Below are 57,097 nucleotides of genomic sequence, written 5' to 3'. Positions count from 1 at the left end.
TGCGGTTCTCCCGACTGAGCCCGGGCCAAGGCCTTCTCGACGGTCTGACTGTACAGCGCGCGTCCCTGCTGGTCCTTGGGGTGCACCGAGTCATCGGCCAGCAAGTCAAGGTGGTCCTGGATGGCGTTATTCCAGTCGGCCAGATAAATATCGTCGTGGTTCTTCACAGCTTCCCGGATGGCCCGGTTGGCCGGGTCGATCCAGGTTGCCCGAGACGGACCATAACCGGTCACCAACACCAGGCGCCGATCGGGACCGATGATCTCGCGAATGGTCTCGATCTGATCCTGGCTAATGACGGCGTTTGTGGCCAGCCCGACCACGACATAGGGTCGCAGTTTGCCCTCGGACTTCAACCGGTTCAAGATCTCCGGCGCAGACTGGATGGAGCGGGAAATCTCTGCATCGAGATAAATGCCGGGAAAATCCTGATTCAGGGTCTTTCCGGCAGCGACGAGCAGAGAATCACCGATCATCGTGATGTTCTCTCCAGTGACTTCTGGGCCGGGATGACCGACCGGTGAGGCGTGTTCGGTGGCAGTATCCTCAGCAGTTTCTGTAGCGGAGTCGCTGGGCGCAGCGGATGGGTCCTCGGCGGGTTGTTCCGAAGGTTGCTCCGAGGGCTGTTGGCCTGGTTCGTCCTGGGCTTCATCGTCGGACTCAGAGCCGATCACGAGGCGGTCTTGATCCCCGGCAGCTTGTTGCAGGGCTCGCTCGGCGCTGGATTGTTGTGGCGATACGGCAATGGCGGAACCCGCAACGATCAATACCCCGGCCAGACCCGCAATGGTTGCGACCTTGGCTACCGGCATCAGCTGCGTGATTTGCGCTACCAGCTGACGACACCAGGTCAAAAACCCGTGGGTGCGGATGGGGGTTTCAATGAAGCGGTAGGACAGCTCCGCGAAAACGATGCTGAGCACGATGATCGGCAGTGCTGCCAGCAGCGGGTTCATCGTCGGGCTGAGGTAGTACATCAGCACCCACAGCGGCCAGTGCCATAGGTAGATCCCGTAAGAGCGCACGCCCAACCACACCAGGACCGGGTTCTCCAGGATGGCGGTCAACGCCAGGGCCGGTTGAGACGGGGCCACATCGTTGAGCAGACTGCGGACTGTGATGGCCACGGCCACACTAATCGCAACCATCCCCCAGGGATACATCAGGGACTCGGGTAGGACCATCATCATCGTGATGGCAGCCAGCAATCCCAGCCAACCGCCCACGCCCCACAGGGTGGGATAGCGCGTAGGATTGATCGGCATCTTCAGAGCACCCGGGATCGCTAAGGCGATGCCGGCGCCCAACATCAGACCCCAGAGGTGTGTGTCGGTACCCATGTAGGCACGGGAGAGGTCAACCCCAGACAACCAGACATGGGCAACGATCGACGTCGCGGCAACAGCGAAGACGACGGCGAGTCGTCGGGACCGGGACCAAAAGACGAGCAACGCAACGATGAGGGGCCAGAAGACGTAGAACTGTTGCTCCACGGATAACGACCACATATTGGTGAACAGCAATGGGGAATTCTGTTCAAAATAGCTTGCACCATTGGCGATTTCGACCCAGTTATAGGTTCCGGTCAGTGCACCAACAAACTGGCGTGGCAAGGACACGAGTGCATCGCCGCCGACCGCCAGAGCCAGAGCGGAGGCACCGATCAGGGTAACGACCACGGCCGGCACCAGCCGACGGAAGCGACGCACCCAGAAACTCTTGAGCTCAAGCCGTCCGTGACGGTGTAGTTGCTGGAGCAACAGGGCGGTGATTAAGAAGCCGGAGACCACGAAAAACATATCCACACCGGCAAAGCCGGCTGGAGCCCACCCGGGAATGAGGTGATACACCAAGACGGCCATGGCGGCAATGGCCCGCAACCCATCAAAGCCACGCAACCGTGGGGGTCGTGCGGCGGTGTGGGAGCTCGTGTTGGTTCCATCGGCGGACACCGTCGTCGATGCCGGTCGCTCCGCTGTATATGACGCCATATTACGCATGCGCTTAGAATAGCTCTGAGATACCCGGCTCAGACCGGCAACACGACCGTGTTGCACAATTAAGATCTTTTCGCTACACCATGACCTACCGCTATCGAGCGGTTGGGCTCGACTGTCACTCCGCCCCTGTCAGACGTGGGTGAACTCACCGAGCGGAGTACAGCGACTGCCAGAGTTCGCTGACCTGTTGTTGTGTGTGTTCCAGCGATTGGGAATTGTCAATGACCCACGTGGCGATCTGGGTGCGTTGGGCGTCGGTGGCTTGGGACTCCATCCGGGCTTTGGCATCGGCAGGGTCCATCCCTCGATGGGTGGTGAGCCGCTCTAGTCGAGTCTGCTCATCACATGTTACCACGATCACTCCGTCGAAACGCTCCGCTTGCCCGGTTTCGGCCAGTAAGGGAATGTCTTCAATCAGCACGGTCTCCCCCGAGCCTTCCGCGGTGGCAGCCTCAATCTGGCGCAGGGTCTCAGCCCGGACCGCCGGATGGACGATCGAGTTGAGTGTTTGGCGTGCTTGGTCGTCGTTAAACACGATCGAGGCCAGGGCGTGACGGTCCAGCTGTCCGTGTTCGTCGAGAAGGTGCTCACCAAAATGCTCGACCACTTCCTGTAGCACCGGTTGACCAGGGGCCATCAGCGACCGGGCAATGGCGTCGGCGTCAATGATGACTGCGCCCAGCTCGGCCAGCATCTTCGCCACCGTCGATTTACCGGATCCAATTCCTCCGGTCAGGCCGAGGTGTGTCATCGAGGTCCTCCTGGATGGTGGGCGAGCTCGGGCTCAGCTGGCGAAACCGCCTAGACTGTCGACTATGCCCGATTCACAGTGCTCATCCTATCTGGTCCCCGCCGCCAGGCGCGAGACCGACGGAGTCCGGTTGGAGATCAAGAAATCTGAATTCATCGCCTATGTGCACCGGGTTGAGAGCGAGTCTGCTGCCCGTGAAGTGATCGAGCGAATCCGGAAGCACCACCACGGGGCTCGACATGTGTGTTCAGCCTTTATTCTGGGGCCGGATCGGACGGTACAACGCTGCTGTGATGATGGTGAACCGGCCGGAACCGCCGGGATCCCGATGCTGCAAGCCCTGTATAGTTTCACTCACCCTCAGTTCGACGGGTATCTATCCGACACGGTGGTGGCAGTGGTGCGATATTTTGGTGGGATTAAACTCGGTGCCGGTGGCCTAGTCCGTGCCTATACGGATGCCGTTGTCGCTGGGCTCGAGTCCACAGTGGTGCGACGTCGGGCGCGGGTGTTGTTGTATGAGGTTGCCGCACCGCACGCCGATGCCGGCCGGTGGGAGAACGAGTTGCGTGCAACCGGTGTCGAGGTGTTTGGGACCAATTATGGTGGCACCTCGGCCCACATTCAGCTCGGTATCCGCGACGAACGCGGTGCAGTGGAGAAACTCCAGACTGATCTGGCCACGATCACCTCGGGAGCTGCCCATCCGGTAGCAACCAGCACGCAATGGATGGATATCAGCTCATGACCGATCACCCTCAATCACGGACGCACCGTGTTGCCACCGGTGTCGATCGACTCTTGCTCGACCAACTCGATGAGCTACTCGAGCAGTCACCGAGCTATCGGGATCTGCCCGTCGTGGTGGTGAACGAGACCGAGGGAACAGTGGCCGCGGAGCTGAGAAGCCGGGGCATGCCACTGCGCGTGGTGCAAGATTCGGCGCTACTCTTCGATCGGCTCAGGGCACAGGCCGATCTCGCCCACGAACCGTGGGATGATGCGGTGAGCCGCGAGATCCTCCAGGGTGCCGGCACGGTGCTGTATCGGTTGCCGCGCCCGTTGGAAGCGGTGGAGGAAACCGCATGGCATGTGGCCCGCTGGGCCAAGGAGACCGTAGTGTTACTCGCCGGGGCACGACAGAAAGATCTGCAACGGTCGGTTAATGACCGTTTGGGCCAATATTTTGGGCACGTTTCGGCCTCGCGCGGTGCGTATAAGGCCCGTGTTATTCGTGCCCGTGACCCACACCTCCCAGATGCGACACGCCAGACCCCACCACGGATCCCCCGGGTGAACACCGACCGGGTGCTTGACCACGAGCTGGCACTGCGCGCCTACGGGCTAACGTTTGGTGCCGCCCGGGTTGATCCGGGTACCCGGTTGATGCTGGAGACGATTTTGGGAACCAACCATGCTTTCCAGGATGCTATCCGAGGTGCGGGTACAGCCGTTGATCTGGGCAGTGGTAATGGCACGGTGGCTACCGTGCTGGGATTGGAGACCTCCATCCCGCAGATTATTGCCACCGATGATTCAGCTGCCGCTGTCTGTGCAACGCGCGCGACCCTGGTGGCGAACGGGTTGGACAATAACAGTCGCTTCGCGGTCTACCACCAGCCCGATACGAAGCAACTTGCTGATGCGTCGGTTGATCTGGTGGTGTTGAATCCACCCTTCCATCACGGGTCCTCGGCGGTGACCCGGCAGATTGCACTCGACCTGTTTGTCGCAGCGGGCAGGGTGCTGACCGCGAACGGCTTATTGGTGGCCGTATGGAATTCGGGGCTACAGTATCGTCCGCAGCTGGAACGTCTGGTGGGTCCGACGACACAGTTGGCGCGGACCAAATCCTTTACGGTGACTATCTCTGAAGTCACCGGCTAGGCCAGCCAGGCTATTCTCATGATAAGCGCAAGAGAGGAAAGGCACCCATCAATGTTCATCAAAGTGTGCGGAGTGACCCGGGCGGAGCATGTCGAATGGGCAGCTGAGCTCGGCTACGATGCGGTGGGTTTCATGTGTGTTCGGAACTCACCTCGGTATGTCCCGGTTGAGCAACTGGCTGATCTCGCGCGGGTAGCCCGGAACAGGATTCGGACGATGGCAGTGGGGATGACCTTTACCGAGGTGGAACAGGCTCTCGATCTTGTCGATGCCGTCCAACTCTATGAGTATGATCCTCGGCCGGCACACTTGGCTGTGGCCTCAGCTGAAGCCCCCACCCGTGCCGATGCCCACCCTAATGTCGAGTATTGGTTCTACGACATCAGCCACGGCACCGGGTCCTTTACCGCTCCCCCAGATTGGATGCACGAGGCCAGGATTCCGGTGGTGTTAGCCGGTGGGCTCCATCCCGAGAACGTCGCCGAGGTGGTCCGAAATTACCATCCGGCGGGGCTCGACGTCTCCAGCGGGGTGGAGAAGGAACGAGGGGTCAAGGATCGGCACCTGATGGAAGCATTCATCCGCCGTGCTCGGCAGGCTCAGACCACCCCGTCGTCTGAGGCCTAGCGTATGTCATCGTAGCGATGGTAGCCATCATCAAAACAGTGGGCCCGAGGGAAGTTTCCCTCGGGCCCACTGTTCTCGACAGTTCGTCTCAGTCAGCGGCTCGACGAACTGGACAGGCAATGTTTAGTGGCCGGTAAGCTTCTCACGCAGAGCAGCCAGCGCTTCATCGGACGCCAGGGTACCGGCGTCATCAGCATCGGAGTGCTCTTCTTCGGAAGAATACGAAGCCTGGCCGGTGTCGACCGGTCCAGCCGCGGCAGCTTCGGCACTGTCGGCCAGGTGGCGAGCAACCTGTTCCTTGTGAGCTTCCCAGCGGGCCTGAGCATCGGCGTAGTCCTGCTCCCAAGCAGCACGCTGCTCTTCGTAGCCTTCCATCCACTCGTTGGACTCGGGGTCGAAGCCCTCGGGGTACTTGTAGTTGCCTTCTTCGTCGTAGTCGGCGGCCATACCGTACAGAGCCGGGTCGAACTCGGTGCCTTCGGGGTCAACGCCCTCATTGGCCTGCTTGAGCGACAGCGAGATGCGACGACGCTCCAGGTCGATGTCGATGACCTTGACGTAGACGATTTCGCCGACGGAGACGATCTGCTCGGCGGTATCGATGTGACGGTGTGCCAATTCGGAGATGTGCACCAGACCTTCGATGCCGTCTTCGACGCGGACGAAAGCACCGAACGGTACCAGCTTGGTGACCTTACCGGGCACGATCTGACCCAGAGCGTGGGTACGGGCGAACAGCTGCCACGGATCTTCCTGAGTGGCCTTCAACGACAAGGAGACGCGTTCACGGTCCATGTCGACGTCGAGGACCTCAACGGTGACTTCCTGGCCCACTTCGACCACCTCAGAGGGGTGGTCAATGTGCTTCCAGGACAGCTCGGAAACGTGAACCAGACCGTCGACGCCACCCAGGTCCACGAAGGCACCGAAGTTGACGATCGAAGAGACCACACCGTTGCGGACCTGACCCTTCTGCAAAGCCTGCAGGAAGTTCGAACGAGCCTCGGACTGGGTCTGCTCCAGCCAGGCACGACGGGACAGCACCACGTTGTTGCGATTCTTATCCAATTCGATGATCTTAGCTTCCAGCTGCTGACCGATGTAGGGGGCCAGGTCGCGAACGCGACGCATTTCAACCAGGGATGCCGGCAGGAAGCCACGCAGCCCGATGTCGAGGATCAGGCCACCCTTGACCACCTCGATGACGGTACCGTTGACCACACCGTCTTCGTCCTTGATCTTCTCGATGTCGCCCCAAGCCCGCTCGTACTGAGCACGCTTCTTGGACAGAATGAGACGGCCTTCTTTATCTTCCTTGGTCAGCACCAGGGCTTCAATGGAGTCGCCCACCGCCACGACATCGTCGGGATCAACGTCATTCTTGATGGACAGTTCACGAGACGGGATCACACCCTCGGTCTTGTAGCCGATATCGAGCAGGACCTCGTCGCGGTCGACTTTGACGACGGTGCCAGCCACCAGGTCGCCATCGTTAAAGTATTTGATGGTCTCATCGACGGCATTGAGGAAATCGTCTTCCGTTCCAATGTCGTTGACGGCAACCTGTGGGGCATTGGTAGTAGTGGTCATGTAGTAGGGACTCCGAATGGATATGGTTTATTAACTAATGGTCTTTGGATGTTGAGAACGACCTCGCTATCGTGAAGACGCCTCAGCGTCGGTGCGGGGAAATCTCAGCAGAGGGCCGGCATGCCGGCGCACCTGATAATCTTACGGCATGACGTTGTCAAGGTCAATGTGGCAACACGATCAATTCCGCAGTATTGCGCGGAACATGACGTGCTCTGCACTTAGTGGGCTGCTTGCTGCCAGGTGCGTCCGCGTCCGACTTGCACATCCAGGGGCACCGAGAGCTCGGCGGCCTGCGACATTTCTTCAACCAGAATTGTTTCGGCCCGTTCCCGTTCTGATTCTGGGACCTCGAGAATCAGTTCGTCGTGGACCTGCAACAACATCCGCGTGTTCATCGATTCCTCGCGGAGTCGCCGGGCGACACCGAGCATCGCGACCTTGATCAGATCCGCGGCCGAGCCCTGAATCGGGGCATTCAGCGCCGCGCGTTCTGCCATATCCCGCAATTGGCGATTATCGGACTGCAAGTCTGGCAGATAGCGACGTCGCCCCATCATCGTGGAGGTATAGCCGTCGTTGCGGGCTTCTTTGACCACCCCACGCAGGTATTTTTGCACGGAGCCGAAGCGCTGGAAGTAGGAACTCATCAGCTCGCGGGCCTCATCAACCGGAATTCTGAGCTGTTTGGATAGCCCGAAGGAACTCAGACCGTAGGCCAGACCGTAGGACATCGCTTTGACCTTGTCACGCATCGCAGTGGTCACCTCTGCGGGACGGACATCAAAGACCTGGGAGCCGACGAACCGGTGGAGGTCCTCACCCTCCTGATAAGCCTGGATCAATCCGGCATCCTCGGACAAGTGGGCCATGATGCGCATTTCGATCTGCGAATAATCCGCTGTCAGCAGTGTGGTGGGTTCATCGCATCCGGGAATGGTCCCAGCCTGGAAAATGTCGCGAATACGTCGACCGGTTTCAGTGCGGACCGGAATATTCTGCAGGTTCGGGTTCAGGCTCGACAGTCGCCCCGTCGCCGCCGCGGTCTGAGAGTAGGTGGTGTGGATGCGCTGATCGGTAGCCACCGAATCGAGCAGACCCTGCACGGTTTGTTTCAATTTGGTGGCATCTCGATAGGCCATCAGGTTGTGCAGAAAGGGGTGATCGGTCTTGTCCAGCAGATCATTGAGGGATTCGGCATCAGTGGAGTGCCCGGTTTTCGTTTTACGAGTCTTGGGTAGATTCAACCGGTCGAAGAGCACGGTTTGAAGCTGTTTGGGCGAGCCCAGGTTCACCGGGTCACCGTCGATGGATTCCCGTGCTCGGTCTTCGGCGGCCTGAGCCTGATCACTAAAGACTTCCAGGAGCTCGTGGAGCTTATTGGTATTGACCGCAACCCCGGTTTCTTCCATCACGGCCAGCACTCGGGAGAGCGGAATTTCCACCTCGGTGACCAGCTGATGCGCATCGCGGGCGATCAGCTCGGGGTACATGACTTCGTGGAGTCGGATCAGCATCGACCCGGCCTGACCCAGATAGGTCTGCATTTCCTGGCTCAGTGCTGGCTCGTGAGTCTCCCCCAGATCGAGCTCACCCTGTTTATTCACCGGTGCTGTTTTGGGCACCTCGAGCGTGGTGTTCAGATACGTCTGTGCTAGCGCTGGCAGATCGAAACCGCGACGGTCCGGCTGGAGCACGTATCCGCAGAGCAGGATGTCGTCGACGACCTCGGCAATGTGGTGGAGGTCTTGGTCCTCGTTCAAGGACTGCGTGAGCACCTCGGTGGCGCCACCGGCTTTGATCAGTGTTTTCAGGTCGTAGACCACTTTTTGGTAGGAGCCCGAGAGTAAGAAATCGTTGACTTCGGCGATCAGCTCGGTGTCAGTAGACCCGGAAAGCTCGATCACACCGGCCTGGTCTTCAGTGGCGATAGAGACTGCGGCCACGGTGCCGTAGTCACCAGGGGCCGGGATTTTGCGTCGGGTGATGACCTCCGGGGCGGTGATCTGGGCGAAAACCCCGAGCGCAGTGCCACCATGGGTGGAGAGAAAATCCCGCAGCTGGGCTGCCTGGGTGATCAGCTCGATGGTGACCTCCACCGAGGCCTGAGCTGAGGAGCCTTCGAGGCCGAGACGTTCATGGAAGACATCGAAAACCCGTTCGCGCACGCGGTTGAATTCCAGGGAATCGAATAAATCGTTGATGTGGTCGTGATCCGGTGCAGACAGCGCGGTGGCTTCGAGCTGAATGGGAAGGTCTAGGTCGCGTACCAGCGCGTTGAGTTTGCGGTTACGGATCACATCGTCGAGGTGCTCGCGTAGCGCTTGGCCTTTTTTCCCCTTGATCTGGTCAGCGTTATCGATCACGCCCTGCAGATCTCCGTATTGTTTCAACCATTTGGAAGCGAAACCGGCGCCAACACCGGGGACACCGGGGAGATTATCGGCTTTTTCCCCGACTAGGGCCGCCAGTTCGGGGTACTGCGCTGGCCTAACCCCGTATTTATCCAGCACCGTTTGGGTGGTCATCGGTGGGATTTCGGAGACACCCTTGGTCGGATACAACACCGCGGTGGTCTCCGAGATCAGCTGGAAGGCGTCCCGGTCGCCGGAGACCACCACGGTGGTCCAACCGGCTTGCTCGGCTTGCGCCGAGAAGGTTGCCACAATGTCGTCGGCTTCGTAGCCGTCGACGGTGATCGCCGGAATGTTCAGGGCCTCGAGGACTTCACCGATCAGATCAATCTGGCCGGAGAATTCCTCGGGAGTTTCTTGCCGACCGGCCTTGTATTCACCGTATTCTTCCGAACGGAAGGTCGGGGTGGAGACGTCGAAGGCGACCGCGACGTGGGTGGGTTGTTGCTCGCGAATCATCGACAGCAACATGGTCAAGAATCCATACACCGCATTGGTGTGTTGCCCGGTGGTTGTGGCGAAGTTCTCCGCCGGTAGCGCGTAGAAGGCCCGAAACGCCATGGAGTGGCCATCGATGACCAACAGCCGGGAGTTCTGCTGGGAGCGCTCCGGGGACGTCACGGCGGAATCCGATGCGGTGGTGCGGGATCTTTCTTGCTCAGTCACAGCTTCCATCCTATCGGTGGGGCGCCGGGTTCTCAGCGGGTTTCCACACTCTCTCCGGTGACGTCGTCTTCGTCCAGCTCGTCAAAGTAGCCGGGGTCCATCCGTACGCCAGTCAGATAACTGGAGCGAGCAATGGCCATCGTGCCGATCGCGGAGGTACCCAGTTGCATGAAGATAATCAGGATGACCTTGAGCGTGTCAACCACGGTGGGTTGGACCAGCAGGCAGCCGACGACCACCAGGATCATGCCCAGTCCCCCGGCGGTACCAACGGCGGAGATGCGCATGAAGGGGTCGGTAAACCGCACCAGGCCCAGGGCTGCGGTGGCAAAAACCAGGGCGCCGAGCACGACGAAGACCTGGCCGAGAACGAAAGAGAAGGTGGTGATATCCATTAGCGTTGCCCCCTGGTGAGTGCTCGACCCAGCGAGATGGCGGAGAGGAATCCGATCACCGAGGCGACCAGCACAATGTCGAAGGTGAACTGACCGCCGAGTCGAACCCCAAAGATCGCGATCAGTCCGGCCACACCGAACATCAGCAAATCCCCGGCGATGGCACGGTCCGCTTCGGTCGGTCCTTTCAACATGCGCCAGGTGGCCACCAGGGTCGAGACGATCAGTAGCGCAAAGGCGATGTCAAGACCGAGGAAATCGAGATTGATCAGGTCCATGATTGGTTACCTCCCGTCCTGCTCGGCCTCGGTGTCTTCGGCGAGGGCGCGCTCTCCAGCCTGAACTTCGGGATCGAAGAGTTCTTTGTAGAGTTCCGGACCCGATCTCGGGTGTTCGGGTCGGGGGTAATCGAAACCTTCGGGACGTTTGGCGCGGAGCATATGTTCTTCCATATCCCAGGACCCCTCGCGAATGGCGTCCGCATCTCCGTCGTAGAGCGAGTGCACGTAGATCCAGCGCACCCCGTGGACGTCAATGGTGGTCCCCAGCGTCAGGGTTCCGGGGGTGATGGTAATCATCGAGGACAGCAATGTGACTTCGAGTTCGGATTCGCACCGGGTCGGCACCCGAGCGATCCCGGAGTGGGCGTTGAGTCCGGGCGTGAGGTTGTCGGCAATCACCGCCCAGTTGGCAACGATCACTTCCTTGATGTACCACAGCAACACGCAGATGAACCGGAAGGGCCAGCTGAGGTAGGCACCCACGCTGGCAGAACGTCGGGTTGTGATCATCCGTTCATCACCGCCTCGAGATAGTTGCTGGTATCGAGCAGGCCTTCGGCGGCCATTCCGGACAGGGTCAGTAGCAGCTGTGCGCCCAGGCCCAAGCAGATGGTGAGTCCAGCGAGCACGATCGCTGGTAGCGACAGGTTCCAGCTAATGCGTTTTTTGGGCACGGTCGACCGGTCGGATTCGATAATGGTCATCGACTGTGTGAGAGTCTGGAACTGTGATTCGGAGGCCATATGGGCCAGTTGGGGGGTCCGCGAGTTCGGATCGGAGTAGGCCGAAGCGGTTGAGGCAATAATACGGGTCGCCGAGGGGGTGTTACGCGATTTTGATTTGGTCCGCTGGGCGGATTTTTCCCAGAACATCCCCGACCAGATCTTCAGCATCGATAGAAGCGTAACCAACGAGACCACCACCATCACGACGACCGCGGCGATTTCGTCGGCTTCGACCGCTCCAAGGATCAGCAAGAACTTCGCCATAAATCCGGAGAACGGTGGGATCCCCGCCAATGACAGGGCAGCCACCAAGAAGGCTCCAGCCACCCAGGGTTCGGTACGTACGATTCCGCCCAGTGCACCGATCACACCGGTGCCGTATCGGACTTCCACGGCCCCGGTAGACAGGAACAGGCTGGCTTTGACGATCATGTGGTGCAACAGGTAGAAGATGCCGGCGGTCAGCCCCAATTCGGTGAACAATGCGACGCCGAGCAGGATGTAACCAATCTGGGAAACCATGTGGAAGGCCAAAATGGTGCGGGTGGTCTTCTCCCCTACCGCCCCGAGCACGCCGATGACCATAGTGAGGCAGAACAGCAATACGCCGACCCACAGAAAGCGGGTGTCGCCGTCGAAAATCACCGCGTACAGCCGGTAAATCGCATAGATGGCGACCTTGGTGTGGAGTCCGGAGAACAGCGCGGTGATCGCCGGTGAGGTGGCCGGGTAGGACCGGGCCAACCAGCCGTGCAACGGGACGATGGCAGCTTTAATACCCAGCGCCAACAAACACACCGACGCCGCCATGGCCACCGTCCGGTCGGAGGACCCCAGGCTGGCCAGCACACCGATGTTCACGCTCCCAGCGGTGCCGTAGAGGAAACCCACACCGATCATGTACAGCGTGGAGGTGAACAGGTTCAAGGTGACGTATAACCGGGCACCGTGAACGCGACGGGCCGGGGTCTGTCGGTTGGCCGAGAGGACATACAACCCATAAGACGGCAGAAGCATGACCTCAAGAAACACGAAGAGGTTGAACAAATCCGCGGTGAGAAATGCACCGTTGACGCCAGATCCCAGGATCAACACCAGGGGGGCAAAGAACATGGAGTTGGCCGCATAGGAGGCCAGCGCGAACCAGGTACAACAAACCGTCAGGATGCTGGTGACCGTCAGCATCAGGGCCGAAAACATATCGGCCACAAACGGAATGCCGACACCATAGGGCCATAACCCCACCGAGTGGCCCAGCGCATCCGGGTGATCGGGGTGGGCAAAGTAGGCCACCAAGTAGACCGAGAAGGCCAGGATCACGAGCTGGGTGATCATCATCACCCAGGCGTGTAGTTTCAGCCGGTTACCGACCACCGCCAGGGCCCCGCCGACCAGTAGCGGAACCGCGACCATCATCGGCAATAGCATCTCCAGCAGGTTTTGGCTCATTTCTCGCCTCCCGTGGAACGCTGTGTGCCGGCCTGCTGGGACTGCTCAGCGGTTTGTTGGGCCGAGCGGGCTTGGTCGTTGGCCTCTTCCTGGGCGTGCAAGACTTCCAAGGTGTGGGTGGCCGTGCCCGGGATGGTGGCGTCAGAGACCGCCTCTGCTGTGGTGTCCAGAGTCTCGGTGCGACCGGCAGTACGGTCACCTCGGTCACCGGTGACCGCGAGGACGAGCATGAATACCGTGATGGAGAAGGCAATCACGATCGCGGTGAGCACCATGGCTTGAGGCAAAGGGTCGGCGGCCAGTTCGGGGTCAACCTCGCCGAAGGGCTCGTGACGTCGGGACGCGCCACCGGCAGCCATCAGCACCAAGTTTCCGGCGTGGCCAAGCAGGATGAAGCCCAGAATGATGCGCAACATTTCTCGTTTGGTGAACAGGTACACGGCCCCTGCCACAAGGAGGCCAATGGTTAGTGCCAGGGTCATCGTTTCACCTGCCGATCGTGTGAGGGGCTTGCATCAGTGTCTGGTTGCCGGGACCGCGATTCGGTCCGGATCCGCTGTGAGGGGAGCACTCCGGTGGTCGGGTGGGGGTCCGGGGGTGGAGGCAATTGTTGTCCCAGAGCGCCGTCATCGCGGGGTTGATCCATACCCAACAGGTTGAAAGCCATGAGGATCAAGCCCAGCACCGCCAAGTAGACCCCCAGATCGAAGATCAGCGCGGTGTTGAGGTGCAAGCCAAATACATCGGCATGTAGTGGGGTGAGGAAGGATCCTTCGAGCATGCCCCAGATACCGGTGAGCACACCGACGACCACGCCGGTACCGATCAGCGTGATATAAGGCCAGCGCACGGGAGCGCGCTGATCGGAGGAAGCGACCAGGTACAGCAACGAGAACCCGGCCCCGGCCAGTAGCGCGGCAATGAATCCGCCGCCGGGTTCGTTATGGCCCCGGACCAGCGTGACCAGGGAGAGCACCATCATCACCGGGACGGCGATCTTGGTGAAGCTACGCAGATACGCCAGATTCACGTGAGGATGCGACAGTGGCGAGGTGCTAGAGGCTGCTGATTGCAACACCGGGTCGGGCTTGCGCGAGGCCAACAGTGCCGCCACGCCGATACCGGCCACACCGAGTACCGTGAGCTCGCCCAGGGTGTCTAGCGCACGGAATTCGACGAGGATGGTATTGACGATATTGTCGCCGCCGGTGATCTCAGCGGCTTCGGTGGCGTAATAGGAGCCCACATCAGACAGTTCGCGTCGGCCGGTCAGGGCGAAAACGCCAAAGAAGGCGGCGCCACCAGCGCCCAGGGCCGCGATGGCGGCCGGTAGGGCCTGGCGCAGCGAGGTCGTAGAGAATCGTTGGGGCAACCGCTTGAGCAGTAGCACCATGACCACCACGGTGAGGATCTCGATCAGCAGCTGGGTCAGGGCAACATCGACCGAGCCCAGGTTGAAGAACCACAGCGTGGTGGTGAAGCCGACCACGCCAACAACCACCAGGGCTGAAATGCGGGTTTGGGTTCTGATGGTAGCGAATACACCGACCCCGGTCAGCAGCACCAGTGCCCAGTCCAGGGGCAAATCGAGACCATCGACTTGTTCGGGTAGGTGGCCCGGGAGTGTGAAAAGTCCGATGACGGCCAGGGCAATGACTGCCACAGCGGGCACGATCAGGTGGCGTCCTGGGTTTTGTCCGGAGGTCCAGGCACCCACACGGGCACCGAAGTCTATGAGTCCTTCACGCAGGGCTTCGACCACGCCGAGTCCGGAAACGGGAATCCCGCGCGGAACCAGGAATGCTTCGATCTCTGGCATCTTCCAGACCGCGATCACACCGCCGATGATGACCAGCACGGATAGCCCCAGGGCGGGGGTGAACCCGTGCCAGAGCGCAGAGTGGACTTCGGTGTAGCTGCCGACGGCCTCGGAGACAGCAGCGGTGGCGAGTTGATCGGTGAGCCCGGGAGCCAGCCCGAGGACGACGCCGGCCAGCGAGACGATCATCGGGAAGATCCAGAAGGTGATCTTGCCATCTTTAACGGTGCGGATATCGGCCGAGGAGCCCCGCGGGGTGTTCAGCCAGCCACGGGGTGAACGGTAGTTACCGAAGGCGCCCCAGACCAGTCGGCCCGAGTAAGCGAAGGTGCAGATGGCTGCCACGACGATTGCCACGGTCAGGGCCACGTGTAATTCGCCGGGGAGGTTTGTTTCGATCAGTGCGTCGAACAGGGTTTCTTTGGACACGAACCCGAACAGCGGTGGCAGACCGGCCATGGAGGCGGCAGCGACGGTGAGCACGGTGAGAGTGGCCGGCATGTTCACATCGCGGGAGGCCAGCATGCGCATATCGCGGGTGCCGGCTTGGTGGTCGATGATGCCAACGGAGAGGAATAAAGCGGATTTAAACAGGGCGTGGGCCATGGTGTGTAGCACCGCGGCGGTGATCGCCAGTGGGGTGCCGACACCGATGAGCATCACCAGATAGCCCAGCTGGGACATGGTGGAGTAGGCCAGCAGTTCCTTCAGGTCGTACCGACGCAGGGCGCCGAAAGCACCGAACAGACACGTGATGGTTCCCAGCAACACCAGCAACAGGGTCCACAGTCCATGCCCGGCCAGTGCTGGCGAGAACAGCAACAGGAGATAGACCCCAGCCTTGACCATCGCGGCCGCGTGCAGGTAAGCAGACACCGGGGAGATGGCCACCATGGAGTCGGGCAACCAGGCTTGGAAGGGGAACTGCGCAGATTTGGTCAGTGCTGCCATCGCCAGCAGTACCACCACGCTGGTGGTGATGCCGGGACGGGTCCAGATCTCGGAGGCTAATACCTCGGTGATCACGGTGGTTCCGGCCGCTACGGTCATCACACACACCGCAGCCAGCAGGCACAGTCCTCCGGCCACGGTGACCAGTAACGTGCGGATGGCCGGCTGGTGGGCGTGCGGGCCGGAGCGGGCGATGAGGAAGAAGGAACAGAAGGTGGTGCCTTCCCAGGCGATGTAGAAGACCAGCAGGTCGTTGGACAGTACCAGCACCAGCATGGCCAGCGCGAAGGCTGACATCGTCAGATAGAAGGAGACGAGTTTTGTTGAGCCCAAATACCGTGGCGAGTAGAACAGCACTCCGGCCCCGATGAGCAACACCAGCAGAGAGAACAGCAGGGAGAGACCGTTGAGTCGGAGGTGGAAGCCGATTTCGAGCAGGCCCGGGATCCAGGGATAATACTCGATCACCTCACCGCCGGGACTGATGATGTAGGCGCTCATCAACAGGACGGCGGCCGCCAGCAGCGGCAGGCATAATACCCATCCGGCGTTGCGACCGAGCCATTGCGATAATGGGCCGGCGCTGATCACGCCAAGAAGGACCAGGATGACGGAGGCCAGAAGCACGAAGGAAGTTACCTTTATCGTTGGGGGCAGGGATGAGAAAACCTGCAGGAACCGGAATGGTCCGGGCCCCGCAGCGGGGATGGCCATCGGTCTACGTGGGCGGTAACCCGGACAGCATTTGACCCCACTGGGTGATGTGCCCGTTCGTCCCGGAATGCAAAAGCACCCAACGAATAGGAAGGAACCCGGGATGGGAGCGGCCGTACTGAGCTGGCTGTGGCATGACTCCCCCTCCGAGTATCAGACTGTGTGTTGGTGTGACGTGTGGGTGCCAGTGATGGTCATTCCGATGATCTATTTTAAACCAGGTGACCTGGAACCTCCAGGTAACCAGCAACATCATCCTTCCCTGCTTGCAGGAGACAGTCAAACACAGGCTGGCCCCGTGTCGGGGTGATGTCATAAGCACCGATGTAGCACGGGTAGGGTGCGGTGGTAAACGCGGAGAGACCGCTGAGAACAGTGGAGAGTGGTGCCCGAAGTGGGACTCGAACCCACACATCTTGCGATACCGCATTTTGAGTGCGGCGCGTCTACCAATTCCGCCATTCGGGCTGGCACTCGACCCATATTACACACAATTCTGCCTGGGAAAGAAATTCTGAACACGGTGAGAGCGGTGTCTCACGAGCTGGTGAACAGGTTGCGTAGAATAGTGACTCGGTACACATCAGCGGTCGCTTGACCGGGGTCAACGCCACGATGGTTGGAGGATGTTATGACGTCTGAGCAAGACACCGGACAGCTGGGTTTGCCACGCCAGACCCGTCGTATTGTCGTGGCCGAGGACGAGACCATTATTCGACTCGATATTGTCGAAACGCTCGAAGGCCTCGGGTACGAGGTGGTCGGTCAAGCCGAGAACGGACAACGTGCCATTGATCTCACCCGGCAACACCAACCGGATGTGGTGCTGATGGATATTTCGATGCCGGTGGTGGATGGGATTGTCGCAACCCGTGAGATCTGTGCCGAGAAACTCGCTCCGGTGGTGATTCTCACCGCGCTGCCGCAACGGGAGTTAATAATTCAAGCCACTGAGGCCGGTGCGATGGCGTATTTGGTCAAGCCGTTCAAGGAGCAGGACCTCGTACCGGCCATTGAGTTGGCGGCAGCCCGGTTTGATCAAATGCAAGCTTTGGCCAATGAGGTGTCGGATATCACCGAGCGGTTTGAAACCCGCAAAATGGTTGATCGTGCTAAGACGTGGCTGATGGAGACATTGGGACTAACGGAGCCGGAGGCCTTCCGGTGGATCCAGAAGACCTCCATGGACCGGCGACTGACGATGCATCAGGTAGCTGCGACCGTCGTTGAACAGATGAACTCCAGTCGCGGGGTGCAAGACCCCAAGGACTGAGAGCTCACGGTGGGTTTAGAGCGGTGACCAGCCTGATATCTGATCCATACGGTGACGTGGTGCGGGACTGACCGGTTCTTGACTGGTCTCGACGCTGCCCTCGGAAGTGACATCCCCAAGGCAGTGGACCTTGAGCATATTGGTGGTCCCGGGCTTACCGGGAGGTGAGCCCGCCACAATGATCACAAGTTCGCCGGGTTCAGCGACCCCTTCCCGGATCAGCTCAGCATCCACTTGGGCCGTCATTTGGTCAGTGGAATTCACGAAGGGCACGATCCGCGGTGTGACACCCCAGGTCAGGCACAGCTGGTTGTGAGTCTGGTCGGAGTGGGTGAAGGCATATATCGGCTGTTCGGGACGCAACCGGGACAGCCGATGGGCGGAGTCTCCCGATTGGGTGAAACACACCAGGTTGGTGATTTCTAGCCGTTCGGCGATATTCACGGCCGCCCGAGTCACCGCACCGCCCCGGGTGCGGGGTTTAGAGCCTAGCGGGGCGATGCGTTCCAGACCGTGGACTTCGGTGGAGGTGATGATCTCGGACATGGTGCGCACGGTTTCGACTGGGTATTTACCAATCGAGGTCTCACCCGATAGCATCACAGCATCGGCACCGTCGAGGACCGCGTTGGCACAGTCGGAGGCTTCGGCACGTGTGGGGCGTGGGTTCTCAATCATTGATTCCAGCACCTGAGTCGCCACGATGACGGGCTTGGCCCAGCGACGAGCCATTTCAATGGCTCGTTTCTGGACCACGGGCACATCTTCCAAGGGCAACTCCACGCCCAGGTCACCGCGGGCAACCATGATCGCGTCGAAGGCATCAACGATGTCTTGGAGATTATCAATCGCCTGGGGCTTTTCGAGCTTGGCGATAACTGGGATTCGGCGCTGTTTTTCATCCATGATCTGATGAACCAGCTCGATATCAGCAGCGTTGCGCACAAAGGACAGCGCGATCATATCCACGCCGGTGTCCAACGCCCACCGCAGATCTTCTTGGTCTTTGTCTGTCAGGGCCGGGACATTGACCGCCACTCCAGGGAGGTTGATACCTTTGTGGTTGGAAATCTCGCCTCCGACCATGACCTCACAGATCACCTCGGTATCAGTCACCTCAGTGGCGCGCAACTGAATCTTACCGTCATCGACCAGCAATTGGTCTCCGACCGACACGTCGGCGGGCAATCCTTTGAAGGTCGTGGACACCTTTTCTGCGGTGCCGGGCACATCGTCGGTCGTGATGGTGAAGCTCTGTCCAGCGGTGAGCTCATGAGGACCGTTCTCGAAGGTGCCGGTCCGGATCTTTGGCCCTTGCAGGTCGGCAAAAATCGCCACCGGTTGATTCAGGTCCGTAGCCGCCTGGCGGATTGTGTCGTAGGTTTCACGGTGGATCTGGTGGTCACCGTGACTCATGTTCAGCCGGGCCACGTCAACGCCTGCTTCTAGCAGCTGGCGGGTCGTGTGATAGCTGGCGGTCGAAGGTCCGAAGGTGGCGACAATTTTTGCATGTCTCATAGCTTTAACCCTAGGACTGATGGGTAGAGAAAAGAAACGCTTCAGTGACGGATGTTTCGCCGCACTGATGCTGTTGCCGACGCGCGGGTTTAGCTCTCAGATCTGGTGTTGACCTGGGATGATCCTACCGGTTGGGGTGAATCCGGATGCTCGGTGTCTGTAGCGGTCTGTGTGGTGGTATCGGGTGCGCGACCGGGAAGCCAGACAGTTTCGGCTTCCGCGCGTTTTTCAGCGGTGCGAGGCCGGGTGAAGAACAGGTAGACGAGCATGACAGCGGCCACGACGAACAGCGCCAGAGAAATCCAGGCGTGCAAGCGCATGGTGACACCCAGGATTTCGACGTCGGCGACGTAGTCGGTACGCAGATTCTCGATCACGGTGCGTCCGGCGCCATACCAGGCCACATAGCTCCACAGCATCATGCCTCGGCGTAATTGGAATTTCCGATCGATCAGCAAGAGCACGACCACGCCGAGCAGGTTCCACAACGATTCGTAAAGGAACGTGGGGTGGAACAGCGTATCGGCGGGATAGCCGTCCGGGAAATTGTAGTGGTTGGCATCAACTTCCAGACCCCACGGCAGATCTGTCGGGCCACCAAAAAGTTCTTGGTTGAAGTAGTTGCCCCATCGGCCGATGGCCTGAGCCAGTAAGATGCCGGGAGCCACCACATCGGCGAAGGCAGCAATTTTGTATCCATAACGCCGGCAGGCGATCCAGGCACCCAACGCGCCCATCGAGATCGCCCCCATGATACCGATGCCACCCTCCCAGATGTAGAGGATGCGCACCGGGTCACCGCTCCCGTCGAAACCTGGGCCGAAGAACGGGCCGGGGTTGGTGAAAACGTGGTAGAGGCGAGCTCCGACAATACCAAAGAGCAACGCCCAGATGCCGATGTCGAAGACCGCGCCCTCGGCGCCGTCACGTTTCTTCCAGCGCCTATTACCCAGCCAGAACGCCAGAATGGCGCCCAGGATGATGCACAGAGCGTATGCACGGATCTCGAGGGGTCCTAGCGTGAAGCCGTCCCAGCCGGGGGCCGGGATAGCTGCCAGTGTCTCCCAGGTGCTGATAGTCGACAACATCGGTTCCTACGATTCGTTAGTTGCGAGCAGTACCGGTTGCTAGTTTAGCGGCAAGTTCTCCCACTGCTACAGGACCGTGATCGCGTAAAGCACTCACCAGGGCCGTGCCAACGATCGCGCCATCAGCGTAACGACCAATCTGCTGGATGTGCTCAGGCTGTGAGATCCCCAGCCCCACGCACACCCGCGGTGCCCCCGCCCGGTGCGCACGATCCACCACGCGCTGGGCAGCTTCCGAGACGTGTTGACGGGCTCCGGTCACACCCATGACCGAGACGGCATAAACGAAACCACGGCTGGAGTTCACGACCAGCTCGACACGTTCATCCGAGGACGACGGTGCGGTGAGGAAGATACGGTCCAGCTCGTACCGGTCACTGGCTGTGAACCATTCATCAGCTTCTTCGGGCACCAGATCAGGGGTGACCAGTCCGGCTCCGCCGGCTTCGGCCAGCCGACGGGCAAACTCGGTGACCCCCAGGCGTGACACCAGGTTCCAGTAGGTCATCACCACCACGGCCGCATCGGTAGCTGCGGTGACGTCGTTGACGAGCTGGAAAACCTGATCAGTATGAAAACCGTTGTTCAGGGCGTGGGCGGTGGCCTTCTGGATGACTTCCCCGTCCATGACCGGATCCGAGTAAGGCAAGCCAATCTCGATAATGTCAGCGCCGTTGCGTCCCAGCTCGATGGCGGCCTGAATGGAGTCCTGCAGTGTGGGGAATCCGGCCGGCAGGTAACCGATGAACGCGGTACGCCCGGCTTGGCGGGCAGCTTCGATTTTCTCGGTGCACCGGGAGCGAATCTGATTCCGTGTCATCTGTGCTGTGTCTCCTCGGTATCGGTGCTGTCATCCAACAGGTTGAGATACTCCGCGGCGGTCGTGACGTCTTTATCGCCCCGTCCGGAGAGATTGACCAGGATGATCTTCTGCTCGGATGCGGGGGTGGATGCAGAGACGAGACCCTGATCGTGCCACCGCTGGGCAAGTTTGATGGCACCGGCGACCGCATGTGCTGATTCCAGGGCGGGCATGATCCCCTCACGACGGGAGAGTTTTAAAAAGGCCTGCATGCACTCATCGTCATTGATGGGCTCGTAGTGGGCTCGCCCGGTGCCGTTCAAGTAGGAGTGTTCCGGGCCCACGCCCGGGTAGTCCAGACCGGCCGAAATGGAGTGAGTTTCCAGGGTTTGGCCGTCGCGGTCCTGCATCAGGTAGGACTTCGCTCCGTGCAGGATGCCCACGTCGCCAACGGTGATGGGAGCCGAGTGCTTACCGGTCTCCACGCCGTGTCCGCCGGCCTCAAAACCGTAGAGTTCTACCTTGGGGTCGTCGAGGAATCCGTGGAAGATGCCGATGGCGTTCGATCCACCACCCACACAGGCGGTGACCGCATCCGGTAGCCGGCCGGTGGCATCCAGGATTTGTTGCCGTGCTTCCTCGCCGATGACCCGGTGGAAGTAGTGCACCATGGCCGGGAACGGGTGTGGCCCGGTCACAGTACCCATCAGATAGTGTGTGGTGTCGACACTGGCCACCCAGTCGCGCAGAGTTTCATTGATCGCGTCTTTGAGTGTGCGGGAGCCAACGGTTACCGGCACCACCGTGGCCCCCAACATGTGCATACGGGCTACGTTCAGGGCCTGGCGACGGGTGTCTTCCTCCCCCATGTAGACGGTGCATTCCATCCCGAACAACGCGGCGGCGGTGGCGGTGGCCACCCCGTGTTGGCCAGCTCCGGTTTCGGCAATCAACCGGGTTTTACCCATCTTCTGGGCCAGGAGCGCCTGACCGATCACGTTATTGATCTTGTGGGAGCCGGTGTGGTTGAGGTCCTCACGCTTGAGAAACACCCGCACCCCGGGCAGATCCTTGGCAAAGCGCGTCACTTCGGTGAGCAACGAGGGCCGGTTGATGTAGTTGGCGTAGAGATCTGCCAGCTCCGCGGTGAACTCAGGGTCCTCACGGGCGGCGTTAAAGGCCTCGGTGAGTTCGTCCAGAGCTGCAATCAACGATTCCGGCATCCAGCGTCCGCCGAAAGGCCCGAAATAGGGACCCTGTTCTTCCCGGTATGGTCCCTGTGGTCCGGTCAGGGACCCCGGTGCGATGTGGTGATCGGCAGTTGTCATACACGTTCTTCTTTCGGGATTATTCTTCACGTGACCGGCACCATTGACTGCGAGCTATCCAACAGCGCTCAGTCACGAATCGGTCCTCTCGCCAGAGACACTGGTGGCACGGAAGTCACGGATCGCATCTGCGGGGGTACCGTGTTTGACCAGCGCTTCCCCTACCAGCACCGCATCGGCTCCGTGGCGGGCATAGTCGGCCACATGCTCGGGGCCAGTCACCCCGGACTCGGCCACCCGAACGACGTGTTCGGGCAGGTGTTGCGCCAGCTCAGCGTAGTGGGTGCGATTGACCTCAAGAGTTTTCAAATTACGGACGTTGAGACCGACGATCTTGGGTGCGATATCGTAGGCACGCTGAATCTCATCGACCGTGTGGGTCTCAACCAGCGCGTTCATTCCCAGTTCATGGGTGAGGTCAATGAAGTCTTTCAGTTGCGCATCGTCGAGCGCCGCCACAATGAGCAGGATGAGATCAGCCCCGTGTGCCCGCGCTTCATAGATTTGGTACTCGTCAACGGTGAAGTCTTTGCGCAACACCGGAACATCCACCGCCGCTCGAACCGCGTCCAGGTCAGCCAGTGAACCACGAAAGCGACGCTGTTCGGTCAGCACCGAGATCACCGCGGCACCCCCATTCTGATACCGGGTTGCCAGCTCAGCGACAGCCGGAATCTCAGCCAGGGACCCGGCAGACGGTGAAGCTCGCTTGATTTCAGCGATGATCCGGACGCCAGTGGGGTCGTTGCGACCGTTGACCAGGGCTTGATGGGCGTCGCGAGCAGCCGGTACAGACACAGCATCGCGTTGGATTTGAGCGCGGGAGACGGCACGGATGCGGTCATCGATGTCCTCGCGCACCCCGCGGATGATCTCATCCAGAACGGTACCGGTACCACCCATAGCGACTGCGATCCTTAGTGGGAGCTATTGGTTTTGGAGCCACCGACTCCATAACCCATTTGACGCATCACGAAGCCAACAATCAGTCCGGCCACGGCAATGACGCCACCTACCCAGATCAACCAGATCTGTCCGGCCAGTAGCGCCACAGCACCCACAACCGAACCGATCAGGACCAGCACCACCAGGGCCCATGCAGCCGGGGAGTTTCCGTGTTCAACGGGGGCGGCATGGGTGGGATCGTTGAGAATGCGACCGTGATCGTCAATGATGATCTTCTCATCGGTGGGCTGAGACATCGATGCTCCTTTATGCACTGATCAAAGATGGGTGATGATTCTCTATTCTGCCACTAATCGGAACAGATGCCATCAGCACACGTCGTTGTTTACGTCTGAGTTGGCAGTCTGGCCCGGCGCTGATGGATGCCCGTCAGGTGGGATCCTGGCCACGGGAAAGTTCATCCCAGGCATCAATTTCAGCTGTGCGGGACGGTTGGGGCGAGGACAACCTGCCACTGGTTCCAGACTCCGGTTGCACGGTAGTCGTAGCTTTTTCATATTTGCGGGAACTGGACAGTGACCAATGGCGTCCGACCACCAACACAACTACCCCGAGCAGGGCTAACCCCATTCCCACGATCAAACAAATCCAACCTGCCGCCGTCACCTGCACCGGGCCGGGGTCTTGAGCCAGCCCGGTGTATTCAGCCACGGCGGGTTGAATGGACCCGACGGGATCGGCAAGGACCAACCCGCAGGCCCAGGCCAGCATAGCGCCCACCAGGATCAGCAGCACACCGATCACCCAGCGTCCCACCGTGCGCACGATAGTCAGCGCGATTGCGGCGGCCAGGGCGACCAAGGCCATGGCCGTAGTCACCGGTGAGACGTCTTGACCGCTGACGGTGATCTCGGCGTCAAGCGTTTGGGGAATCTCGGTGGCACGTACCCAGGTTTGAGTGGCACAGATCAAGGCCACCGCACCGAGGGCGAGCACTAGCAACACGGTATTGCGACGAGAAAAGATCTTCGCGAGCATTACTGTTCCTCATCACGGTTATCGTCTCGGTAGTGACGGAGTTGTTCAGCGGCAAACAGGGCCCGCAACGGTGCCGAAGCTTTGGCCACGGTTTCTGCTGCTTCGGCGGCTGGGACCGAGTCGGCGACGATTCCGGCGCCGGCCTGGACGTAGGCGACCCCGTCTTTGAGCAACACGGTGCGAATGGCGATGGCCATGTCCATATTGCCGGCAAAGTCGATATAGCCGACCACACCCCCATAGGGCCCGCGAGCTTGGGGTTCCCATGCGTCGAGCAGTTGCAAGGCGCGGGGTTTAGGAGAGCCCGACAGGGTGCCAGCGGGGAAGGCAGCCGCCAGCACGTCCAGCGCGGATACGCTGGGTTCCAGGGTGCCCGAGACGTGGGAGACCAGATGCATCACATGGCTGAACCGTTCAATCTCCATGAATTGTCCGACCTGTACACTGCCGGGTCGGCAGACTTTGGACAGGTCATTGCGAGACAGGTCTACTAACATCAGGTGTTCGGAGCGTTCTTTTTCATCGGCCAAAAGTTCCTCGGCCAGTCGGTGGTCCTCGTCGAGGCTTGTGCCACGAGGTCGGGAGCCGGCGATGGGGTGGGTAACCACTTGGCCGTCATTGACGGTGACCAGCGCTTCCGGAGAGGCACCAACGAGCTGGAATTGGCCGCTACCGTCGGGACGGTCAAAGGTGTAGAGGAACATATACGGGCTGGGGTTCATGGCCCGTAGGGCACGGTAGACCTGAAGGCCCGAGACCTGGGTTTCGGTAGTAAACCGGCGCGAGACCACGATTTGGAAGACTTCGCCGTCAGCGATAGCTTCCTGTGCCTCGGCGACGGTGGCGAGAAATTCGGATTCATCCCAGGAATGTTTAACCCGTTCAAACGTGTCGACGCCCTGCCAGCCGGCTGGGGCGACACTCACCGGTTCGGCAGCGGGTGCACTGATCAGCTGAGCCATGTTCCGGACCCGCGACACGGCGTGCTGGTAGGCCTCATCGGTTCCGTGATGGAGCCCGGTGGGATCGATCGCGTTGGCCACTAAGGTCACGGTGCCATCAACGTGATCGTGGATGGCGACATCGGACATGAGGTTCATCGCCAACTCAGGTAACTGCAGATCATCGACCGGTGGATTCGGTAGGTGCTCCCAGTGCCTGACGGTTTCCCACCCGAGGTATCCCACCATGCCCGACAGTAAGTATGGCACCTCAGTGCCAAGATCGGCACGGACATCGGAGGTCAGCTGATCCAGGGTGGTGGCCAGCACGTCCAGCGCGGTGCCCTGGGTGGGCAGTCCGGCCGGGGGTTGTCCTTGCCAATGGGCCTGGCCGTTGCGTTCGGTCAAGGTGGCTGAACTGGCGGCACCGATAAACGAGTACCGTGACCATACTCCGCCTTGAGCAGCAGATTCCAGCAGGAAGGTGCCCGCACGGTCTTCAGCCAAACGTTGGTAGAGCCCGACCGGTGTCACCCCGTCAGCCAACACCGTCATGGTAACTGGGATCACCCGGTGGCGCTGGGCCAGGGCATGGAACTCCTCAGGGCTGGGACTGATGACGCCCACATCGCGCATGGGGGTCTCCTTAAGGTTTAGGTTCGGTCGGGTCGGGTTTCGGGGCAGGGGTGATGATCACAACGACGTGACCGGACATTAGTGTTGGATCACCGGGATTTCCCGGTCAGTAAAGCAACTGGTGGTGCCGGTGTGGCAGGCTGGTCCGGTTTGGTGAACTTTCAGGAGCACCGTATCGGCATCACAGTCCAAGGAGACGGAAACCACCTGCTGGATGTGCCCTGAGGTCTCGCCTTTGCACCAGTATTCCCCGCGCGAGCGGGACCAGTACCAGGCCCGTCCGGTGGTCAGCGTCCGATGGAGTGCTTCATCGTCCATATATCCCAGCATCAACACCTGGTCGGTATCAGCGGACTGGACGATGGCCGGAATCAATCCCTGGTCATTATGCTTCAGCCGAGCGGCGAGTTCCGGGTCGAGTCCACCGGTGTGAGCGCGGTCTGGTGCGTGGTTGGGAGCATTCATGATTCTTCTAGTCTAAAACGGCTTGTCCACTATCGAGTTCACATCAGACATGCTAGGTTCCAAGTGTGACGGAAAAAGGGTCTGGTGCCCTGGCAGGGGCGGATGATTTTGTAGCGGCATCCCGCGATGCCCTGGTCTCGGCGCTCCTGGCGGCCGGACCTGATCAGCCGACCCTGTGCGAGGGCTGGCAGACCCAGCATTTGGTTGCTCATTTGCACCTGCGAGAGTCATCCCCCCTGGCTGCTGGATTGCTGTTTGCCCCGCTGTCGGAGAAGCTCCATGAGCGCACCATGGAGTTGGGTGACCAGTGCACGTCGGTGGCCGAGTATCATCGCCTCGTCGAACAATTTGCTCGGGGCCCGAAACCGGGACAGAAGCCCTCAACCGCGCGTAAAGTCGCCACCACGTTCCGTCGCACCTTCGCGGGAAAACGACTCGCTGAGGTTTCCAATCTCCTGGAATTCTTCGTTCACACCGAAGATATTCGACGCGCCCAAAACCGATGGGCACCACGCAAGCTCGCGCAGGACTATGCTTCAGCACTTTTTGAACAACTCAGCCACACCGCCAAGTGGCAGTATAAGAAGTCCTCGGTGGGAGTCGCCCTGGTGCGTTCCAACGGTGAGCGTATTGTGGCCAAGAATGGATCGGAGTTTACCTACATCACCGGACCGGCCGGTGAATTGGTGATGCACGCTTTTGGTCGTACCGACCACGCTTTGGTACTGATCGACCAGGCCTAGACCTCATTCACCCTCGCACACGGAGTGAAATCACTGGCCTGAGCACCGAACCGGGAAACCGGCCTGTCGTATCTGCTCCTTGACCCGAGCAATCATTTCGTGGGGCCCGAAGTGGAAGAGCGAGGCGGCCAAGACTGCATCGGCGCCGGCCTGAACGGCCGGAGGGAAATCCTCGGGTTTACCCGCGCCACCGGAAGCAATCAGGGGCACGCTGGCATGGGGACGAACCGCCTGGATCATCTCTAGGTCAAAACCTTGCTGAGTCCCGTCGGCATCAATAGAGTTCAACAGGATTTCGCCCACCCCGCGGTCGCAGGCCTCGCGCACCCACTCCACAGCGTCGATCCCGGTGCCGCGTTGACCACCGTGGGTGGTGACCTCAAAGCCAGAGAGCACCTGCGGGTCACTGGTTCGACGAGCATCAACCGAGAGCACAAGCACCTGGTTGCCAAACCGTTGAGCGATCTCGTTGATCAGTAGCGGACGTGTCACGGCCGCGGAGTTCACGGAGGTTTTATCGGCACCGTGCCGCAATAGCCGGTCGACATCGTCAGTACTGCGCACCCCACCTCCAACCGTGAGCGGGATAAACACCTGCTGGGCTGTTTGTTGCACCACCTCGTAAGTGGTCTCCCGGTCGGCGGTAGTCGCCGTCACGTCGAGGAACGTCATCTCATCAGCCCCAGCTGTGTTATACCGGGTGGCCAGCTCTACTGGGTCCCCGGCGTCACGCAGGTCGGTGAAATTCACTCCTTTCACCACGCGACCGTCATTGACGTCCAGGCAGGGAATAATACGGATAGCGACTGACATTGACGAAGCAGTTCCTTGTCGTAGTTCGGGGACAGCAGGGACGTGGTGCGCGTGGGGTCGGCGCCGGTCTAGAGCCGAATAGCGTGAATGGCCGAGGCCAGGATGGCCCGAGCCTTCAGCTGGTACAGCTCGTCCATGATCTTATTCATGTCCTTTTTCAACACCATGGAGCGCACCGCGACCCAGTTGTCATCGGCCAGCGAGGAGATGGTCGGCGATTCCAGGCCCGGGGTGACAGTGAGTGCCTGATTCAGATGTTCCCGACGGATGTCGTAGTCAATCATCACGTAGCGACGGGCGACCAACACAGACTTCAGACGGCGGATCAGCACATCCAGACCAGTGGGGTGTTGGCCCGTGCGAGTGATCAGGATGGCCTCGGAGTGCATAATGGGGTCACCGATGACCTCCATTCCTGCTGCTTTGAGAGTGCTACCGGTCTCGACCACGTCAGCGATCGCATCGGCCACGCCCAGAGATACTGAAGATTCCACGGCACCATCTAGGTGAACGATACGGCCAGGGGTGATCTCCAACGTATCCAGGTAGTCAGCAAGCAACCCGTCGTAGCTGGTTGCAATACGTTTACCGGCCAGCTCCTGAACGTTCGTGAAGTGCCCGTGAGGTGCTGCGAACCGGAAAGTCGACTCGGCGAAACCCAAGGCCATGATCTCCTCGGCGGTATCGCTGACCTGTGCATCGACGAAAAGGTCACGACCGGTCAATCCGATGTCCAGGCTACCGTCGGCCACATAGACGGCGATATCGCGTGGGCGGAGATAGAAGAACTCGACCTGATTGTCGTTGTCGACCATGACGAGTTCTTTACGGTCTCGACGTTGCCGGTAGCCAGCTTCGAGAAAGATGGCTTGGGCTGCTTCGGATAGGGAGCCTTTATTCGGCACAGCGACGCGCAACATGGGTGTGTTTTCTCCTTGGTGTAGTCCCGAGATGACTTAGAGGTGCCGGTAGATATCCTCGAGCGTGAGGCCTTTGGCGATCATCATCACTTGGAGGTGATAGAGCAACTGCGACATTTCCTCAGCGGCTTCGGCATCGGTTTCATATTCTGAAGCCATCCATACCTCGGCAGCTTCTTCGACGATTTTCTTGCCGATAAAATGTACCCCCCGGTCCAGTTCAGCAACGGTGCCGGAGCCTTCTGGACGGCTGTGGGCTTTCTCAGTGAGTTCGGCAAAGAGTTCTTCGAAGGATTTCACCCCTTCAGACTACCTGGCTTTCCTCGCTTGTGAGTTAGCGCTCACCCGATGCGTCAGAATGAGACCCGGGTTGCAGAGTGGGGTCCGGCATGCGAGTTTCTATTTCGGGCTTCTCGTGGGCTCTGGCGTGGGCCCAGACAAAGAATCCTGCCAACGTAAACGCACCGTAGAAGATGTACATCGATCCGGTTGCGTAATACCCGGCCGAAAACAGCAGGGGCACCCCGACGATATCGACCGCGACCCAGATCAGCCAGAATTCAACCCACCCTTTGGCCATTCCCCAGGTCGCTAACAGCGAGCCGACAAATGTCCAGGTGTCTGCCCAGACCGGTTCATAGGATCCCAAGAGCCTAAACAGGGGTGTGATGGCGGCGGTGCCTCCCACCAGGGCAATAATTAATCCCAGACGCACCGGCCAGGAAGCCCACTGTGGGGTAATCGCCGTGGATTCTGAGTCGTCTCGTCCTGCTTCACGTTCTTTCTTCGATCGCTGCCATTGCACCCATCCGTAGATCGACACCACGATGAACATGATTTGGCGACCGGCCTGACCGAGTAGATTAACCGCGTCTTCCCCACCGAAAACACCTGCAAGAAAGACGGTCAGTAGCAACATATTGCCGATGATGCCCACCGGCCACGCCCACACCCGACGGACCATACCACCCAGCGCAGAGGCCAGACCGAACAGGTTCCCCACGACCTCACGGACCAGTAGACCTCCACCGGCAACCGGGATCGTCCAGTCGAAAACGTCGATGAACCAATCCATACCAGTCAGCTCGCTGTGCTCCGCGATGGGGTCTGAGGGCATCGGTGGCCTCGGGCAGCTAGGATGCGTAGCTGATCAATGGCTTCGCTTGCATCCTCGGCCCCGTAAACCGCCGAACCAGCCACGAACGTGTCGGCGCCTGCTGCTGCCGCACGTTCAATGGTCTCCGCATTAATCCCCCCGTCGACTTGCAGGGCCACCGGTAGTTCTGCCGCACTGATCGCCTGGCGGGCCCGGCGAATTTTCGGCAGGACCATCTCGAGGAATGCTTGGCCGGAAAAGCCCGGCTCGACAGTCATCAATAACAGCATGTCGAGTTCTCCCAGCATGTCCAGGTACGGCTCTATGGGGGTGGCTGGTTTCAACGCCATCGAGGCCCGTGTACCGGTCGCACGTAACTGCTGTGCTAAGCGAATCGGGGCCGCTGAGGCTTCGGCATGAAAGGTTACTGACTCCGCGCCTGCCTCGGCGTAGGCTGGGGCCCATCGGTCGGGGTCTTCGATCATCAAGTGGATATCGAGTCCTAGATTCGTGGCCCGACGAATTGCCTGGACCACCGGCAAGCCGATGGTCAGGTTGGGAACAAAATGATTGTCCATCACGTCGACGTGCACCGCATCAGCAGTGGGTATTTTCTGCAGTTCCTCGCCGAGCCGAGCAAAGTCGGCCGAGAGAATAGAGGGATGAATCTGCGGTATTGTCACGGTGCTCTCTCTGATGTGTCGGGTGCGGATGAGGTGAAGTGTGATGGTGGAGGCGGGAAACTCTTAGCCTAGTCAGGCCCGTCGGTTTTGGCCATCAACGCAATGAACATGGCATCGGTGTGATGCAGGTGTGGCCACAGCTGGGCGGTTGCCGGTTGTCCTTCGGCACTGGGAGTCAGACTGGTTCGCTCCAACCGGTCGGTGGCGGCCCGCAGAACCGCTGCCGGCGTATCGACCAGTCGCAACTCAGGGTGGCGCTGGAGTAAGTCCTGGACTTGGAGCTGAGTTTCCACCTGATGGGGAGAACAGGTGACATACCCCAGGTATCCCCCCGGCTCGAGCAACTCCACGGCCGCATCAGCCAGTTGCCGTTGCAACTGAGAAAGCACCGCCAAATCTTGCGTGGTGCGACGCCACCGCGACTCCGGACGGCGGCGTAGAGCACCCAGCCCCGTACAGGGTGCATCGAGCATAATGCGGTCAAAGGTTTCGGGTGCTCCGTGTTGTGCCAGTCCGTCGGTGAGTTCCCGACCGTCGTAGGTGACCAGCTCCCAGACCGAGCCTTCCACCGGTGCCAGAGCCTGGCCCACCAGGCGCGATCGATGCTCGGAGACTTCATTGGCCACCAGGTGCGCACCGGCGCGTTGGGCTTCTGCCGCCAACAGCGCGGCTTTACCGCCCGGACCGGCGCACATGTCTAACCATCGTTCGCACTCCCCGACCGGGGCAACCTCGACCAGGGCGCGGGCAGCCAATTGGGAGCCGACGTCCTGGATCCGCACAGCTCCGGTAGCCACACCGGGGATCTTGCCGGCGTCGCCACCGGAAAAAGTGGCCGCATCCGGGGCCAAGCTTGAGGGTTCCGCGCCGTGATCCAATACTGGCTGAAGTTCTCCGATTCCCGGAAGTGCCACGAGATTCACATCGGGGGCCAGATTATCGGCCTCCAAGAGTTGCACCAGCTCACCGGCGGATCGGCCGTGGGTCACCAAAGCTTGTTTCAACGCACGAACAATCCAGCGTGGGTGCCCATACCGGATGGCCAGATCATCGTCACCGTCACCGGGCGCCAACTTTTCCAGCCACTCATCGAAGGTGGCGTGCGATACCTTGCGTAGCACCGCGTTAACCAATCCGGACGGTCCGGCACCAATCTGGTCTCGCACCAGGGCCACTGTGGAGTCCAGCGCGGCGTGGGTGGGGACCCGCATATGCATAAGTTGGTGAGTTCCCAAACGCAACACGTCGAGCACTTCGGGATCAAGCTTGTCCAATTCCCGGTCCACACACTCGGCCAGAATCGCATCGTAGCTACCCTGCCAACGCAGGCTACCGTAGGTCAGCTCTGTAGCGAACCCGGCGTCACGTTTGTTCAGCCGGTTGCGCCGAATGTACTGCGGTAGCACCAAGTTTGCGTAGGCATCATCGGCCGAAACAGCACGTACCACCTGGTAAGCGGTTAGCCGCGCCGGATCTGCGGTGCGGTTGCGGTGCGAGGGCGCCTGGGAGGAATACTGCCGTTTCTTGCCCGAGGCACCACGGTTGCGAGTTCGTCCCTGCCGGTTTCGACGTTCACGACGTGGTTCAGCAGCCGAGTTGTCTTGGTATGCAGTGTTCATCGTCTCTGATCTGTCTTCCCTGTGCTGGCCACGAATAGATCGGGGGCGGTCGCGGTAGTCAGGAGTCTGACCGGTGCGTTCTGACCGCGAGCCCAATTAATGGCGGGCATCATTTTCTTCCCGGCCGGCTGGATTGCGGTAATTTCGACGCTTCCCTCCGCACAACTCAGCACGACGCGCTTGCCTCGCACGCTGAGGGTACCGGCCTGGGATGCAGTCGGCTCCTCCGGGGTGACTTGACGTGCGCCGCCGAGCTTGACTCGCACTGCTTGAGCCGTGGGGTCTTCGTCACCGCCGTCTGCCGTCGGACCGAGGTTGTCGGTGACCAGCATCCCCCAAGCGCCCGGCTCCGGGGTGGTGCCGTTAATCCGGGCGAGCACGCGCTCAGCCGGCTGGTTAGCATCAATCAAACCATCGACGCCCGAGAGCTTGGGGGCGTAACTAGAGTCCCCGGTCTGTGCTCGTGGCGTCACCGTTCCGGCCGAGATCGTCTCCACGGTGTGTGCGAGAAGCTCTCCTCCGCGTGTTGCCATGTCTTCCAGCACTGCACCTGCGGTTTGCTCCGGGTCGATGGTGTAGTTTTGTCTGGCCCACACGGCTCCGGAATCGAGCCCTTCATCGAGCTGAAATACCGTCATTCCCGTGTGGTACCGACCGTCAATCATGGCCTGTTGAACCGGGGCCGCGCCACGGTACTCGGGCAAGAGCGAAAAGTGTAGATTGATCCAGCCCAGACGAAGATGCGCCAACACGTCTGCCGGTAGCAGCGCCCCGTAGGCAACCACAACACCCAGATCGGGTTGGAGCTCATCGAGCTGGGGCAGCACGGATTGGCCGTGGACACCACTGAGCCGGTTGGCTTTGATGACCGGTAGCCGGTGGTGCGTGGCATAATCAGCCACCGGTGAGGCCGTGAGTTTCTTGCGTCGTCCAGTGGGGGCGTCCTGACGGGTCAAAACGCCAACGATCTCCACGTCAGTGCTGATCGTAGCCCGCAGGGATTCCAGCGCGGTCACCGCGGGCTGCGGGGTGCCGGCAAACAGTATGCGCATCCTAGCCTCGTTTTCCTCCGGGGGTATGTTGCTTCAGGCTCGGGGCCAAGTGCAGGCCGGCGGAGTGACCCTCGCGCATAAACGCCGAGCCGATCTGCTCGGCCCGTTGATGCTGGGTCTGGGCGGTGTCAGCCTTGAACTGTTTGGTATTCATCGCCCGGCGCGCCTGATGCCGTTGTTCGCCCTGCAGACGATCCACAAACAGGTGACCGGTCAGATGATCGGTTTCGTGCTGAAGCATCCGCGCGAACAAGCCGTGCCCGTGGTAGGTCACTGCCTGGCCTTCAGTATTGAGTCCGGTTACTGTCGCTTCTGCGCGCCGGGGTGGCGCGTAGAACAGTCCCGGTACCGACAGGCAACCTTCCGACGGCTCGTACAATACGTCACCGCTGACCTCGAGGACAGGATTGATGACGTGACCTTGCCGACCCTCCACGTCGAAGACGAATAACGATTGGCTGACCCCGACCTGGGGGCCGGCTAACCCGACACCATCGACCGCCTGCATCGTTTCCATCATGTCTGTGATCAAACGTCGTAGTTTGTCGGTTCCGAAACGAGCCGAATCAACCTCTCGGCAGGTAGTCTTCAGGACCGGGTCTGGTACCGTGCGTAAAGCTAAAACAGTCACCAGGCCACCCTATCCCGATCTGGGCGCACGGCCTAGCGCGCCCTCGCCGGCGGGGCAATGGGTCGTAGCGCAGGAGGAGTGTTCTCCACCACGCGGGCGTACTCCCAGGCTTGACGCAGTGACCAGAATTTGCGCCAGTGATCGGCCAGCACCTCGGGGCGGGCTTGATAGGCCACTGCTTCGGTTTCGCCCAGGGCCACCGCCAACAGCACCGCGTCATGCCCAAATTCCCAGGGCACCCAGCTACCCTGGTCGGCATCACGTAAGGATTCTTCGGCTTTCATGCCGGCGGTCAATTGCATGACCACTTTTTCATCCAGTGGCTTCACCCGCCCATCACGGGTCGTGCCTTTGGTTTTGTAGTCAATCAAGCAGATCCGGCCACCAATTTCGGCCACCAGATCCAACGTCCCGGCATAACCGACCGTGTGATTCCACACCGTGACTTCAGCGGCCAGAGCGCGGACCTGATAGTTTTCCCACCACTCATCGAACCGGTCCGCGAAAGCAGTCTCTGCGTGCTCGACCAGCAGTTGACGAGCCTGTGGCACCTGATGAGATTGACCCAGCTGTGCGCGGGCCACCTGTTCTGCATAGTAGTGCACCCGGTCACCACGTTCGGCTGCCTGGTCGCGGTACTGGCTGGCGGCCTCATTGGCGTGTCGAGCGAGCGCTTTGAGTTTGGGCCCGGAGCCAAGCGCCTGTGGCAATCGGGTATCTGTGATCAGTGCCTGGGTGGCCATATAGCTGGCCCAACCGGTCAGGTCAGCTGGCTGTTGCGCAATGACCGTGGTGATGGACGGAACTTGGGGAGCATCCCGGGTACTTCGGGCATACATACGTCCGGCAGGTGTTTGATGCGCCAACAGGGGTTGAGTCATAGTCACCATTGTCGCCGATGACCACCGACAGCTCCAGATTGAGTCGTGACGATCGCGCCCTGGTGCAGTGGTGCCCATGAGCGCTTGATCACACGACACTCACGCGTCCTTTCTCGGTCTGCCGCATCATTGCGGGCTCACGGTGGCATACGAAGGTGTCTGTTGGGGGCTAAACACCGCAGGATCCCGCTCACGACACACCGCCACTGGTGCTCGATTGGACGAATCGTGAGTTTGTGTAATAGAGTTTCAACTCGTTGGAAATCGCCCCCGGGGCTCCGGACGCGGTTTTCTGATGCGGATGTAGCTCAGCTGGCTAGAGCACCACCTTGCCAAGGTGGGGGTCGCGAGTTCGAATCTCGTCATCCGCTCGCAGAACAAGCACCCTGGTGGGGTGGCCGAGTGGTGAGGCAGCGGCCTGCAAAGCCGTCTACGCGGGTTCGACTCCCGTCCCCACCTCAGATGCTCCCCCGGACAGGGTGGTAACCCAGTAGTATGGGGAGTGTTCAAGTTCTGATACTGTGGTCGATGGCCACGGCATCTGAGCGCGATTGGCGCAGTTGGTTAGCGCGCTTCCTCGACACGGAAGAGGTCACTGGTTCGAGTCCAGTATCGCGCACTGAACCGGTGCATGGTTCATGCGGATGTAGCTCAGCTGGCTAGAGCACCACCTTGCCAAGGTGGGGGTCGCGAGTTCGAATCTCGTCATCCGCTCCAACACCAGGCTGGTCACGCGAGATCGTGACCAGCCTGCTTTTGTCTCTGCAACCCCCGCCGGTGCCGAAACCGGGTCTACTTTGCTTCGGTTTGGCCGAGCACACCTTCCCGTGCTAACGCGGTCATGCGCGAGACCGTTCGGAAATATTTCTTCAGGTACCCGCCGTTCATCATCTCCTCGGTGAACAGCTGGTCGAATGGCACACCGGAGGCGATAACCGGAACGTCCTTATCGTAGAGTCTGTCGGCCAGCACCACGAACCGCAGGGCCATCGCCTGCTCGGTAATGGTCTCCACGTCGTGGAGCACCAGCACGTCGATATCCTTGACCAATTCGCGATAACGGGAGGGATGAACCTGTGAGAGGTTTTTCATCAACGCTGCGAAATCGTCGACCGCCACGACGTGGGCTTCGGGGAAGTTCTCCTGGGCCAGGTGTTCAATCTTGTCATCCTCCACCGGGTCGGGGGCTTCTTCCAGACCGCGGTGGCGGTAGTCTTCACCGTCAATGCGGACCACTTCAAATTGAGAGGACAATACCTGAATCTCCCGTTTGAAGTCTTGGGCAGCGAAGCGTCCTTCTCCGAGTGCACCTGGCAAAGTATTGGATGTAGCCGCCAGTTTCACCCCGGCATCGGCCAGCTCACGCATCAGACGCGACATCAGCACGGTATCGCCGGGATCATCGAGTTCGAACTCGTCGATGCACACCAGTGAGTACTGTTTGAGCACCTCAACGGTTTTGCTAAAGGTTAGTGCCCCGACCAGGTTCGTGTACTCCACAAAGGTACCGAATGCTTTATGGTCGCCTCCGGCCGCATGCCACAGTGAGGCCAACAGGTGGGTTTTCCCTACACCGAAACCACCGTCAAGGTACAGGCCGGCAGGCTGGTTGTCCTTCTTCTTTTTCTTCCCAAATAAACCGAGGAACCCTCCGGAGGTGTTCGAACCGGAACCGGAGATGGACTCGGCGAATTTTTTCAGACGACTGACCGCTTCAGCCTGAGATGGATACCGATCATCAGGAATGTAAGTCTCGAACGACACCTCACCAAAGCGATAGGAGGGGTGGAATCCTGCCAGCAGTTGTTCGGCAGATACCTGGGGTTGACGTTCGGCCAAGCGGACAATCTCGGTCACGAGGAACAGGCCCTTCTGGTAGGAAACGATGATGAGAAGAAACCAGTGAAGTTTCCTGTCACGACACTACCCCGAAAACTTCTCGCCCCGATACATCTGCCAGAAGACATCCTGTTTCGTCCCGACGAGCGCACCTGCATCCTATGACTTTGTATGACGCAAACACCCCCGGGGCCCTGCCATCGACCATCGTCGAAGATTAGGGTTAAACCCACACAGTGACGTGAGTCAATGACCCCAACGGAAAGGTGCAACCACGATGAGCGAGACACAAAACACTCCCCCGGTCGAGTCCAGTGAATACGCCCACCCGGAAAAATTGGTCTCCACCGCGTGGGTTGCCCAGCACAAAGATGATCCCAACGTGGTGATCTTGGAGTCCAATGAAGACACGCTGTTGTACTCCACCGGCCACATCCCTGGCGCGGTCAAAATTGACTGGCACACCGAACTTAATGACCCGGTGACTCGTGACTTCGCGTCGCCAGAACAGTTCGCCGAGGTGGTCGGTTCCAAAGGGATCGACCGCGACACCACCGTGGTGTTCTACGGCGATAAGTCCAACTGGTGGGCTGCCTACGCACTGTGGGTATTCACGCTCTTCGGTCACCCAGACACTCGGTTGATGAATGGTGGACGGGATAAGTGGATTGCCGAAGGACGCGAAATCACCCAGGAGAAGCCTGATGTCAGCGCCGTCGAGTACCCGGTTGTGGACCGCGACGATACCACCAACCGTGCGGTACAATCCCAGGTGCTCAACCATATTGGCCATCGCCCCCTGATCGATGTGCGCTCCTTCGCTGAATACACCGGAGAGACCACCCACATGGCCGGCTACCCGCAAGAAGGAACCCTGCGCGGTGGACACATTCCTACCGCGCAGTCGGTGCCGTGGGCCTCGGCAGCCCGCGAGGATGGAACCTTCAAATCGGTCGAGGAACTTCGCGAGATCTACACCCAGCAGGCTGAACTCGGTGATACCGATGATGTGATTGCCTACTGCCGTATTGGTGAGCGTTCTTCCCACACCTGGTTCGTGCTGAAGTACCTACTCGGCTACGATTCGGTGCGGAACTACGACGGCTCCTGGACAGAGTGGGGTAACTCGGTGGGTGTGCCGATTGTAGAAGGCGAAGAACCCGGCACCGACCCACGGTCGCACTAGGTCAGATTCAGAACCGGATCTGGTCTGCTCAGCCCACAGTGATGGCACCTGTTGTCGTTAGGATGACAGGTGCCATCGGCGTAGAATGGAGCGGTGCCGGTGGCCCAGATCAGCGCCGGCAGGTCCTTCGTTGCTGAAAGGGTGTTATGACCGCAACCTATCCCGCCCCGCTACAGGAGATCATCGACGATTTTCAGGCCGTTCCCGAGGCAGACCGTCTGGAATTACTTTTTGAATTCTCCGAGGAGTTGCCGGAGGTTCCGGAAAAATACGCCGGGCACGAGGACGAGATGGAACAGGTTGTAGAGTGCCAGACCCCACTATTTTTGGCGGTTGAAACCGGTAAGGGAGAAGACCCCGAGGTGACTCTGGTGATTTCCGCGCCAGCGGAGGCACCCACGACCCGCGGTTTCGCCTCAGTGGTCCTTCAGGGGATTTCCGGTTTCAAAGCCTCCGAAATTCTGGCCGTGCCCGATGATATGGCCAGCCAGCTGGGTCTGACTAAGGCACTCACACCCTTGCGTTTGCGTGGCATGAGCGCGCTCTTGGGTCGCATCAAGCGTAATATCACCGAACAGCTCACCTAAAAGCCAACCTTGGTCTCCTCACGGTCTGTGGCAGTTGGTGCTTCTTAGTCCTTGCCACGCAAGTCACGGGTGCCGGGCAAACCGGAGGCCCCGCCACGGGTTGCCGTGAGGTGTTCTGCCAGGACATTTTCGGTAGCTTGCAACACCTCGGCAACAGATTCAGTCACGGAGGTCTGCGTCATGCCCGGGCGGGTATACAGCACGCGCGAGACCGTATCGGCGCTGAAGTTCGGGAAGACCTGGTCTAAGATGCCGGTCATGTTCATCAGCGCCAGCACCGGCCAGGTGGTGAGATCCACAGGCTCATTTTCAAATAACGCTCCGCGAAGCACCGTCACAATGTCGACGTTCTCGAACGCACCCCACTTCCGGTACCGGGTGCAGGGCCAAATGCCCAATATTTTTTTGTTGAGCTCTTCGACCATCTGCCGTTCTTCGAGCTGAGCCAACACCGCATCGAACAGCGCGGTACGACCGAACCGGTAGATCCACTGTTCGGCGTCCTGATTCTCAGGGGAATCCTCTAGGACCTGGGATATTCGCGCCAGCGGCGTGTCACTTCCAGAAAACTCTTCTGATTGGATGACCAGGTCCTGCGTGACAGTCAGCAGGCCACGGCGGGTAAGGTCCGCTAATTCAGCTCCGGCCAAGGCCAACGACACCATGTTTTTGGAAGCCAACAATTTTCCACGATCATCGATGCATAACAGCAAGAACATCTCGCCCAGGCTCAGGGGGTTCTGCGTGGATTCGTCCTCGGCAGGGGTGTAAGTAGTCATAGCGCCTCATTGTGAACGGTCAGCGGCATCGGTCTGGTGACCGGACTGCGACTGGTGGTGGTCAAATTCTTGGGTCGCCTCCGGCCAATCCTCGGCGATGAGCTCGCGCATTTCTGCCAGAGTCTGCGTCAGTGCTTTAGTCTGGGCGATAATGGGCATAAAGTTCCCGTCTCCGCCAAACCGCGGGACAATGTGCTGATGCAGGTGGGCCGCAATCCCGGCACCGCCGACCTTGCCCTGGTTCATCCCCAGGTTATACCCCTGGGCTCGTGAAACCCGTCGGAGCACGACCATGCCAATCTGGCTGAGACGTCCGAATTCGGCAGTCTCTTCGATGGTTAGGTCCGTGTAGTCAGGAACATGACGGTACGGACACACCAACAGGTGCCCGGGGTTATAGGGATAGAGGTTCATCAACACATAACAATGCTCACCCCGGGTGACAATCAAGGAGTCCTCATCGCTACGTGAGGGGCCAGCACAGAACGGACAGCTTGCTTCATCCTTGACTTGTCCCTGGCCACGCTTGACGTAGGCCATCCGGTGTGGGGTCCACAACCGATCGAGCCGGTCCGGGGTTCCCGGCAGCTCAAAGCCATCGGTCACCTCGGCGTCTTCTGGGTGAGGAGTCTGTTGGTTATCCGTCATGATTTAAACCTGCTCTTTAGTCTCCACCGCCTGCACAATGCGTTCAATGGCTTGATCGATCGGCACCCCGTTGTCCTGGGAACCGTCCCGATACCGGAAGGAGACCGCACCGGCTTCTTGGTCTTCTCCCCCGGCAATCAGCACGAAGGGAACTTTCTGCTTCGAGGCGGTGCGGATCTTCTTCGGGAATCGGTCGGTGGAATCATCCAATCGCACCCGAATACCGCGCTCGCGCAACCGTTGCACAATGGTGTCCAAGTAGTCATTGAATGCCTCCGCAACCGGGATGGCAATGACTTGTTCGGGAGCTAACCAGACGGGGAAAGCACCCGCGTAGTGTTCGGTGAGCACGCCAAGGAAGCGTTCAATCGAGCCGAACAGCGCGCGGTGGATCATCACCGGACGCTGCCGGGTGCCGTCGGCTGCCTGGTATTCCAGGTCGAAACGTTCCGGCAGATTGAAATCCAGCTGGATGGTCGACATCTGCCAGGTGCGTCCGATGGCATCGCGAGCCTGGACGGAGACCTTCGGTCCATAGAAGGCAGCCCCACCCGGATCGTCAACCAGTTCCAGACCGGAGTCGGTGGCCACTTCGGCCAGGGTGCGGGTGGCTTCTTCCCAAATCTCGTCCGATCCCACGAACTTCTCGGGGTCCTTAGTCGACAGTTCCAAATAGAAGTCGTCGAGCCCGTAGTCCTTCAGCAAGTCCAGCACAAACTTCAGGGTATTGGACAGCTCGTCTTTCATCTGTTCGCGGGTGCAGTAGATGTGCGCGTCATCCTGTGTCATCCCGCGCACGCGGGTCAGACCGTGCACGACACCGGATTTCTCATAGCGATAGACCGACCCGAACTCAAATAACCGCAACGGCAGTTCACGATAGGACCGGCCACGAGAGGCAAAGATCAAGTTGTGCATCGGGCAGTTCATCGGCTTCAGGTAGTAGTTTTGGCCCTGGCGAGTGACGTCGCCGGTCTCTGGGTCCCGCTCTTCATCGACATGCATCGGCGGGAACATCCCCTCGGCATACCAGTCCAGGTGGCCGGACACTTCATACAGGTGCTGTTTGGTGATATGCGGGGTATAGACGAACTCGTAGCCGGCTTCTTCGTGGCGGGTCCGAGAATAGTCTTCCATTTCCTTACGAATAATTCCGCCCTTGGGGTGGAAGACCGGAAGACCGGAACCGAGCTCATCGGGGAAAGAGAACAGGTCTAGTTCGGCACCGAGTTTACGATGGTCACGACGCTCGGCTTCAGCCACGCGTTCCTGGTAGGCTTTCAGATCCTGTTTGGTCGGCCAAGCGGTACCGTAGATGCGTTGTAGCTGCTTATTCTTCTCATTCCCCAGCCAGTACGCGCCAGCGGCGCGGGTCAGGGCGAAAGCATTGGAGATCAGCTTGGTGGTCGGCACATGCGGTCCACGGCAGAGATCTTTCCAGACGGTTTCACCATGGTGATCGATGTTGTCGTAGATGGTGATTTCGCCGGCGCCAATCTCTACTGAGGCGCCTTCGCCGGTGGTATCGGCTTCGTGCTGTTTGTCGAGCAACTGGAGTTTATAGGGCTCGTGAGCCAGCTCTTCGCGGGCTTGCGCTTCGGTGACTTCACGGCGACGGAAATGCTGAGTCTGGTTGACAATTTTCAGCATTTTCTTTTCCAGAGCCTTCAGGTTTTCTGGGGTAAAAGGTTCCTCGACGTCAAAATCGTAGTAGAACCCGTCGGTAATGTAGGGGCCAATACCCAGCTTTGCATTGGGATACAGCTCTTGAACGGCCTGGGCCAGCACGTGTGCGGTCGAGTGACGCAATACCTCGAGACCTTCAGGGTCGGTGATGTCCACAGCCACCACGTCGGCACCATCGGGAATGGTGCGGGACAGGTCCTGCAATGCGCCATTGACTTTCATGACCACCGTGGTTTTTTGATCGACGAAGAGTTCGGTACCGGTTGTCTCTGCGCCCACCGCACGTTGTTCGCCATCAACGGTGATCGTGATTTGGTTCATTTCGGCCACAGGCCTGTTCCTCCTTGATGTCAGGTTGAGCTTTTGATGGCATACGGGACCACCAAACAACCACAGCACATTCTACGCCTGACCCCGGGTTCTCCCCTATTTCGCTGAGTGTTGTCAGTCATGGGCGAGGTCAATCACCACGCGACTGGGATTTTCGAGAACCTGCACGCGGTACTGACGTTGTTGGTCCACGCCAATGTAATAGGTCGAGGTGGCCTCCCAGGGTAAGTAGGTCACCACATCTTGGGCCACTTGGGCATCCAGGGAGGTCACCCGATGCCCGTTCTGTAGCGCCTGGGCTTCGTCAACCTGATCGTGGGAGGCCATGCCGGTGAGATTGATTTCTAAATAGGTGCCGGAAGACTCCTCGGCTCCCGGAATGGGTTCCCCAATACCTGGAGCCAGTGGGTGATCGGTGTATTCAGCCCGATAGGCCGGTGTTCCGCTCCCGGCGTGGTCGATGACAATGCGGTCATACCCCTCGTGGACCGCTGACCGCACACCGGTGGCATACAGGCCGTCACCCTGGGAAGAGTCCGGGAATCCCTCAGATTCCTGAACACCGGAGCTCAGCGGTGGCTGATCCCCTGACGTGTCCTGGTCGGTTGCTGACGGACTGTTGCTGTCAGTCAGCGTTTTCTCGCCCGGCTTTAACGTGTTTGATGGCCTGTCCATAACCGTCTGTGACGGACTCGGAGTTGAGGCAGTGGTGGCTGATTCTGGGCTCGCGGGCTCCTCCGGCTCCTGGGAATCGTTCGAGCAGCCTGCCAAGGTCACCGTCAGCATTAGTCCGGCGGTCAAGACCAGCCATGAAGTCTTCATCATAAGACAACAGTATTCCCGTTAGAGCCCAGTAGGGCCGGCATCGACACAAGCTGCGAGACCATGAGTGGTGAGATCAGTCTGGTGCGCGGAGACGATACGCCAGTGTGCTCCACCGGTGGTCGCTGACTCCGGTGAGGAATGCGTTGTTCGGGCGAGGACGAAACTCATGATCATGCGACGGGGGTGATCAGCCGGTACTGTGCGATCGTGGTGTCCGGTCATGGTGACGCGGGCCTGGACCATGGCGTGGCGGTCGCCCAGCATGCGTAGTTCGACCCGGCCGACGATGATGCTTGCCGCCCGCAGGGGGCCCTGAAAGTCTTCCGCGTGAGCTCGCTGAATCTCGTCGTGGCCTGTCCACCACAATCCGGTGTCACTAACGAATGAGGCGTCAGCAACAAACAGTTTGGCTAAGTGGTGGTCGTCGTGTTGATTCCAGGCCTGCTGGAATGCGTAGACGATGTTTTTGGGAGCAGCCAGGCTAATGGGTTGATCTGGTGTGCTCAGGTACATGGTGGTCCCTTCGTTTTTGTTTGTGTCCTGAGATCATGGTTGTGGAGTGCTGTCAAGGGGCGTGGGTTCCCACGTCTCGGGATCTGGAACGGGAATGGGCCGGGCATGGTGGGGTATGACCTTCAGCGGCGGAAGCTTGCGGTCACGGTCTAACCAGGCGGCCCATTGCTCTCGGGTTTTGTCTAAGTAGTCCGGGTCGGGCAGACGTTGCCGGTCATGGAGGTCCCAAGCCCGAACAGCCTGCACATTGACCGCTCGGCGACCGGTTCTACGTGTCGTACCTTCAATGAGCAAGAGACGGGAACCAAACAGCAGGTTGCCGGAGTTATGTTGGGCCTCAGTAAAGAACGTGGTGTCAACGAGTCCGGTCCCGTCATCGACAGAGATAAACACCACCCGACGTCCGCTACGCATCGGCGGAGTTTGAGTAGCAACTCTAACTCCAGCAACCAACACGCGAGATTGAGTGCGCAGGCTCAACAGTTTGTCAGCTGGGGTCACGCCCAGAGCATTCAGATACGGGTAGTGGGATTGCATCAGGTGCGCGGTGGTATCCAAGGCGGTGAGATCTAATTCGGTCGCAACCTGTTCGGTTACCGTCGGAGCAGGAAACAGTGCCGGCAGGCTCGACAGCTCGGTGTCGGGAAGTTCAAAGGCCAGTTGCCCGGGAATTTGACGCGACGGTTTGCGGACTCGACGGCCCGACAGGTCTCCTGTGGCAGAGTCTTGTCGGGCATGTTGGTGTTGCAGATAGTGCACCAGATCGGTCCGCGACAGCCCGTGCGGGGTGATCAGAGCATCGAGAGCACCGAGCTGTGCTAAGTGTTCTAAGGTCCGGCGATGGAGTCCGGAGCGATCGCGCACATCAGCCAGGGTGGTATAGGGTCGTGCCGCGAGGAGACGTTTTCGTTCGGTCGCGCTCATGCCCGAGACCGTCGTCAGCGACAGCCGGATGCCCCAACGCTTTTGGTCGGGCACCCATTCCAGGTGCATGTGCTCAGTGGACCGGTTAATATCGACCGGAAGCACCGGGATACCCAACCGGCGGGCTTCGGCGACCATCACACGTTGCGGATACATACCGGGGTCGTGTTCGAGTACTGCAGCCATAAAGGCTTCGGGGTAATGGGTTTTTAGCCAGGCTGAATGGTAGGTCGGCACCGCGAAGGCTGCCCCGTGTGCTTTACAGAACCCAAATGACCCGAAAGCTGCCAGGGTATTCCACACCTCGTCGATGACTGCGCGGTCCCAACCTCGTTGGTGTGCCCGGGAACGAAAATAGGATTCAACCTTGTCTTGTTGCTCCGAGCCGAGTTGACGACGTAGCTCATCGGCTCGGGCCAGTCCGCAACCGGTCAGTGTATCCAGGGTGCGCAGAATTTGTTCATGGAATACCGTGACCCCGTGGGTCTCTTCCAGAATCCCTTGTAGCGCCGGGTGAGGATAGTGCGCCGGGGCATCTCCGTTGCGGAAATCAAGGAAAGGCCTCACCATGTCGGATTTCATGGGGCCGGGGCGAAATAACGAGATATCAATGATCAGGTCATTGAGGTTTCGGGGTTCCAGTTTGCCGATCAGCTCACGCTGGCCCGGTGATTCAATTTGGAAACATCCGAGGGTGTGGGTACTACCGATCATGTCGAAGGTAGCGCGATCATCGCGGCTGACGTGTTCGAGGTCGATGACTTCCCCGGTGGATTCCTGGATCTGCTGGAGCGTGTAGGCGATGGTGGACTGCATGCGCACTCCCAGCACATCCAGTTTCAACAGCCCCATCGAGTCCATGTCGTGTTTATCAAACTGACTCATGGGCAAATCGATCCCGGAAGGTTGCACCGGGGTGCGATCGAGCAGGGTGGAATCGGAGAGGATCACCCCGCAGGGGTGCATGGAGATGTGTCGTGGCAACCGGTCGAGGCGTTCGGTGATATCAACTAGTAAGTCCAGCTGGTGATTGCCCAAGCTCCGTTGGGCCTGTAACCGGTGGGAGAACTCTGCTAGTTCTGGCATAGTCTCCATGGCTTCTCGAAAATGTGAGGCTGAAAACCGCCACATCTGTTGGGCAATGGCATCGACGTCGTGTTCTTCCATGCCCAGGGCACGTCCAGCATCACGGATCGCCCCGCGAACTCGGTACCCGTTTTGCATGCTCATTAACGTGGTGCGTGAGTCACCGAAGCGATCAAAGATCGCTCGGTAGATCTCGTGGCGTCGGGCAGATTCGACGTCGATATCAATATCGGGCAGAGTCGACCGATCTTGAGAGAGGAACCGTTCAAAGATCAGCTCGTGTTCGATGGGGTCGACATCTGAGATACGTAAAACGTAATTGACCAGCGAGGACGCACCCGAGCCACGGGCCGAGGCACGCACTCCCATGTTCTCAATCATGGCAACCACTTCTGCCACGGTGAGAAAATAGCTGGAAAAATCCAAGTCCTGGATGATGTTCAGCTCGTGTTGCAGGCGATGGGACAGCTGAATTCCGTGGCGGGAATGTTCCGGCACTCCGGGAAAGCGTTGAGTAAGTCCGGCCCGACAACGTTGCGTGAGTTCACGTCCGGGATCTGCGCTCAGACCGATCACCCCGGTTTCTGGCACCCTGGGTTGTCCCCATCCAAGATCGGTTCGAGGATCCAGCACACACCGGCGAGCCAGCTCTTGGGTACGGGTGATCAGCTGACGGGCTCCGCTCAGACCGGTACCTGCCTGATGCGATATTTCGCCAGCCAGCTGGTGCATCTGTGCGGAGCTTTTCAGCCACCCTTGGCCAGTGGGCTGAAGATCGTGTAACTGATCTAAACTGGTCAAGCTACGGGCCGCATCCAGCACATCGGCGGTGGCTGCTTGATCGGGGCTAACATAGCGCACCGCATTGGTGAGCACCGAGGGAAGTCCCAGGTCTTCGGCAACCCGTAAAAACTTCACCGCGTGTGAGGTTGAGAGTCGTTGCCCCGGCGGAGCTAGATGGCTGACAACCTCAATCCACAGCCCACCGTGTGGCAGGATATTTCGCCATTGACGTAGCAACTTCCGCCCGTCGTGGTAACGCCGTTGGGCAAAGGCGCGACCGACCGGTGATTCTGGACCCAGCAGAACATAGAGATCCGGTGCCGGTGCCGTAGTAGAGTAGCCGCCTCCCATGGCATCAGCCAGCTCTGTGACGGTGATGTAGGGGGCTCCCCCGCTGGTTCCGCCCAGCGTGTGTGCATGGGCCTGAGAGATCAGCCGTACCAGCGCACGGTAGCCAGCACCCATATGAGGTGAGGAGCATGACCCGGCCTCATGATGACCGGCTGCCAAAATAGTGAGGCGTCCTAACCGATGGCGTGGGATACGGCCTGGTTTCGGTGCAGGATGATCTCCAGCGACCGCTAGGTTAACTCCCACCACAGGTGCAATCCCGTGATCAAGACATGCGCGGAGGTGCTTTGCCATCCCGTAGAGCCCATCACGGTCTGTGAGCCCTAGAATTTCTGCCCCATCAGCAGCTGCTGCAGCCACTAAATCTTCTGGCCAGGACACACCGTAGTGCGTACTATACGAGCTGGAAACATTCAGATGGGGAAACGGCGAGGTATGCCGGATGCCCATCCCTAAGCGGTTTCCCGTTCGGCAAGCTGGGCACCATCGTGAACCTTAATGAGCCTCCACAGCCCGGAGTCCAGATGATGGGAGACATCCACGGTCATCACCGGTTGCGTGGACGAAGATATAGCGGGTCTGATCTGTAGGCGCCATACTTCGTGATCGATCATCCCTTGGCCCCTACCAGCGACAAAACGTGATTGTTGGGACCACCAGCGGCAACGTTGAAACCAACGCTGTGGTTCAGCGACCACGGTATAGTTTCGGCCCTTGAGATGCAGATGTAAGGGCATGCCGGCCGTGGTGCACACGACCCGAACAGATTGAGTTAACAACCCCATGATGATGCCTTCTTTCACCATACTTCCAATCAATCAGCCTGGTTCTCAGGCCAAATATGCAGAAATGGGAAGCACATGATCGTTGGGAAGGCCGATCATGACCACCAGTCTAAGAGAACATTCGTTCTAACTGCAACTGAACTTATCGGGCTACCAGGGACAAGATAAGAACATTTGATTGGTAGATAAAAGAGGGTGTGCGACCAAGCGAAGGATCTTAGAGTCCTGGAAGATGTTGCGTCTCGACCGGTTTAGTCAGTTCGGGGCCGTTGTTGCGCACATTGCCGACCGCGGTCGAGACCGGGTGCATCTGCCACTGGTCGCCCGCTGTGTCGTAGGCTTGTGCAACCACGGTATCGACCAGAGCTTGGGCCTGATCAGCATTGGTCAATTTCTCCGGCGCCAGCCAGTGGTCCATGGTCAACTGATTCATGGGCAACGGAAACCGATCATGCAGTCCCGCTAGCTCGTCGAGGACCTCGGGGCTACTACCGGGTTCCGGAGAAGCCCCGGTGAGGATCGTGGTAGACAGCACCCAGCCACGCGGATCATCGGTGGCTATTTCAGGGTCAGCCCACCATTCGTATAACCCAGCAAAAAAGATCGGGGCACCGTCTTTGCGGCTCACATAATAGGGCTGTTTTTTCTGGGTGCCTCGTGCAGTGGTACCGGGAAGCTTTTTCCACTCGTAGTATCCATCGACCGGAACCGCGCAACGTTGGGATCGAACGGCAGCACGAAAACTTGGTTTGGTGACCACCGTTTCTGATCTGGCATTGAACGTTCTGGACCCAAAGGACAGATCCTTCGCCCAGCCAGGGACCAGACCCCAGTGTGCCAGATGAACCTCCCGGCGCACGTGTCCGCCGGAATCGTCCGCGTTTTCGGACGTTGCCTCGACCGGTCGCTCCACGACAATCGCTACGTCCTTGGTCGGAGCCACGTTGTAGTCTTCACGGAGTTCTAGCTGTTCTTCCGGGGTGTGAGCCCCTGCGGCTGCAACTAAGTCGCCGATCGCTCGAGCCATCACAAATCGTCCGCACATGGTGCCAGTATGCCACGAGCTGCTCAAGCGTTCATGGTGAAGGACTGATCACAGCTTGCGGTAGCAATAATAAACAAACTCTTATATTTCGGTGCCGAACTGTGATGAGATGGAGAGCAAGGGAAAATTCCCTCTCACAACACTGAGCTTTCGTCAATTGAGGAGCGTGTGTTTCCCTGATGTCCCACCACGTCAAAGCAGCGGTTGTTAAATCCCAAGATGACCCGGTCTCCATTGAAACCATCGTGGTCCCCCATCCTGGGCCCGGTGAAGTCGTCGTCGATGTCAAAACCTGCGGCGTCTGCCATACCGATTACAGTTATGTCTCCGGTGGCGTAGGCGATAATTATCCGTATCTTCTCGGCCACGAGTCCACCGCTGTCGTCTCCGAAATTGGGGAAGGCGTTACCGAAGTTGCTGTCGGCGATAAGGTCATTCTGAACTGGCGAGCTGTCTGCGGTGAATGCCGCGCGTGCCGTAAGGGTGATCTGAAGTACTGTTTCAATACCCACAACGCCACCCAGAAAATGACTCTGGAGGACGGGACCGAACTCGAAGCAGCCCTGGGTATCGGGTCCTTTGCCGAGAAAACCCTTGTTGCCGCCGGTCAGTGCACCAAAATCGATGAAGTCCCAGAGTCTTCTGACGCTGCCGTAGGACTGCTGGGTTGTGGCGTCATGGCAGGTATCGGTGCTGCCATCAATACTGGCGAGATCAAACGAGGGGAAGCTGTGGCAGTCATCGGTTGCGGTGGTGTCGGCATGGCCGCTATTGCCGGGGCACAATTGGCCGGAGCTACCACGATCATCGCCGTCGATATCGAAGATCGGAAACTCGAGCAGGCGAAGCAGTTTGGTGCCACGGAAACGGTCAACTCGAAAAATACCGATCCGGTAGCTGCCATCCAAGAGCTGACCGGTGGGTTCGGAGCCGATGTCGTCATTGAGGCAGTCGGTCACCCTGAAACCTATAAACAAGCCTTCTACTCCCGTGACTTGGCCGGTCGCGTGGTCTTGGTCGGTGTACCACGCCCAGACATGGAGATCACCCTTCCCTTCCAGGATGTCTTCTCTCATGGTGGCGCTCTCAAATCGTCCTGGTATGGCGATTGCTTGCCGTCTCGAGATTTCCCGATGCTTGTTAACCAGTACCGGCTGGGGCGCCTAGATCTCAATGCTTTTGTCACCGAACGAATTGGTCTCGATGACATCAATGGTGCTTTCAAAAAGATGCACGCGGGCGATGTCCTCCGCTCGGTTGTCGAGCTCTAACATCCAGTTTCGTTGCGACACTTTGTGCTCCAAAACCTCTGATTACCCGATACCGACCGTTGAGCGGTCCGAAGGAGAACCGACCATGACAGCCCGCATTGACCACCTCGAAACGTCAGGAACTTTTAGTCTCGATGGCGAAACCCATCAGGTCGACAACAATGTATGGATCGTCGGTAACTCGACCGAGTGCATCATCATCGATCCAGCGCACGATGCCAATGCTGTCCATCAGGCAGTCCAAGGTCGCAACGTCGCCGCTATCCTGCTCACGCACGGTCACGATGACCATATTTCCGAAGCTCTCACAGTTCGTGATTTCGTCGATGCCCCGGTTTTGCTCAATGCTGAAGACCGGATGCTCTGGGACGCGGTCTACCCCGTCCAAGGTCCCGACGGATCTATTCAGGACGGAGATACTTTCACGATTGCTGGTGTCACCTTAACAGCGTTTGAAACCCCCGGTCACTCGCCCGGATCCACCTGTTTCTATTCTGCGGAGCTGGAAGATGGGCAGGGCGCGGTCTTCACCGGTGACACACTTTTTGCTGGGGGGCCCGGTGCTACCGGAGGACGGTCCTACACCAGCTTTGACGCCATCATTAAATCGATTTCCGAGGTGTTGTTGGAGTTGCCTGAATCCACGCGGGTATTGACCGGTCACGGTGAGTCCAGCACCATCGGCACCGTCAAACCACACCTGCAGGAATGGATTGATCGCGGATACTAAAGATTATCGCGAAAACCAATCACAAGCGCTTATTCAGCAGTGGCCGGAGACCTGTCGGGCCACCGGCCACAACGATAGGCATGCATGTTAGGCCCTCATATCACGTACCGACAGTGACTGTTCGGCACGCCCGAGATATCCTTTGCTGTCGGAAAGCACCGTGGAGGTAATCCCCAGACCGTTATCGCCCAACGACACCGAGGTGGCCATCCCCAGCCAGTCCTCAGAGGGTTCGCGCATCAGGTGGATGCTCAGGTCAACGTTGGCGAAATAGACCTCGTCGTGATAGGGCTCGACTGCTGGTGCCAACCCGTTGGCGATATCGATCATCCCGATCGCGTGCGCGAACGGGCTGGTTGGCTCATCCAGGATCATGGGAATCTCCGTATTGGCCCAGATCCGACCGTGTCCCGGCGCGTGATCGTCTGCTGCCCGAGATTGAATGGAGGCCACCAGTCCCCCAGCCCACCGCTTATTGAAGCCGGCATCCGGGGAACACTGATCAATCGGAGCGAGAAGTGTGTCATCATGCAGACGGTGCGCCCGGGACGTATCAGAGGAAATGAGTCGCCAGGTCCGCGCAGTCAGTACCGCACGGCCTTGGGCCTCCACAGTGGACTGAACCAGCTCGATAGTGCGACCGGGGCGAATGTTGCGGGTGGTGACCTTCACTTCGCCGGCATGAAGCTTGCCGAGAATATCGAAACTGATACGTGAGGTGGTGAAGTTCTCACGCGGTTCATAGGCCTCCAGTTCCGCGGCGACCAGGCCAGACACAGCAGCCATGTGCAGTTCATCGTCTTGCCAGGATCCAGTGGCATGTTCTGTTGAGGTGAAATATGAAATCCGAGTTCCCTCAGTGAACTCGGTTGCCCCGGATCGAACGAAATATGCGTGTGGTGTGGAGTGTGTTTCTTCAGCCATAACCGCTATCTAACCACTTTTTCACCACAAATATGAGGTCACACACTCCCGAAGGGACCGAATGACTCTCAAAGAGTCGTCCTGTCAATCTGTTTGACTCTTTGGCGTTGCTTCTCGACGTGGAGCTAACATAGCTCAGCCCCGCAGGTTTCTGCGGGGCTGAGCTATCGTGGTGGCGTGAAGTATTAGTTAGAAGTCCCAGTCGTCGTCTTCGGTTTCCTCAGCTTTACCAATCACGTAGGAAGAACCAGAACCGGAGAAGAAGTCATGGTTCTCATCAGCATTCGGGCTCAACGCCGAGAGGATCGCCGGGTTCACATCGGTGAGGGTATCCGGGAACATGGCCTCGTAACCGAGGTTCATCAGGGCTTTATTGGCGTTGTAGTGCAAGAACTTCTTGACGTCTTCAGCCAATCCCAACTGATCGTAGATGTCGTGGGTGTAGGTAACTTCGTTGTCGTAGAGATCTTGCAGCAGGTCGAAGGTAAATTCCTTCAGCTCTGCCTGGCGCTCCGGGCTATCGTTGACCAGGTTGCGTTGATATTTGTACCCGATGTAGTACCCGTGCACGGCCTCGTCACGGATGATCAGTCGGATCAAGTCTGCGGTGTTGGTCAAACGTGCTTGGGAGGACAGGTACATCGGCCAGTAGAATCCGGAGTAGAACAAGAAGGATTCCAGCATCGTGGAGGCAATCTTGCGCTTCTGGGGGTCATCGCCTTCGTAGTGTTCGACCACCTGGGAGGCCTTGTACTGCAACGTGGGTTCGTCCCCGGCCCAGCGAAACACCTGGTCAATGGCGTCCGTGGAGGCCAAGGTCGAAAAAATCGAGGAGTAGGACTTGGCGTGAACTGATTCCATGAAACAGATATTGGTGTATACCGCTTCTTCATGCGGAGTCAGCGAGTCCGGCATCAGCGAGACCGCACCAATCGTGCCCTGAATGGTATCGAGCAGGGTCAGACCCGCAAAGATCTTCATGGTCACGTCTTTTTCTTGGTCGGTCATTCGCGCCCACGACTGTAGGTCGTTGGAGAGCGGAACTTTTTCAGGCAACCAGAAGTTCGAGGTCAGACGATTCCAGACCTCCAGGTCTTTTTCGTCTTCTATATCGTTCCAGTTAATGGCCTGAAAGTTCGTGAACCGTGCTTTGACTTCTTCAGGTGTCATGATGTCCTTGGTGTCCTTTGGAGCAGATCGTCACGGAGTAGGGAGACAAGTGCGGAACGAATCCGCTCACGACCCTACAGCATGCACGATACGCAACCTTCGACTTCAGTTCCTTCCAACGCCAGCTGGCGAATCCGAATGTAGTACATGGTCTTGATGCCGTGGGTCCAGGCGTAGATCTGAGCCTTGTTGACATCGCGGGTCGTGGCGGTGTCTTTGAAGAACAGTGTCAGAGAGAGCCCTTGGTCCACATGCTGGGTCGCAGCGGCGTAGGTGTCGATGATCTTTTGGTATCCGACCTCGTAGGCATCCTCGAAGTACTCCAAGTTGTCGTTATTCAAGTAGGGAGCCGGGTAGTAGACACGACCCAGCTTGCCTTCTTTACGAATCTCGATCTTGGACGCGATCGGGTGAATCGAGGAGGTCGAGTTATTGATGTAGGAGATCGAACCTGTCGGTGGGACGGCCTGTAGGTTCTGGTTGTAGATCCCGTGGGTCATCACCGAGTCCTTCAGTTCCCGCCAGTCATCCTGGGTCGGGATGTCAATGCCACTGTCGGCAAATAGCTGAGCGACCCGTTCGGTCGCTGGCTGCCACGCCTGGTCGGTGTACTTATCGAAGAACACTCCGGAGGCGTAGTCCGAGTCCTCGAATCCTCCAAAACGTTCTCCGGTTTCGATCGCGATCTTGTTGGAGGCCCGCAACGCGTGGTACAGCACCGTGTAGAAATACATGTTGGTGAAGTCCAGGCCTTCTTCGGAGCCGTAGTGGATGTGTTCGCGTCCGAGATAACCGTGCAGGTTCATCTGCCCCAGACCGATGGCATGCGAGGAGGCATTGCCTTTGGCAATCGAAGGCACCGAAGCAATGTTGGACAGATCCGACACAGCAGTCAGCGCCCGGATCGCGGTCTCCACCGAGCCACCCAGGTCTCCGGAGTCCATAGCTTTGGCAATGTTCATTGATCCGAGATTGCACGAGATGTCCTTGCCCACGAACTCGTAGTCGAGGTTCTCGGCGTAGGTGGAGGCTTCCGAGACCTGCAGGATCTCTGAGCACAGATTCGACATGGTGATCCGACCCTTGATCGGGTTGGCCCTGTTGACCGTGTCTTCAAAAACGATGTAGGGGTAGCCCGATTCGAACTGGATTTCCGCTAGCGTCTGGAAAAAATCACGAGCGTTGATTTTGGTCTTGCGGATCCGAGGATCATCGACCATCTCGTAGTACTTTTCCGTTACCGAGATATCGCTAAACGGCTTACCGTAAACCCGCTCAACGTCATAGGGACTGAACAAGTACATGGCCTCGTTCTTCTTAGCCAGTTCAAAGGTGATATCAGGGATCACCACTCCCAAAGATAGGGTCTTGATCCGGATCTTCTCATCAGCATTTTCGCGCTTGGTGTCGAGGAACCGGTTGATGTCGGGGTGGTGGGCGTGCAGGTATACGGCCCCGGCCCCCTGACGGGCACCGAGCTGGTTGGCGTAGGAGAAGGAGTCCTCCAGTAGCTTCATGACCGGGACCACGCCCGAGGACTGGTTCTCGATGTGCTTGATCGGTGCGCCGTTTTCACGCAAGTTGGTCAGCGACAGTGCCACGCCACCACCACGCTTGGACAGCTGCAGTGAGGAGTTGATGCCACGGGCGATAGATTCCATATTGTCTTCAACCCGTAGCAAAAAGCACGACACTAGTTCGCCCCGCTGTTTCTTCCCCGCGTTCAAGAAGGTTGGGGTGGCAGGCTGGAACCGTCCGCCGATGATTTCATCCAGCAGATTAGTGGCTAGTTGTTCATCGCCACGGCCCAGGTAGAGTGCGTTCATCACCACACGGTCTTCATAGCGCTCCAGGTAGCGTTCGCCGTCGAAGGTCTTCAGCGCATAAGAGGTGTAGAACTTAAACGCTCCCAAGAAGGAGGGAAAACGGAACTTATATGCGTAGGCACGGTCGAAAAGTGAGTCAATAAATTCTTTCGAGTATTGCTCGAAAGTCTCTGGCTCATAGTAGTCGTGCTCAATGAGGTACTTAATCTTCTCATCGGTGCTGTGAAAGAAGACAGTATTCTTATTGACGTGCTGTAAGAAGTACTGTCGAGCAGCAGCGTGATCGGCCTCAAACTGGATCTTGCCGTCGGGCCCGTAGAGATTGAGCATGGCGTTCAGCTCGTGGTAGCCCATGTTCTGCCATGCTTCGGGCATCGATTTAGCGGACTGAATCAATTCTTGTTCCGTGACTGCTGTTGCCAAAATTCTTCCAATCCTTCTTTAACGCGGGCAACGTCGGAGGCGGTGCCCATCAGTTCAAACCTGTACATTACCGGTACCTGGGTCTTGGCGGAGATGATGTCGGCACCCAGGCAATAAGCATCGTAAAAATTGGTATTTCCAGAACCGATCACGCCTTGAAGTAGGTCCCGGTTTTTTTTGAGGTTGAGGAATTTGATGACCTGTTTGGGGACGGCCCCGCGACCGTCTCCCCCACCATAAGTGGGAAGCAACAGCACAAAAGGTTGTTGTGCTTCGAGGGTGGGTTCTTTGGTCATCAACGGCAACCGGGCGGTTACCCCAGCTGGTAGCTGAAGTTTTTCCACGAAATGGTGGGTGTAGCCTGACGCCGATGAAAAATAGATCAGCCGAGCATTGGTGGTCTGCAGCTGCTGCTGTTCTGGGGAGCGAATAAATGAACGATCTGCGACCGCGGTGCTCATCTCGTGACTCCCTCCTGACAGAAAAAGGTGTTAGGCGACAGTGGTGGCCTGCTGCTGGCCAAGCTCAGCAATCTTGTCGGGACGGAAACCTGACCAGTGGTCACCTTCGGTCATCACGACAGGAGCCTGCATGTAGCCCAGTGCACGCACCTGCTCCAGTGCCTCGATGTCTTCAGACATGTCGACCACCTTGTACTCGATACCCTTCTTATCCAGGGCACGGTAGGTAGCGTTGCACTGAACGCAGGCTGGCTTGCTGTAAACGGTCACGCTCATGATCTATCTCCTGAAAAACAAGGACGGTTTTTTCAAAGCAACGCTTGACAACCAATCCGGGGTTCTTGGTCTCTTTATTCGATCTGCCAGGTCATGTACGTTGTGGCGATCGATCTTGTTTAATACTACATCTAGGGATGAGCTTTGCAAGCAACCACAATATCCTGTGGATTACATGCCTGTAACTCCTCCACAGGCTTGTCCACAGAACATGAGGGTGAATGGCAGATGAACAGCAGTTGCGCATCCGCACGAACGCGCGCTTCTGACTCAACACCACGCAGGGTATCCACAACGTGTGCATGAGGTTGTCCACCCAAAAATCGCCAAAAAGTTTCTTATCTCACCCCGCGTGTCGCGCGTCGTAATCTGACAAAACACAATCCCTAGTGGACTCCATAACGGAAAACCACTAGGGATTGTGTCTAAGGGGCGCCGGTGGTGAAGATCGCCAGAATATAACTATGAGTCGTGCAGGAGCCCTGAAACGACCACCACCATGAGAGCTGACGCAGACCGAGCGTCTGGCGTACTCGGCCTGTCGATGTCAGGTCTAAGGCGCGTATTCCACGAGTGCTTCCATCAAGGCAATCACTCCGTGATCTGTATTGGCGCCAATCGCAAAATCTGCCACCTCGAATACCTCAGGATGAGCATTAGCGACCACGACCGAGGTGCCAACGCCTTTAAGCATCTGCAGATCATTGAGGTAATCTCCCACGGCCATGCAGTCTTGTAGTGAGACCTCGTGATGCTTTCCCAAAGCGGACAACCCCGTGGCTTTACTGACGCGGGAATCCATGATGTCAACCCATTGGCGTCCCGAGCGCACGATATCGACAGTGGCGAGTTGCTCAGTATTTGCGGCATGCTCTTCGAGACTCCTCAGGAACCGTTGGTATTGATCCGCGTCGGGAATGTAGACGGCCATCTTCACGACGTCAAACTCTGCACGACCGACGGCGCTCACCAGCTCATCGTCATACCGCAGGCTCCGGTAATAGGCCTGAATGGCCTCGAACAGGGACGGATCAACCTGGCGAATGAGCGCTTCCGCAGCTGAACAGACCACCACCCCTACCCGGTCTAGTCCGGTCGTGGCAGCGGTGATCGCCCCTAATGTGGCCATCACCGTGGGCTTGTTCCACGATTGGGTGGCGATAACCTGGCCTTGACTGGCGACCACAGCACCGTTTTCCGCCACGAAGTCGCTGATCGTTTCGTCTGAAGCAAACATCTCTGACAAGGTCGCCAGCTGGCGCCCCGAGCTGGGCACCACCTGACATCCCGCCCGATGTAGATCCTGGGCTAATGACCAGAACGAATCCGGAATTCTCTTGGCCCCGTCCAGCAGGGTCCCGTCCATATCCAGGGCCAGTAACCGGGGAAAACGAGCCTCGGGATCCTGTCTGACATACTCCACAATCGCCGGCCATGCCGTTGTTGCGTTCATAACTGTCTTCCTCATTCTCACCTATCCACCGGGGCAAGAATAGTCCTCGCCGTCTGGCCTCATCCTCGCTACTGCTCAACTCACCGGCTAATCTCACATCACGCGGCGGGGTGTCAGGTTTGTCCCAGCAGAAGGTGCTTGAATGGACAGACATGACCACACTGCGTGAATTCGTTGCTCCAGAGCCATCCACCATTCACCCTCACGGTTTCGACCCGCAACGCTACATTGAGTTACAGTCACGCTATATTATCGAACGTCGCGAGAAGATCGGCGGCAAACTCTACCTCGAAATGGGTGGGAAGCTCTTCGATGATTTCCACGCTTCCCGAGTCCTTCCCGGTTTCACCCCGGACAATAAGATCTCGATGCTCCATCAGCTCCGCGATGAGCTGGAAATCCTCATCTGTGTCAATGCTTTCGATATCCAAGGTCAGAAGATTCGTGCCGATTTAGGCATTACCTATGAAGAAGATGTGCTACGGCTCATCGAC

At 58.7% G+C, this 57,097-nt stretch carries 52 protein-coding genes and 5 tRNA genes (2 of these 57 only partly in view); 14 read left to right on the top strand and 43 right to left on the bottom strand.

The genetic code is table 11. The features are described from left to right. Together DCC25_RS06325 and coaE are read right to left on the bottom strand one after the other, a co-directional pair. On the bottom strand, window positions 1-1,952 hold the 5' portion of the coding sequence (locus tag DCC25_RS06325; protein ID WP_158524748.1) for an acyltransferase family protein. Its footprint begins 10 nt before the window's first position; 1,952 of the gene's 1,962 nt are visible here — the first part of the coding sequence; the start codon lies at window positions 1,950-1,952; its stop codon lies beyond the left edge, outside the window. Window positions 1,953-2,145: 193 nt separating this feature from the next. After that, entirely contained in the window at window positions 2,146-2,751 is a 606-nt protein-coding gene (coaE, locus tag DCC25_RS06320) for a dephospho-CoA kinase (RefSeq protein ID WP_110101044.1), read from the bottom strand. A 64-nt stretch (window positions 2,752-2,815) separates the two neighbouring features. On the opposite strand from coaE, the gene DCC25_RS06315 reads away from it, so the two are divergent. Genes DCC25_RS06315 through DCC25_RS06305 form a run of 3 tightly spaced genes read left to right on the top strand, consistent with a single transcriptional unit; the run spans window position 2,816 to window position 5,265 of the window. Then, window positions 2,816-3,499, top strand: coding sequence for a YigZ family protein (locus DCC25_RS06315; RefSeq protein WP_110101043.1), 684 nt, complete (start codon window positions 2,816-2,818; stop codon window positions 3,497-3,499). Continuing rightward, a complete protein-coding gene (locus DCC25_RS06310; protein WP_158524747.1) occupies window positions 3,496-4,638 on the top strand; it encodes a class I SAM-dependent methyltransferase in 1,143 nt (380 codons plus the stop codon). The genes DCC25_RS06315 and DCC25_RS06310 overlap by 4 nt, the downstream gene beginning before the upstream one ends. A 51-nt stretch (window positions 4,639-4,689) precedes the next feature. After that, window positions 4,690-5,265, top strand: coding sequence for a hypothetical protein (locus DCC25_RS06305; RefSeq protein WP_158278384.1), 576 nt, complete (start codon window positions 4,690-4,692; stop codon window positions 5,263-5,265). 123 nt (window positions 5,266-5,388) lie between these two features. Here the strand turns inward: DCC25_RS06305 and rpsA are convergent, their stop codons facing one another. From rpsA to DCC25_RS06260, 9 genes are all read right to left on the bottom strand, one after another. After that, on the bottom strand, window positions 5,389-6,855 hold the full coding sequence (rpsA, locus tag DCC25_RS06300; protein ID WP_110101041.1) for a 30S ribosomal protein S1: 1,467 nt from the start codon (window positions 6,853-6,855) through the stop codon (window positions 5,389-5,391). A 221-nt stretch (window positions 6,856-7,076) separates the two neighbouring features. Further along, a complete protein-coding gene (gene polA, locus DCC25_RS06295) occupies window positions 7,077-9,944 on the bottom strand; it encodes a DNA polymerase I (RefSeq protein WP_110101040.1) in 2,868 nt (955 codons plus the stop codon). A gap of 23 nt (window positions 9,945-9,967) precedes the next feature. Then, a complete protein-coding gene (locus DCC25_RS06290; RefSeq protein ID WP_110098271.1) occupies window positions 9,968-10,330 on the bottom strand; it encodes a monovalent cation/H(+) antiporter subunit G in 363 nt (120 codons plus the stop codon). Next, window positions 10,330-10,608 (bottom strand): monovalent cation/H+ antiporter complex subunit F, encoded by a 279-nt coding sequence (locus DCC25_RS06285; protein WP_110098270.1) that lies wholly within the window; start codon window positions 10,606-10,608, stop codon window positions 10,330-10,332. Before DCC25_RS06285 ends, DCC25_RS06290 begins: the two co-directional genes overlap by 1 nt. A gap of 6 nt (window positions 10,609-10,614) precedes the next feature. After that, window positions 10,615-11,121, bottom strand: coding sequence for a Na+/H+ antiporter subunit E (locus DCC25_RS06280; protein ID WP_199445885.1), 507 nt, complete (start codon window positions 11,119-11,121; stop codon window positions 10,615-10,617). After that, complete coding sequence (locus DCC25_RS06275) at window positions 11,118-12,785, bottom strand: monovalent cation/H+ antiporter subunit D family protein (RefSeq protein ID WP_233487931.1); 1,668 nt, start codon at window positions 12,783-12,785, stop codon at window positions 11,118-11,120. Before DCC25_RS06275 ends, DCC25_RS06280 begins: the two co-directional genes overlap by 4 nt. Continuing rightward, window positions 12,782-13,267 carry a sodium:proton antiporter gene (locus DCC25_RS06270; protein ID WP_110101039.1) on the bottom strand — a complete coding sequence of 162 codons (486 nt, stop codon included), beginning with the start codon at window positions 13,265-13,267 and terminating at the stop codon, window positions 12,782-12,784. Before DCC25_RS06270 ends, DCC25_RS06275 begins: the two co-directional genes overlap by 4 nt. Continuing rightward, entirely contained in the window at window positions 13,264-16,182 is a 2,919-nt protein-coding gene (locus tag DCC25_RS06265) for a DUF4040 family protein (protein WP_158524746.1), read from the bottom strand. Before DCC25_RS06265 ends, DCC25_RS06270 begins: the two co-directional genes overlap by 4 nt. 470 nt (window positions 16,183-16,652) lie before the next feature. Beyond that, window positions 16,653-16,737: transfer RNA gene (locus tag DCC25_RS06260), tRNA-Leu, on the bottom strand. Window positions 16,738-16,900: 163 nt separating this feature from the next. Here DCC25_RS06260 and DCC25_RS06255 point away from each other — a divergent pair. After that, entirely contained in the window at window positions 16,901-17,542 is a 642-nt protein-coding gene (locus tag DCC25_RS06255) for an ANTAR domain-containing response regulator (protein WP_110098266.1), read from the top strand. 15 nt (window positions 17,543-17,557) lie between these two features. On the opposite strand, the gene pyk is transcribed toward DCC25_RS06255, so the two are convergent. The 9 genes from pyk to hisI all read right to left on the bottom strand — a co-directional run bounded on the left by pyk (window position 17,558) and on the right by hisI (window position 26,264). After that, window positions 17,558-19,060: a pyruvate kinase gene (gene pyk / locus DCC25_RS06250; protein WP_110098265.1), complete on the bottom strand. Its 1,503-nt coding sequence runs from the start codon at window positions 19,058-19,060 to the stop codon at window positions 17,558-17,560. 89 nt (window positions 19,061-19,149) lie between these two features. Further along, the gene (lgt, locus tag DCC25_RS06245; RefSeq protein ID WP_110101037.1) at window positions 19,150-20,148 is read right to left on the bottom strand and encodes a prolipoprotein diacylglyceryl transferase; all 999 of its coding nucleotides are present in this window, start codon (window positions 20,146-20,148) and stop codon (window positions 19,150-19,152) included. A gap of 16 nt (window positions 20,149-20,164) precedes the next feature. Continuing rightward, on the bottom strand, window positions 20,165-20,968 hold the full coding sequence (gene trpA / locus DCC25_RS06240) for a tryptophan synthase subunit alpha (RefSeq protein ID WP_110101036.1): 804 nt from the start codon (window positions 20,966-20,968) through the stop codon (window positions 20,165-20,167). Then, entirely contained in the window at window positions 20,965-22,278 is a 1,314-nt protein-coding gene (gene trpB, locus DCC25_RS06235) for a tryptophan synthase subunit beta (RefSeq protein ID WP_110101035.1), read from the bottom strand. Before trpB ends, trpA begins: the two co-directional genes overlap by 4 nt. A 72-nt stretch (window positions 22,279-22,350) precedes the next feature. Beyond that, entirely contained in the window at window positions 22,351-23,181 is an 831-nt protein-coding gene (trpC, locus tag DCC25_RS06230) for an indole-3-glycerol phosphate synthase TrpC (protein WP_110101034.1), read from the bottom strand. 14 nt (window positions 23,182-23,195) lie between these two features. Continuing rightward, window positions 23,196-23,480 carry an HGxxPAAW family protein gene (locus DCC25_RS06225; protein WP_208392072.1) on the bottom strand — a complete coding sequence of 95 codons (285 nt, stop codon included), beginning with the start codon at window positions 23,478-23,480 and terminating at the stop codon, window positions 23,196-23,198. Between the two features lie 133 nt (window positions 23,481-23,613). Then, entirely contained in the window at window positions 23,614-24,222 is a 609-nt protein-coding gene (locus DCC25_RS06220) for a Trp biosynthesis-associated membrane protein (RefSeq protein WP_110101033.1), read from the bottom strand. Further along, complete coding sequence (locus DCC25_RS06215; RefSeq protein WP_110101032.1) at window positions 24,222-25,799, bottom strand: anthranilate synthase component I; 1,578 nt, start codon at window positions 25,797-25,799, stop codon at window positions 24,222-24,224. The genes DCC25_RS06220 and DCC25_RS06215 overlap by 1 nt, the downstream gene beginning before the upstream one ends. Before the next feature lie 78 nt (window positions 25,800-25,877). Continuing rightward, window positions 25,878-26,264: a phosphoribosyl-AMP cyclohydrolase gene (hisI, locus tag DCC25_RS06210; RefSeq protein ID WP_110098258.1), complete on the bottom strand. Its 387-nt coding sequence runs from the start codon at window positions 26,262-26,264 to the stop codon at window positions 25,878-25,880. Between the two features lie 65 nt (window positions 26,265-26,329). Here hisI and DCC25_RS06205 point away from each other — a divergent pair, with 65 nt between their 5' ends. After that, window positions 26,330-27,007 (top strand): TIGR03085 family metal-binding protein, encoded by a 678-nt coding sequence (locus tag DCC25_RS06205; protein WP_110101031.1) that lies wholly within the window; start codon window positions 26,330-26,332, stop codon window positions 27,005-27,007. Window positions 27,008-27,037: 30 nt separating this feature from the next. Here the strand turns inward: DCC25_RS06205 and hisF are convergent, their stop codons facing one another. The 9 genes from hisF to DCC25_RS06160 all read right to left on the bottom strand — a co-directional run bounded on the left by hisF (window position 27,038) and on the right by DCC25_RS06160 (window position 34,702). Next, window positions 27,038-27,820 carry an imidazole glycerol phosphate synthase subunit HisF gene (gene hisF / locus DCC25_RS06200; protein ID WP_110101030.1) on the bottom strand — a complete coding sequence of 261 codons (783 nt, stop codon included), beginning with the start codon at window positions 27,818-27,820 and terminating at the stop codon, window positions 27,038-27,040. A 68-nt stretch (window positions 27,821-27,888) separates the two neighbouring features. Then, on the bottom strand, window positions 27,889-28,740 hold the full coding sequence (gene hisG, locus DCC25_RS06195) for an ATP phosphoribosyltransferase (RefSeq protein WP_110101029.1): 852 nt from the start codon (window positions 28,738-28,740) through the stop codon (window positions 27,889-27,891). A 36-nt stretch (window positions 28,741-28,776) separates the two neighbouring features. Next, the gene (locus DCC25_RS06190) at window positions 28,777-29,040 is read right to left on the bottom strand and encodes a phosphoribosyl-ATP diphosphatase (protein ID WP_110098254.1); all 264 of its coding nucleotides are present in this window, start codon (window positions 29,038-29,040) and stop codon (window positions 28,777-28,779) included. Between the two features lie 34 nt (window positions 29,041-29,074). Then, on the bottom strand, window positions 29,075-29,815 hold the full coding sequence (gene pnuC / locus DCC25_RS06185; RefSeq protein WP_110101028.1) for a nicotinamide riboside transporter PnuC: 741 nt from the start codon (window positions 29,813-29,815) through the stop codon (window positions 29,075-29,077). A gap of 5 nt (window positions 29,816-29,820) precedes the next feature. Next, window positions 29,821-30,519, bottom strand: coding sequence for a ribulose-phosphate 3-epimerase (rpe, locus tag DCC25_RS06180; protein WP_110101027.1), 699 nt, complete (start codon window positions 30,517-30,519; stop codon window positions 29,821-29,823). A gap of 68 nt (window positions 30,520-30,587) precedes the next feature. Next, entirely contained in the window at window positions 30,588-32,138 is a 1,551-nt protein-coding gene (locus DCC25_RS06175) for an RsmB/NOP family class I SAM-dependent RNA methyltransferase (protein WP_110101026.1), read from the bottom strand. Beyond that, a complete protein-coding gene (fmt, locus tag DCC25_RS06170) occupies window positions 32,135-33,190 on the bottom strand; it encodes a methionyl-tRNA formyltransferase (RefSeq protein ID WP_110101025.1) in 1,056 nt (351 codons plus the stop codon). The genes DCC25_RS06175 and fmt overlap by 4 nt, the downstream gene beginning before the upstream one ends. A gap of 1 nt (window position 33,191) precedes the next feature. Further along, on the bottom strand, window positions 33,192-33,821 hold the full coding sequence (gene def / locus DCC25_RS06165) for a peptide deformylase (protein ID WP_110101024.1): 630 nt from the start codon (window positions 33,819-33,821) through the stop codon (window positions 33,192-33,194). Between the two features lie 32 nt (window positions 33,822-33,853). Next, window positions 33,854-34,702 (bottom strand): cytochrome, encoded by an 849-nt coding sequence (locus DCC25_RS06160; RefSeq protein ID WP_110101023.1) that lies wholly within the window; start codon window positions 34,700-34,702, stop codon window positions 33,854-33,856. A 297-nt stretch (window positions 34,703-34,999) separates the two neighbouring features. On the opposite strand from DCC25_RS06160, the gene DCC25_RS06155 reads away from it, so the two are divergent. The 4 genes from DCC25_RS06155 (at window position 35,000) to DCC25_RS06140 (ending at window position 35,419) form a co-directional block, all read left to right on the top strand. Next, a tRNA-Gly gene (locus DCC25_RS06155) sits at window positions 35,000-35,073 on the top strand. Between the two features lie 17 nt (window positions 35,074-35,090). Further along, a tRNA-Cys gene (locus tag DCC25_RS06150) sits at window positions 35,091-35,161 on the top strand. Window positions 35,162-35,247: 86 nt separating this feature from the next. Beyond that, window positions 35,248-35,321: transfer RNA gene (locus DCC25_RS06145), tRNA-Val, on the top strand. A gap of 21 nt (window positions 35,322-35,342) precedes the next feature. Continuing rightward, a tRNA-Gly gene (locus DCC25_RS06140) sits at window positions 35,343-35,419 on the top strand. A 75-nt stretch (window positions 35,420-35,494) separates the two neighbouring features. Here the strand turns inward: DCC25_RS06140 and zapE are convergent. Further along, window positions 35,495-36,559 carry a cell division protein ZapE gene (gene zapE, locus DCC25_RS06135; RefSeq protein ID WP_110101022.1) on the bottom strand — a complete coding sequence of 355 codons (1,065 nt, stop codon included), beginning with the start codon at window positions 36,557-36,559 and terminating at the stop codon, window positions 35,495-35,497. Between the two features lie 259 nt (window positions 36,560-36,818). Between zapE and DCC25_RS06130 the strand changes: the two genes are divergently transcribed. Beyond that, on the top strand, window positions 36,819-37,727 hold the full coding sequence (locus tag DCC25_RS06130; RefSeq protein WP_110098246.1) for a sulfurtransferase: 909 nt from the start codon (window positions 36,819-36,821) through the stop codon (window positions 37,725-37,727). Between the two features lie 146 nt (window positions 37,728-37,873). Continuing rightward, the gene (locus DCC25_RS06125) at window positions 37,874-38,314 is read left to right on the top strand and encodes a SufE family protein (protein WP_110098245.1); all 441 of its coding nucleotides are present in this window, start codon (window positions 37,874-37,876) and stop codon (window positions 38,312-38,314) included. Between the two features lie 44 nt (window positions 38,315-38,358). Here DCC25_RS06125 and DCC25_RS06120 read toward each other — a convergent pair whose 3' ends face one another. The 7 genes from DCC25_RS06120 to DCC25_RS06085 form a co-directional block, all read right to left on the bottom strand. Then, the gene (locus DCC25_RS06120; RefSeq protein WP_110098244.1) at window positions 38,359-39,093 is read right to left on the bottom strand and encodes a GPP34 family phosphoprotein; all 735 of its coding nucleotides are present in this window, start codon (window positions 39,091-39,093) and stop codon (window positions 38,359-38,361) included. 6 nt (window positions 39,094-39,099) lie between these two features. Next, window positions 39,100-39,741 carry an HIT domain-containing protein gene (locus tag DCC25_RS06115; RefSeq protein WP_110098243.1) on the bottom strand — a complete coding sequence of 214 codons (642 nt, stop codon included), beginning with the start codon at window positions 39,739-39,741 and terminating at the stop codon, window positions 39,100-39,102. 3 nt (window positions 39,742-39,744) lie between these two features. Further along, the gene (gene thrS / locus DCC25_RS06110; protein WP_208392110.1) at window positions 39,745-41,748 is read right to left on the bottom strand and encodes a threonine--tRNA ligase; all 2,004 of its coding nucleotides are present in this window, start codon (window positions 41,746-41,748) and stop codon (window positions 39,745-39,747) included. A 123-nt stretch (window positions 41,749-41,871) separates the two neighbouring features. After that, window positions 41,872-42,432 (bottom strand): hypothetical protein, encoded by a 561-nt coding sequence (locus DCC25_RS06105; RefSeq protein ID WP_146206426.1) that lies wholly within the window; start codon window positions 42,430-42,432, stop codon window positions 41,872-41,874. Between the two features lie 168 nt (window positions 42,433-42,600). Next, window positions 42,601-43,095, bottom strand: coding sequence for an SgcJ/EcaC family oxidoreductase (locus DCC25_RS06100; protein WP_110101020.1), 495 nt, complete (start codon window positions 43,093-43,095; stop codon window positions 42,601-42,603). Between the two features lie 33 nt (window positions 43,096-43,128). Continuing rightward, on the bottom strand, window positions 43,129-46,689 hold the full coding sequence (locus DCC25_RS06095; protein WP_110101019.1) for a DNA polymerase III subunit alpha: 3,561 nt from the start codon (window positions 46,687-46,689) through the stop codon (window positions 43,129-43,131). 552 nt (window positions 46,690-47,241) lie between these two features. Continuing rightward, window positions 47,242-48,069: an SOS response-associated peptidase gene (locus DCC25_RS06085; protein ID WP_110101018.1), complete on the bottom strand. Its 828-nt coding sequence runs from the start codon at window positions 48,067-48,069 to the stop codon at window positions 47,242-47,244. A gap of 179 nt (window positions 48,070-48,248) precedes the next feature. On the opposite strand from DCC25_RS06085, the gene DCC25_RS06080 reads away from it, so the two are divergent. Then, window positions 48,249-49,340, top strand: a complete 1,092-nt coding sequence (locus tag DCC25_RS06080) for an S-(hydroxymethyl)mycothiol dehydrogenase (RefSeq protein ID WP_110101017.1) — start codon at window positions 48,249-48,251, stop codon at window positions 49,338-49,340. Between the two features lie 85 nt (window positions 49,341-49,425). Further along, window positions 49,426-50,070 carry an MBL fold metallo-hydrolase gene (locus DCC25_RS06075; protein ID WP_110098236.1) on the top strand — a complete coding sequence of 215 codons (645 nt, stop codon included), beginning with the start codon at window positions 49,426-49,428 and terminating at the stop codon, window positions 50,068-50,070. Window positions 50,071-50,157: 87 nt separating this feature from the next. Here the strand turns inward: DCC25_RS06075 and DCC25_RS06070 are convergent, their stop codons facing one another. From DCC25_RS06070 to DCC25_RS06045, 6 genes are all read right to left on the bottom strand, one after another. Beyond that, window positions 50,158-50,994, bottom strand: coding sequence for a thioesterase family protein (locus tag DCC25_RS06070; protein ID WP_110101016.1), 837 nt, complete (start codon window positions 50,992-50,994; stop codon window positions 50,158-50,160). A 189-nt stretch (window positions 50,995-51,183) separates the two neighbouring features. After that, the gene (gene nrdF, locus DCC25_RS06065) at window positions 51,184-52,164 is read right to left on the bottom strand and encodes a class 1b ribonucleoside-diphosphate reductase subunit beta (protein ID WP_110101015.1); all 981 of its coding nucleotides are present in this window, start codon (window positions 52,162-52,164) and stop codon (window positions 51,184-51,186) included. A 74-nt stretch (window positions 52,165-52,238) separates the two neighbouring features. After that, window positions 52,239-54,365, bottom strand: coding sequence for a class 1b ribonucleoside-diphosphate reductase subunit alpha (gene nrdE, locus DCC25_RS06060; protein WP_110101014.1), 2,127 nt, complete (start codon window positions 54,363-54,365; stop codon window positions 52,239-52,241). A 17-nt stretch (window positions 54,366-54,382) separates the two neighbouring features. Next, a complete protein-coding gene (gene nrdI / locus DCC25_RS06055; protein WP_110101013.1) occupies window positions 54,383-54,874 on the bottom strand; it encodes a class Ib ribonucleoside-diphosphate reductase assembly flavoprotein NrdI in 492 nt (163 codons plus the stop codon). Window positions 54,875-54,904: 30 nt separating this feature from the next. Then, complete coding sequence (gene nrdH / locus DCC25_RS06050; RefSeq protein WP_110101012.1) at window positions 54,905-55,150, bottom strand: glutaredoxin-like protein NrdH; 246 nt, start codon at window positions 55,148-55,150, stop codon at window positions 54,905-54,907. 553 nt (window positions 55,151-55,703) lie between these two features. Further along, window positions 55,704-56,603, bottom strand: coding sequence for an HAD family hydrolase (locus DCC25_RS06045; protein WP_158524745.1), 900 nt, complete (start codon window positions 56,601-56,603; stop codon window positions 55,704-55,706). A 152-nt stretch (window positions 56,604-56,755) separates the two neighbouring features. Between DCC25_RS06045 and DCC25_RS06040 the strand changes: the two genes are divergently transcribed. Then, window positions 56,756-57,097, top strand: the beginning of a protein-coding gene (locus tag DCC25_RS06040; RefSeq protein WP_110101010.1) for a DUF1846 domain-containing protein. It continues 1,194 nt past the right edge of the window; only the first 342 of its 1,536 coding nucleotides appear in the window; its start codon is at window positions 56,756-56,758; its stop codon lies beyond the right edge, outside the window.

It is taken from the genome of Auritidibacter sp. NML120636, assembly GCF_003185945.1.
In the GTDB taxonomy this organism is placed as follows: Bacteria; Actinomycetota; Actinomycetes; order Actinomycetales; family Micrococcaceae; genus Auritidibacter; species Auritidibacter ignavus.
The sequence above is the reverse complement of the archived record's forward strand: the minus strand, read 5'-3'. Positions and strand labels throughout refer to the sequence as shown.

What these genes read in the sequence shown, in the direction of transcription:
- coaE (WP_110101044.1), bottom strand. Translation starts at nt 2,751, where the DNA reads ATGACACACCTCGGCCTGACCGGAGGAATTGGATCCGGTAAATCGACG.
- DCC25_RS06315 (WP_110101043.1), top strand. Translation starts at nt 2,816, where the DNA reads ATGCCCGATTCACAGTGCTCATCCTATCTGGTCCCCGCCGCCAGGCGC.
- DCC25_RS06310 (WP_158524747.1), top strand. Translation starts at nt 3,496, where the DNA reads ATGACCGATCACCCTCAATCACGGACGCACCGTGTTGCCACCGGTGTC.
- DCC25_RS06305 (WP_158278384.1), top strand. Translation starts at nt 4,690, where the DNA reads ATGTTCATCAAAGTGTGCGGAGTGACCCGGGCGGAGCATGTCGAATGG.
- rpsA (WP_110101041.1), bottom strand. Translation starts at nt 6,855, where the DNA reads ATGACCACTACTACCAATGCCCCACAGGTTGCCGTCAACGACATTGGA.
- polA (WP_110101040.1), bottom strand. Translation starts at nt 9,944, where the DNA reads ATGGAAGCTGTGACTGAGCAAGAAAGATCCCGCACCACCGCATCGGAT.
- DCC25_RS06290 (WP_110098271.1), bottom strand. Translation starts at nt 10,330, where the DNA reads ATGGATATCACCACCTTCTCTTTCGTTCTCGGCCAGGTCTTCGTCGTG.
- DCC25_RS06285 (WP_110098270.1), bottom strand. Translation starts at nt 10,608, where the DNA reads ATGGACCTGATCAATCTCGATTTCCTCGGTCTTGACATCGCCTTTGCG.
- DCC25_RS06280 (WP_199445885.1), bottom strand. Translation starts at nt 11,121, where the DNA reads ATGATCACAACCCGACGTTCTGCCAGCGTGGGTGCCTACCTCAGCTGG.
- DCC25_RS06275 (WP_233487931.1), bottom strand. Translation starts at nt 12,785, where the DNA reads ATGAGCCAAAACCTGCTGGAGATGCTATTGCCGATGATGGTCGCGGTT.
- DCC25_RS06270 (WP_110101039.1), bottom strand. Translation starts at nt 13,267, where the DNA reads ATGACCCTGGCACTAACCATTGGCCTCCTTGTGGCAGGGGCCGTGTAC.
- DCC25_RS06255 (WP_110098266.1), top strand. Translation starts at nt 16,901, where the DNA reads ATGACGTCTGAGCAAGACACCGGACAGCTGGGTTTGCCACGCCAGACC.
- pyk (WP_110098265.1), bottom strand. Translation starts at nt 19,060, where the DNA reads ATGAGACATGCAAAAATTGTCGCCACCTTCGGACCTTCGACCGCCAGC.
- lgt (WP_110101037.1), bottom strand. Translation starts at nt 20,148, where the DNA reads ATGTTGTCGACTATCAGCACCTGGGAGACACTGGCAGCTATCCCGGCC.
- trpA (WP_110101036.1), bottom strand. Translation starts at nt 20,968, where the DNA reads ATGACACGGAATCAGATTCGCTCCCGGTGCACCGAGAAAATCGAAGCT.
- trpB (WP_110101035.1), bottom strand. Translation starts at nt 22,278, where the DNA reads ATGACAACTGCCGATCACCACATCGCACCGGGGTCCCTGACCGGACCA.
- trpC (WP_110101034.1), bottom strand. Translation starts at nt 23,181, where the DNA reads ATGGGTGGTACCGGTACCGTTCTGGATGAGATCATCCGCGGGGTGCGC.
- DCC25_RS06225 (WP_208392072.1), bottom strand. Translation starts at nt 23,480, where the DNA reads ATGTCTCAGCCCACCGATGAGAAGATCATCATTGACGATCACGGTCGC.
- DCC25_RS06220 (WP_110101033.1), bottom strand. Translation starts at nt 24,222, where the DNA reads ATGCTCGCGAAGATCTTTTCTCGTCGCAATACCGTGTTGCTAGTGCTC.
- DCC25_RS06215 (WP_110101032.1), bottom strand. Translation starts at nt 25,799, where the DNA reads ATGCGCGATGTGGGCGTCATCAGTCCCAGCCCTGAGGAGTTCCATGCC.
- hisI (WP_110098258.1), bottom strand. Translation starts at nt 26,264, where the DNA reads ATGAATGCTCCCAACCACGCACCAGACCGCGCTCACACCGGTGGACTC.
- hisF (WP_110101030.1), bottom strand. Translation starts at nt 27,820, where the DNA reads ATGTCAGTCGCTATCCGTATTATTCCCTGCCTGGACGTCAATGACGGT.
- hisG (WP_110101029.1), bottom strand. Translation starts at nt 28,740, where the DNA reads ATGTTGCGCGTCGCTGTGCCGAATAAAGGCTCCCTATCCGAAGCAGCC.
- pnuC (WP_110101028.1), bottom strand. Translation starts at nt 29,815, where the DNA reads ATGGATTGGTTCATCGACGTTTTCGACTGGACGATCCCGGTTGCCGGT.
- DCC25_RS06175 (WP_110101026.1), bottom strand. Translation starts at nt 32,138, where the DNA reads ATGAACACTGCATACCAAGACAACTCGGCTGCTGAACCACGTCGTGAA.
- fmt (WP_110101025.1), bottom strand. Translation starts at nt 33,190, where the DNA reads ATGCGCATACTGTTTGCCGGCACCCCGCAGCCCGCGGTGACCGCGCTG.
- DCC25_RS06160 (WP_110101023.1), bottom strand. Translation starts at nt 34,702, where the DNA reads ATGACTCAACCCCTGTTGGCGCATCAAACACCTGCCGGACGTATGTAT.
- DCC25_RS06130 (WP_110098246.1), top strand. Translation starts at nt 36,819, where the DNA reads ATGAGCGAGACACAAAACACTCCCCCGGTCGAGTCCAGTGAATACGCC.
- DCC25_RS06125 (WP_110098245.1), top strand. Translation starts at nt 37,874, where the DNA reads ATGACCGCAACCTATCCCGCCCCGCTACAGGAGATCATCGACGATTTT.
- DCC25_RS06120 (WP_110098244.1), bottom strand. Translation starts at nt 39,093, where the DNA reads ATGACTACTTACACCCCTGCCGAGGACGAATCCACGCAGAACCCCCTG.
- DCC25_RS06115 (WP_110098243.1), bottom strand. Translation starts at nt 39,741, where the DNA reads ATGACGGATAACCAACAGACTCCTCACCCAGAAGACGCCGAGGTGACC.
- thrS (WP_208392110.1), bottom strand. Translation starts at nt 41,748, where the DNA reads ATGAACCAAATCACGATCACCGTTGATGGCGAACAACGTGCGGTGGGC.
- DCC25_RS06105 (WP_146206426.1), bottom strand. Translation starts at nt 42,432, where the DNA reads ATGGACAGGCCATCAAACACGTTAAAGCCGGGCGAGAAAACGCTGACT.
- DCC25_RS06100 (WP_110101020.1), bottom strand. Translation starts at nt 43,095, where the DNA reads ATGTACCTGAGCACACCAGATCAACCCATTAGCCTGGCTGCTCCCAAA.
- DCC25_RS06095 (WP_110101019.1), bottom strand. Translation starts at nt 46,689, where the DNA reads ATGGGCATCCGGCATACCTCGCCGTTTCCCCATCTGAATGTTTCCAGC.
- DCC25_RS06085 (WP_110101018.1), bottom strand. Translation starts at nt 48,069, where the DNA reads ATGTGCGGACGATTTGTGATGGCTCGAGCGATCGGCGACTTAGTTGCA.
- DCC25_RS06080 (WP_110101017.1), top strand. Translation starts at nt 48,249, where the DNA reads ATGTCCCACCACGTCAAAGCAGCGGTTGTTAAATCCCAAGATGACCCG.
- DCC25_RS06075 (WP_110098236.1), top strand. Translation starts at nt 49,426, where the DNA reads ATGACAGCCCGCATTGACCACCTCGAAACGTCAGGAACTTTTAGTCTC.
- DCC25_RS06070 (WP_110101016.1), bottom strand. Translation starts at nt 50,994, where the DNA reads ATGGCTGAAGAAACACACTCCACACCACACGCATATTTCGTTCGATCC.
- nrdF (WP_110101015.1), bottom strand. Translation starts at nt 52,164, where the DNA reads ATGACACCTGAAGAAGTCAAAGCACGGTTCACGAACTTTCAGGCCATT.
- nrdE (WP_110101014.1), bottom strand. Translation starts at nt 54,365, where the DNA reads ATGCCCGAAGCATGGCAGAACATGGGCTACCACGAGCTGAACGCCATG.
- nrdI (WP_110101013.1), bottom strand. Translation starts at nt 54,874, where the DNA reads ATGAGCACCGCGGTCGCAGATCGTTCATTTATTCGCTCCCCAGAACAG.
- nrdH (WP_110101012.1), bottom strand. Translation starts at nt 55,150, where the DNA reads ATGAGCGTGACCGTTTACAGCAAGCCAGCCTGCGTTCAGTGCAACGCT.
- DCC25_RS06045 (WP_158524745.1), bottom strand. Translation starts at nt 56,603, where the DNA reads ATGAACGCAACAACGGCATGGCCGGCGATTGTGGAGTATGTCAGACAG.